At 74.1% G+C, this 56108-nt stretch carries 52 protein-coding genes and 2 tRNA genes (1 of these 54 running past the window's edge); 27 read left to right on the top strand and 27 right to left on the bottom strand.

What is annotated here, in order from left to right; genetic code table 11:
• From ACK8HX_RS06950 to ACK8HX_RS06935, 4 genes are all read right to left on the bottom strand, one after another.
• A protein-coding gene (locus tag ACK8HX_RS06950) for a methionine ABC transporter permease (protein WP_411939949.1) crosses the window boundary here: on the bottom strand, window positions 1-134 show its 5' end (the start). It extends 562 nt beyond the left edge of the window; 134 of the gene's 696 nt are visible here — the first part of the coding sequence; it begins with the start codon at window positions 132-134; its stop codon lies beyond the left edge, outside the window.
• Window positions 131-1126, bottom strand: a complete 996-nt coding sequence (locus ACK8HX_RS06945; protein ID WP_411939948.1) for a methionine ABC transporter ATP-binding protein — start codon at window positions 1124-1126, stop codon at window positions 131-133. The genes ACK8HX_RS06950 and ACK8HX_RS06945 overlap by 4 nt, the downstream gene beginning before the upstream one ends.
• Before the next feature lie 3 nt (window positions 1127-1129).
• Window positions 1130-2086 carry a MetQ/NlpA family ABC transporter substrate-binding protein gene (locus ACK8HX_RS06940; protein ID WP_411939947.1) on the bottom strand — a complete coding sequence of 319 codons (957 nt, stop codon included), beginning with the start codon at window positions 2084-2086 and terminating at the stop codon, window positions 1130-1132.
• Window positions 2087-2281: 195 nt separating this feature from the next.
• Window positions 2282-3364, bottom strand: coding sequence for an isopenicillin N synthase family dioxygenase (locus tag ACK8HX_RS06935; protein ID WP_411939946.1), 1083 nt, complete (start codon window positions 3362-3364; stop codon window positions 2282-2284).
• 462 nt (window positions 3365-3826) lie between these two features.
• Here ACK8HX_RS06935 and ACK8HX_RS06930 point away from each other — a divergent pair, with 462 nt between their 5' ends.
• The 4 genes from ACK8HX_RS06930 to ACK8HX_RS06915 all read left to right on the top strand — a co-directional run bounded on the left by ACK8HX_RS06930 (window position 3827) and on the right by ACK8HX_RS06915 (window position 7953).
• Window positions 3827-4498, top strand: a complete 672-nt coding sequence (locus ACK8HX_RS06930; RefSeq protein WP_411939945.1) for a peptidoglycan-binding protein — start codon at window positions 3827-3829, stop codon at window positions 4496-4498.
• A 55-nt stretch (window positions 4499-4553) separates the two neighbouring features.
• Entirely contained in the window at window positions 4554-6845 is a 2292-nt protein-coding gene (locus tag ACK8HX_RS06925; RefSeq protein ID WP_411939944.1) for a hypothetical protein, read from the top strand.
• A 123-nt stretch (window positions 6846-6968) separates the two neighbouring features.
• Window positions 6969-7655 carry a hypothetical protein gene (locus tag ACK8HX_RS06920; RefSeq protein WP_411939943.1) on the top strand — a complete coding sequence of 229 codons (687 nt, stop codon included), beginning with the start codon at window positions 6969-6971 and terminating at the stop codon, window positions 7653-7655.
• Between the two features lie 88 nt (window positions 7656-7743).
• Window positions 7744-7953 (top strand): heavy-metal-associated domain-containing protein, encoded by a 210-nt coding sequence (locus tag ACK8HX_RS06915; RefSeq protein ID WP_411939942.1) that lies wholly within the window; start codon window positions 7744-7746, stop codon window positions 7951-7953.
• Window positions 7954-7999: 46 nt separating this feature from the next.
• On the opposite strand, the gene ACK8HX_RS06910 is transcribed toward ACK8HX_RS06915, so the two are convergent.
• A complete protein-coding gene (locus ACK8HX_RS06910; protein WP_411939941.1) occupies window positions 8000-8266 on the bottom strand; it encodes a metal-sensitive transcriptional regulator in 267 nt (88 codons plus the stop codon).
• 198 nt (window positions 8267-8464) lie between these two features.
• Here ACK8HX_RS06910 and ACK8HX_RS06905 point away from each other — a divergent pair, with 198 nt between their 5' ends.
• From ACK8HX_RS06905 to ACK8HX_RS06890, 4 genes are all read left to right on the top strand, one after another.
• Entirely contained in the window at window positions 8465-9859 is a 1395-nt protein-coding gene (locus tag ACK8HX_RS06905; protein ID WP_411939940.1) for an MBL fold metallo-hydrolase, read from the top strand.
• A 42-nt stretch (window positions 9860-9901) separates the two neighbouring features.
• The gene (locus ACK8HX_RS06900; protein ID WP_411939939.1) at window positions 9902-10081 is read left to right on the top strand and encodes a hypothetical protein; all 180 of its coding nucleotides are present in this window, start codon (window positions 9902-9904) and stop codon (window positions 10079-10081) included.
• Window positions 10082-10097: 16 nt separating this feature from the next.
• Complete coding sequence (locus tag ACK8HX_RS06895; RefSeq protein ID WP_411939938.1) at window positions 10098-10898, top strand: sulfite exporter TauE/SafE family protein; 801 nt, start codon at window positions 10098-10100, stop codon at window positions 10896-10898.
• 202 nt (window positions 10899-11100) lie between these two features.
• Window positions 11101-12438 carry a phenylacetate--CoA ligase family protein gene (locus ACK8HX_RS06890; protein WP_411939937.1) on the top strand — a complete coding sequence of 446 codons (1338 nt, stop codon included), beginning with the start codon at window positions 11101-11103 and terminating at the stop codon, window positions 12436-12438.
• A 19-nt stretch (window positions 12439-12457) separates the two neighbouring features.
• Here the strand turns inward: ACK8HX_RS06890 and ACK8HX_RS06885 are convergent, their stop codons facing one another.
• Together ACK8HX_RS06885 and ACK8HX_RS06880 are read right to left on the bottom strand one after the other, a co-directional pair.
• Entirely contained in the window at window positions 12458-13948 is a 1491-nt protein-coding gene (locus ACK8HX_RS06885) for a multicopper oxidase family protein (protein WP_411939936.1), read from the bottom strand.
• 6 nt (window positions 13949-13954) lie between these two features.
• On the bottom strand, window positions 13955-14200 hold the full coding sequence (locus tag ACK8HX_RS06880; RefSeq protein WP_411939935.1) for an SHOCT domain-containing protein: 246 nt from the start codon (window positions 14198-14200) through the stop codon (window positions 13955-13957).
• Between the two features lie 242 nt (window positions 14201-14442).
• Here ACK8HX_RS06880 and ACK8HX_RS06875 point away from each other — a divergent pair, with 242 nt between their 5' ends.
• From ACK8HX_RS06875 to ACK8HX_RS06855, 5 genes are all read left to right on the top strand, one after another.
• Window positions 14443-15102 (top strand): winged helix-turn-helix domain-containing protein, encoded by a 660-nt coding sequence (locus tag ACK8HX_RS06875; RefSeq protein WP_411940334.1) that lies wholly within the window; start codon window positions 14443-14445, stop codon window positions 15100-15102.
• Window positions 15095-16246 (top strand): sensor histidine kinase, encoded by a 1152-nt coding sequence (locus ACK8HX_RS06870; RefSeq protein ID WP_411939934.1) that lies wholly within the window; start codon window positions 15095-15097, stop codon window positions 16244-16246. The genes ACK8HX_RS06875 and ACK8HX_RS06870 overlap by 8 nt, the downstream gene beginning before the upstream one ends.
• Before the next feature lie 123 nt (window positions 16247-16369).
• The gene (locus ACK8HX_RS06865; RefSeq protein WP_411939933.1) at window positions 16370-18919 is read left to right on the top strand and encodes a heavy metal translocating P-type ATPase; all 2550 of its coding nucleotides are present in this window, start codon (window positions 16370-16372) and stop codon (window positions 18917-18919) included.
• A gap of 63 nt (window positions 18920-18982) precedes the next feature.
• Window positions 18983-19570, top strand: a complete 588-nt coding sequence (locus tag ACK8HX_RS06860; protein ID WP_411939932.1) for a DUF305 domain-containing protein — start codon at window positions 18983-18985, stop codon at window positions 19568-19570.
• Window positions 19567-20463: a F510_1955 family glycosylhydrolase gene (locus ACK8HX_RS06855; protein ID WP_411939931.1), complete on the top strand. Its 897-nt coding sequence runs from the start codon at window positions 19567-19569 to the stop codon at window positions 20461-20463. The genes ACK8HX_RS06860 and ACK8HX_RS06855 overlap by 4 nt, the downstream gene beginning before the upstream one ends.
• Before the next feature lie 243 nt (window positions 20464-20706).
• Here ACK8HX_RS06855 and ACK8HX_RS06850 read toward each other — a convergent pair whose 3' ends face one another.
• Both ACK8HX_RS06850 and ACK8HX_RS06845 read right to left on the bottom strand, forming a co-directional pair.
• Window positions 20707-21114, bottom strand: coding sequence for a four-helix bundle copper-binding protein (locus ACK8HX_RS06850; RefSeq protein WP_411939930.1), 408 nt, complete (start codon window positions 21112-21114; stop codon window positions 20707-20709).
• Between the two features lie 70 nt (window positions 21115-21184).
• Entirely contained in the window at window positions 21185-21634 is a 450-nt protein-coding gene (locus ACK8HX_RS06845; protein WP_411939929.1) for a VOC family protein, read from the bottom strand.
• Between the two features lie 184 nt (window positions 21635-21818).
• Between ACK8HX_RS06845 and ACK8HX_RS06840 the strand changes: the two genes are divergently transcribed.
• The 6 genes from ACK8HX_RS06840 (at window position 21819) to ACK8HX_RS06815 (ending at window position 31449) form a co-directional block, all read left to right on the top strand.
• Complete coding sequence (locus ACK8HX_RS06840) at window positions 21819-22049, top strand: cation transporter (protein ID WP_411939928.1); 231 nt, start codon at window positions 21819-21821, stop codon at window positions 22047-22049.
• Between the two features lie 106 nt (window positions 22050-22155).
• Window positions 22156-23607 (top strand): MFS transporter, encoded by a 1452-nt coding sequence (locus ACK8HX_RS06835; RefSeq protein ID WP_411939927.1) that lies wholly within the window; start codon window positions 22156-22158, stop codon window positions 23605-23607.
• Between the two features lie 77 nt (window positions 23608-23684).
• Complete coding sequence (locus ACK8HX_RS06830) at window positions 23685-23891, top strand: heavy-metal-associated domain-containing protein (protein ID WP_411939926.1); 207 nt, start codon at window positions 23685-23687, stop codon at window positions 23889-23891.
• A 206-nt stretch (window positions 23892-24097) separates the two neighbouring features.
• Window positions 24098-27379 carry a heavy metal translocating P-type ATPase gene (locus ACK8HX_RS06825; protein ID WP_411939925.1) on the top strand — a complete coding sequence of 1094 codons (3282 nt, stop codon included), beginning with the start codon at window positions 24098-24100 and terminating at the stop codon, window positions 27377-27379.
• A 99-nt stretch (window positions 27380-27478) separates the two neighbouring features.
• On the top strand, window positions 27479-28156 hold the full coding sequence (locus tag ACK8HX_RS06820) for a DUF3159 domain-containing protein (RefSeq protein WP_411939924.1): 678 nt from the start codon (window positions 27479-27481) through the stop codon (window positions 28154-28156).
• Window positions 28157-28227: 71 nt separating this feature from the next.
• Entirely contained in the window at window positions 28228-31449 is a 3222-nt protein-coding gene (locus ACK8HX_RS06815; RefSeq protein WP_411939923.1) for an AfsR/SARP family transcriptional regulator, read from the top strand.
• 1 nt (window position 31450) lies between these two features.
• Here the strand turns inward: ACK8HX_RS06815 and ACK8HX_RS06810 are convergent, their stop codons facing one another.
• The 10 genes from ACK8HX_RS06810 to ACK8HX_RS06765 form a co-directional block, all read right to left on the bottom strand.
• The gene (locus ACK8HX_RS06810; protein ID WP_411939922.1) at window positions 31451-32761 is read right to left on the bottom strand and encodes an MFS transporter; all 1311 of its coding nucleotides are present in this window, start codon (window positions 32759-32761) and stop codon (window positions 31451-31453) included.
• A 180-nt stretch (window positions 32762-32941) separates the two neighbouring features.
• Complete coding sequence (locus ACK8HX_RS06805; protein ID WP_411939921.1) at window positions 32942-35173, bottom strand: MMPL family transporter; 2232 nt, start codon at window positions 35171-35173, stop codon at window positions 32942-32944.
• On the bottom strand, window positions 35170-35508 hold the full coding sequence (locus tag ACK8HX_RS06800) for a phosphatase RsbU N-terminal domain-containing protein (protein ID WP_411939920.1): 339 nt from the start codon (window positions 35506-35508) through the stop codon (window positions 35170-35172). The genes ACK8HX_RS06805 and ACK8HX_RS06800 overlap by 4 nt, the downstream gene beginning before the upstream one ends.
• The gene (locus ACK8HX_RS06795; RefSeq protein WP_411939919.1) at window positions 35505-35888 is read right to left on the bottom strand and encodes an STAS domain-containing protein; all 384 of its coding nucleotides are present in this window, start codon (window positions 35886-35888) and stop codon (window positions 35505-35507) included. Before ACK8HX_RS06795 ends, ACK8HX_RS06800 begins: the two co-directional genes overlap by 4 nt.
• Window positions 35885-36775, bottom strand: coding sequence for an STAS domain-containing protein (locus ACK8HX_RS06790; protein WP_411939918.1), 891 nt, complete (start codon window positions 36773-36775; stop codon window positions 35885-35887). Before ACK8HX_RS06790 ends, ACK8HX_RS06795 begins: the two co-directional genes overlap by 4 nt.
• Entirely contained in the window at window positions 36772-37860 is a 1089-nt protein-coding gene (locus ACK8HX_RS06785) for a sigma-70 family RNA polymerase sigma factor (RefSeq protein WP_411939917.1), read from the bottom strand. Before ACK8HX_RS06785 ends, ACK8HX_RS06790 begins: the two co-directional genes overlap by 4 nt.
• A 92-nt stretch (window positions 37861-37952) precedes the next feature.
• Window positions 37953-38117 (bottom strand): hypothetical protein, encoded by a 165-nt coding sequence (locus ACK8HX_RS06780; protein WP_411939916.1) that lies wholly within the window; start codon window positions 38115-38117, stop codon window positions 37953-37955.
• Between the two features lie 289 nt (window positions 38118-38406).
• A complete protein-coding gene (locus ACK8HX_RS06775; RefSeq protein ID WP_411939915.1) occupies window positions 38407-38940 on the bottom strand; it encodes an ABC transporter substrate-binding protein in 534 nt (177 codons plus the stop codon).
• A 233-nt stretch (window positions 38941-39173) separates the two neighbouring features.
• Complete coding sequence (locus ACK8HX_RS06770; RefSeq protein WP_411939914.1) at window positions 39174-40061, bottom strand: ADP-dependent NAD(P)H-hydrate dehydratase; 888 nt, start codon at window positions 40059-40061, stop codon at window positions 39174-39176.
• Complete coding sequence (locus ACK8HX_RS06765; RefSeq protein WP_411939913.1) at window positions 40054-40821, bottom strand: histidine phosphatase family protein; 768 nt, start codon at window positions 40819-40821, stop codon at window positions 40054-40056. Before ACK8HX_RS06765 ends, ACK8HX_RS06770 begins: the two co-directional genes overlap by 8 nt.
• A 180-nt stretch (window positions 40822-41001) precedes the next feature.
• Between ACK8HX_RS06765 and ACK8HX_RS06760 the strand changes: the two genes are divergently transcribed.
• A complete protein-coding gene (locus ACK8HX_RS06760) occupies window positions 41002-41787 on the top strand; it encodes a GAF and ANTAR domain-containing protein (RefSeq protein WP_411939912.1) in 786 nt (261 codons plus the stop codon).
• 385 nt (window positions 41788-42172) lie between these two features.
• Window positions 42173-43219 carry an ATP-binding protein gene (locus tag ACK8HX_RS06755; RefSeq protein WP_411939911.1) on the top strand — a complete coding sequence of 349 codons (1047 nt, stop codon included), beginning with the start codon at window positions 42173-42175 and terminating at the stop codon, window positions 43217-43219.
• A gap of 191 nt (window positions 43220-43410) precedes the next feature.
• Here ACK8HX_RS06755 and ACK8HX_RS06750 read toward each other — a convergent pair.
• Window positions 43411-43483, bottom strand: a tRNA-Arg gene (locus ACK8HX_RS06750).
• Between the two features lie 373 nt (window positions 43484-43856).
• Here ACK8HX_RS06750 and ACK8HX_RS06745 point away from each other — a divergent pair.
• Window positions 43857-45674: a phosphoenolpyruvate carboxykinase (GTP) gene (locus tag ACK8HX_RS06745; RefSeq protein WP_411939910.1), complete on the top strand. Its 1818-nt coding sequence runs from the start codon at window positions 43857-43859 to the stop codon at window positions 45672-45674.
• An 84-nt stretch (window positions 45675-45758) separates the two neighbouring features.
• On the opposite strand, the gene ACK8HX_RS06740 is transcribed toward ACK8HX_RS06745, so the two are convergent.
• Complete coding sequence (locus ACK8HX_RS06740) at window positions 45759-46598, bottom strand: methyltransferase domain-containing protein (protein ID WP_411939909.1); 840 nt, start codon at window positions 46596-46598, stop codon at window positions 45759-45761.
• A 61-nt stretch (window positions 46599-46659) separates the two neighbouring features.
• The gene (locus ACK8HX_RS06735) at window positions 46660-47079 is read right to left on the bottom strand and encodes a hypothetical protein (RefSeq protein ID WP_411939908.1); all 420 of its coding nucleotides are present in this window, start codon (window positions 47077-47079) and stop codon (window positions 46660-46662) included.
• A 165-nt stretch (window positions 47080-47244) separates the two neighbouring features.
• On the opposite strand from ACK8HX_RS06735, the gene ACK8HX_RS06730 reads away from it, so the two are divergent.
• On the top strand, window positions 47245-47985 hold the full coding sequence (locus ACK8HX_RS06730; protein WP_411939907.1) for a response regulator transcription factor: 741 nt from the start codon (window positions 47245-47247) through the stop codon (window positions 47983-47985).
• A gap of 24 nt (window positions 47986-48009) precedes the next feature.
• Window positions 48010-49479: a sensor histidine kinase gene (locus ACK8HX_RS06725; protein WP_411939906.1), complete on the top strand. Its 1470-nt coding sequence runs from the start codon at window positions 48010-48012 to the stop codon at window positions 49477-49479.
• An 84-nt stretch (window positions 49480-49563) separates the two neighbouring features.
• Here the strand turns inward: ACK8HX_RS06725 and ACK8HX_RS06720 are convergent, their stop codons facing one another.
• Window positions 49564-50106 (bottom strand): GNAT family N-acetyltransferase, encoded by a 543-nt coding sequence (locus ACK8HX_RS06720; protein ID WP_411939905.1) that lies wholly within the window; start codon window positions 50104-50106, stop codon window positions 49564-49566.
• Window positions 50107-50233: 127 nt separating this feature from the next.
• Between ACK8HX_RS06720 and ACK8HX_RS06715 the strand changes: the two genes are divergently transcribed.
• Both ACK8HX_RS06715 and ACK8HX_RS06710 read left to right on the top strand, forming a co-directional pair.
• Window positions 50234-52279 (top strand): glycosyltransferase family 39 protein, encoded by a 2046-nt coding sequence (locus ACK8HX_RS06715; RefSeq protein WP_411939904.1) that lies wholly within the window; start codon window positions 50234-50236, stop codon window positions 52277-52279.
• Window positions 52276-53547, top strand: a complete 1272-nt coding sequence (locus ACK8HX_RS06710) for a bifunctional glycosyltransferase family 2/GtrA family protein (protein WP_411939903.1) — start codon at window positions 52276-52278, stop codon at window positions 53545-53547. The genes ACK8HX_RS06715 and ACK8HX_RS06710 overlap by 4 nt, the downstream gene beginning before the upstream one ends.
• Here the strand turns inward: ACK8HX_RS06710 and ACK8HX_RS06705 are convergent.
• Complete coding sequence (locus ACK8HX_RS06705; protein WP_411939902.1) at window positions 53481-54008, bottom strand: hypothetical protein; 528 nt, start codon at window positions 54006-54008, stop codon at window positions 53481-53483. The two genes, ACK8HX_RS06710 and ACK8HX_RS06705, sit on opposite strands and share 67 nt — an antisense overlap.
• Entirely contained in the window at window positions 54005-54586 is a 582-nt protein-coding gene (locus tag ACK8HX_RS06700; protein ID WP_411939901.1) for a hypothetical protein, read from the bottom strand. The genes ACK8HX_RS06705 and ACK8HX_RS06700 overlap by 4 nt, the downstream gene beginning before the upstream one ends.
• Window positions 54587-54705: 119 nt before the next feature.
• On the opposite strand from ACK8HX_RS06700, the gene ACK8HX_RS06695 reads away from it, so the two are divergent.
• Window positions 54706-54795, top strand: a tRNA-Ser gene (locus ACK8HX_RS06695).
• A 123-nt stretch (window positions 54796-54918) separates the two neighbouring features.
• On the opposite strand, the gene ACK8HX_RS06690 is transcribed toward ACK8HX_RS06695, so the two are convergent.
• Together ACK8HX_RS06690 and ACK8HX_RS06685 are read right to left on the bottom strand one after the other, a co-directional pair.
• Window positions 54919-55665: an SDR family oxidoreductase gene (locus ACK8HX_RS06690; protein ID WP_411939900.1), complete on the bottom strand. Its 747-nt coding sequence runs from the start codon at window positions 55663-55665 to the stop codon at window positions 54919-54921.
• Window positions 55662-56108: carbohydrate ABC transporter permease (locus tag ACK8HX_RS06685; protein WP_411939899.1), on the bottom strand; the 447-nt coding region annotated here is incomplete at its 5' end. The genes ACK8HX_RS06690 and ACK8HX_RS06685, both read right to left, overlap by 4 nt.

Below are 56108 nucleotides of genomic sequence, written 5' to 3'. Positions count from 1 at the left end.
AGCCCGAGGGCGAAGGTGAGGACGGCGGCGATCGCGACCATGTAGACGGTCTCGCCGAGCGCCTGCCAGAGGATCGGCACGTACTCGGAGAACGACCCGTCGGCGGCGGACAGGGTGGGGGCCGAGGCGCTCACGCGAGCACCTCCGTCCGGACGCCCTGGTCCGACAGGTAGCGCACCACCGCGTCGGTGGCCGGCGTGCCCCGGTCGGGTCGCGGTTCGAGGGCGACCTGGAAGCGGCCGACGTCCTGGGCGGAGATGCGCTCGATGGACCCCGCACGGATCGTCACGTCGACGTCGAGGTCGCGAGCCAGGCGGGAGAGGGCGGCCGAGCCGTGCGCCACGTCGGCGACGGTGAGGAGCAGGTGCGTCTCGCCCTGCTCGACCGGGGCGCCGCGCAGCGGCAGCAGGAGGCGCCCGAGTGCCGAGCCGGTGTCGAGCGCGAGGTCGGTGAGCCGGCCGGACTCGACGATCTGCCCCTCGGCGAGCAGCGCCGCCGACCCGCAGGCCGACCGGACGACCTCCATGTCGTGCGTGATGAGGACGACGGTGACGCCGAACGCCTCGTTGACCTCGCGCAGCAGCCCGAGGATCTGCTGGGCCGTGCGCGTGTCGAGGGCCGAGGTCGCCTCGTCGCAGAGGAGGACGCGCGGCGACCCGGCGAGGGCCCGGGCGATGCCGACCCGCTGCTTCATCCCCCCGGACAGCCGCGAGGGGTGCTCGTCGGCGCGGTCGGCGAGGCCGACGATCTCGAGGATCTCGCGGGCCCGTGCCTCGCGCCGGCGACGGTCGATGCCACGCAGCTCGAGGGGGAACGCGACGTTCCCCAGCACGGTCCGCGACTCGAACAGGTGGAAGTGCTGGAAGATCATCCCGATCTTCTGCCGACGGCGGCGGAGCTCACCGGCGGGAAGGCCGGTGAGCTCCACCTCGTCGAGGAGGACCCGCCCCGACGTGGGCCGTTCGAGCAGGTTGAGGCAGCGGATCAGGGTGCTCTTGCCGGCGCCGGAGTGACCGACGATGCCGAACACCTCACCCTCGGGGATGTCGAGGGTGATCCCCTTGAGCGCCTCGACCCGTTCGGGTCCGTCGCCGAACGTCTTGACGAGATCCTCGGTGCGGAACATCGGTCAGTTGCCTCCGGCGACCGGGATGACCGAGCCCGGGTAGGTCCTGTCGATGAACGCGGCGACCTCGGGGCCCTCGAGGATCTGCGCGAGCGCGGTGACCCGAGGGTCGTCCTTCAGCGCGGTCGGGACCGTGAGGATGTTGGCGTACGGGTTGCCGGCCGCCTTCTCCAGCAGCAGCGCGTCCTCGGCAGGCTTCAGGCCCGCCTCGAGCGCGACGTTGCCGTTGACGAGGCCGAGGGCCGCGTCGGGGAGCGAGCGCGGGATCTGCGCCGGCTCGACCTGGCGGAACTCGAGGTTCCTCGGGTTCGACACGATGTCGGCCTCGGTGATCTTCAGCGCCGCGGCGGAGGTGTCGCCGAACTGGTACGGGAGGGTGATGAGGCCCGCCTCCTGGAGGAGGTAGAGGCCGCGGGCCACGTTGCTCACGTTGTTCGACAGGAGCACGAGGCCGCCGTCGGGGACCTGCGTGAGATCGGTGACCTTCTCGGAGTAGATGCCGTAGGGCTCGACGTGGACGGTCGCGCCGACCTCGAGGTCGGTGTAGCCCTTGTCGGCGCTGTCGGACTCGAGGTAGGGCACGTGCTGGAAGTAGCTGACGTCGGCGTCGCCGTTCTCGACGACGTCGTTGCCGTTGACGCCGTCGGTCTCCTCGATGACCTGCAGCTCGAACTCGCCCTCGGCGAGCTCGTCGTTGACGTACTTCAGGATCTCGGCGTGCGGTGTGACGGAGGCGAACACGCGCAGCGGGGCATCGGCGGCGCTGTACTTCGAGGGCTCGCCGGACGACCAGGGCCGCCAGACGAGGAGGGCGGCCGCGACGACGGCGATGACGGCCACGACGGCGATGACGACCTTCGTGCGGTTGCCGCGGCCCTCGGGCTCGAGCTCGGTGAGGGAGGCCCCGCCGCTCGGCGGGATCGTGGCGGTGGACCCGGGGTGGGTCTCGTTCTCGGACATGGGTTTCTCTCTCTGTGTGTGTGGGCCGTGCGGGCACGGCGGGGCGACCGGTGCGGTGACCGCGTCGGTGCGGGACGGAACGGGTGGTGGTGCGGGGGGTCGGTCAGGGACGCGCGGTGGGGCCCGGCGGCCGGGGTGGTGCCGGCGCCGGGGCGCACCGCCTCGGACATCGGCGCCCCCGGGCGGACACGGCGGTCACGCGGTGGGGTTCCACTGCGGGTCCTCGAGGAGGTCGGCGTGGTGGCGACGGGCCACCTCGGGGTGCGAACGGAGCCACCCGACGAGGGCCTTGCGGCCGTACTCGGCGTAGATGGGGTTCGCGGGGTCCTGCTCGACGCCGCGGGCCCGGGCCGCGAGCTCGGCGGGCAGGGCGATCGGCGGGACCGCCGCGGAGTAGCGCGGCGCGAGGAAGAAGGGCACCGAGTAGCGGTCGGCCCCGTCGCGGGGGGCGACGACGCGGTGGACGTTGGCCCGCAGGTAGCCGCCCGTCGCGACCTCGAGGGCCTCGCCGACGTTGACGACGAGGGTGCCCGGCACCGGCGTCGCCTCGATCCACCCGCCGTCGTCGGCGCGGACCTCCAGCCCCTGGTGCTCGTCCTGGAGGACGAGGGCGAGCCAGCCGTAGTCCTTGTGCGCCCCGACGCCCTGGCCCGCGTCGGCCGGTGCGAGACCGACGGGCGGTGCCGGGTAGCGGACGAGCTTGGTCGTCGTCACGGCCTCGTCGTCGAACCAGCGGTCGAACCAGCCCGCGTCGGCACCCAGCGCCTCGGCGAGGAGGGCCAGGACGGTCCGCGCGACCCGACCGGCCTCGGCCTGGTAGCGCAGCACGGCAGGACGCAGCTCGGGCACCCGCTCGGGCCACTGGTTCGGCCCGACGAGCCGGAGGTGGGGAGGGTCGTCGGGACCGAGGGCGATGGCGTCGCGTTCGTCGCCGATGTCGAGCTGCTCGCGCTCGTCGGGCTTCCCGAGGGTGTGCTCGGTCGCCAGGCTCGTGTAGCCGCGGAAGTGGGGTGAGCGCAGGTTCGAGATGCGGCGACGCTCGTCCTCGGGCAGGGCGAAGAAGGTGCGCGTGGCGGCGAGGAGGTCGGCCTCCACGGCGCGGGGGATGCCGTGGCCGGCGACGGAGAAGAAGCCGAGCTCGTGCGCGGCACCACGGAGCCGGTCGAGGGTGTCGGCGCGCTCGGCGGCGGAGCGGCCGGCGGCCTCGAGGTCGACGAGGGGGAGGGTGCGTGCGGCGACGGCCCGGGGTGGTCCGGGGCGTGAGGCGGTGGCGGTCACGAGGAGTCCTTGTCGGTCAGGGAGGCGCTGGGGGCCGGGAGGCCCGCTCGGGTCCGGCGACGGTGCCGGTCGGTGCCGCGGAGGCGGCCGGGGGCCGGACGCGCATCGGCGCCGGGCGGGTCCGGGGGCGAGCGCGAGAGAGCGCCACCCCGCCGGTGTCAGGACCGGCGACAGGACTCGGGACAGCAGGCGCGCATGAGGGTCCGGATGGCACGACGGCGACCGGATACCTCACCAGTGCTTTGGCTCTGCATAAGTGGAAGTTATATCACGGTGGCTGACGGGCGGCAGCCACGGCCATGAGCCGTGGGCCGCTGCGGGCCTGCCGGTCGCTGGCCCCCGAGATTGCCCCGTCACCAATCCGCAGGTCAGAGGCCTGGACCCCTACTGTGGGCTGCTCAGCCACACACTCTCGCGGGGGCCGACCGGCTGTTCGCGCCCGGAAGAACAGGAGCACCACCGATGGTCGACGACCCGACTCCGCTCACCGACGAGGAACTGGCCCTCGAGGGCGGCACCGCACTCCCCGACAAGGAGGTCATCAGCCTCCTCGACCTCAACGCCGACCTCGACCTCGGGCTCGACGCGGCCGCGCCGATCGACCTCGCAGTCGCGGCCAACGCGAACGTCGCGGCCCCCATCGACGCGGCCGTCGGCGCCAACGTCCTGTCCGTGGGGTCGCAGGCCCAGGCGATGGCCGACCAGGGCGTCATCATCGACCAGGGGATCACCGGGGAGGCCGTGGCCCACGGCCAGCAGGACAGCACGATCGACCAGGCCGGCGAGCCGACCACCGGGGGTACCGACACCGGGGGCACCGACACCGGGGGCACCGACACCGGGGGCACGCCCATCGAGCCCACCGACCCCAGCGACACCGGCTCGGTCCTCGACGGCGACCTCCTCGACGTCGACGTCGACCTGGCCGCCGACCTCGACCTGGCCGCGCCCGTCGCGGGTGCCGTCGCCGCGAACGCCAACGTCGCCGCACCCATCGACGCAGCCGTGGCGGCCAACGTCGCATCCGTCGACTCGGACGCGGTCGCGATCGCCCAGCAGGACGCGATCATCACCCAGGACATCGACGCCGACGCCAGCGCCACCACCGAGCAGACGTCCGACATCCAGCAGTGACCAGCCGGTGAAGGACCTCTCCGGGGCCGGTGGTGCCGTGGCGGGGGCGGGGGCCGTGGCCCCTGCCCCCGCCGGCACGCCCACGCCCCCCACGGGGGCCCCGGCGCGCGCCGACGGCCTCGTCCTCATCGGTGAGGTCCCCGGCTCGGGCTACCGCGAGCCGCCTTCGCTGGTGCGCCGCGCTGACGGCCAGACGATCCAGCTGACTCCGCTCCTCTACGCCGCCCTGGAGGCCGTCGACGGGCACCGCACGCCGGGCGCCGTGGCCGACGAGCTCACTCGTTCCACGGGGCGTGCGGTCAGCGCCGACAACGTCGAGACCCTCGTCGGGCGCCTGCGCGAGCTGGGCCTCCTGCGCCGGGCCGACGGCAGCGAGCCCGAGCTCAAGCGCTCGAACCCCCTTCTCGCACTGCGGATGCGCTACGTCGTCACCGACGAGGACGCCACCCGCCGGCTCACCACCCCGTTCGCGGTCCTCTTCGCGCCGGCCGTCGTCGTCCTCGTGACGCTGGCCTTCCTCGCCGTGTGTGCCTGGGTGCTCGTCGAGAAGGGGCTCGCCTCGGCCGCACACGACGCGTTCCACCAGCCCGCGCTGCTCCTCACGGTCTTCGCCGTGACCGTGCTCTCGGCGGGCTTCCACGAGTTCGGCCACGCGGCCGCCGCGCGGTACGGGGGTGCCCGGCCGGGGGCCATGGGCGCCGGCATCTACCTCGTGTGGCCCGCCTTCTACACCGACGTCACCGACAGCTACCGACTCGGCCGCGCCGGACGGGTCCGCACCGACCTCGGGGGCCTGTACTTCAACGCGATCGTCGCCCTGGTGATGTTCGGCGTCTGGTTCGGAACCGGCTGGGACGCCGTCCTCCTCGTCATCGCCACCCAGGTCCTCCAGATGGTGCGCCAGCTCGCTCCGCTCGTCCGCTTCGACGGCTACCACGTCCTCGCCGACCTCACCGGCGTCCCCGACCTCTACCACCGGATCGGACCGACCCTCGCCTCGTTGCTGCCGTGGCGCTGGGGCTCGCCCGAAGCGACGGTCCTCAAGCCGTGGGCGCGGGCCGTCGTGACGGTCTGGGTCCTCGTCGTCGTGCCCGTGCTCGTCGCGACCGTGCTGCTCATGGTCGTCTCGCTCCCCCGCGTGCTCGCCACGGCGGCCTCGGGCCTGTCCGAGCAGTGGGTCCTGCTCTCCGACCGGTTCGCCGAGGGCGACGTCCTCGGCACGTCGGCGCGCGTGCTCGGCGTCATCGCGATCGCCTTCCCGGTGTTGGCGACCCTGCTGCTCCTCGTCCGCGCGGTCCGTCAGGTGGCGACCCGCACGTGGCGGCGCACCGAGGGCCGGCCCGCCGGTCGGGCCCTCGCCGGCGTGCTCGCGGCAGCCCTGGTGGCAGGGCTCGCGTGGGCCTGGTGGCCGAACTCCGGCGCCTACCGGCCCATCGAGGCCTACGAGCGCGGCTCCCTCCGCGACGCCGTCCCCGCCCTGACCCGCGCGACCCCCGAGGGTCTCGTCGAAGGTCGGACGAGCCACGCGACCACCCTGTGGCCGGCCGAGGGCGAACTGCCCACCTCGGCCGAGCCGGCGCTGTCGGTCGTCCTCGTCCCCCAGGACGGAGGGACCGAGGGGGCCCTGCCCACGTGGGTCTTCCCGTTCGACCGGCCGCTGCCTCCGGAGGACGGCGACAACCAGGCCCTCGCCGTCAACACGACCGACGGGGGCACCCTCTACGACGTGGCCCTCGCCCTCGTCTGGGCCGAGGACGACACCGTCCTCAACACGAACGAGGCCTACGCCTTCGCCAGCTGCACCGGGTGCCAGACCGTGGCGGTGGCCTTCCAGGTCGTCCTCATCGTCGGATCGGCCGACGTCGTCGTCCCGCAGAACCTCTCGGCCGCGGTCAACTACGCCTGCATCGCGTGCGTGACCGTCGCCCTCGCGCAGCAGCTCGTCATCACCGTCCCCGGCGAGCTCGATGCCGCGGCACGCCAGCGCCTCGAGGCGTTGTGGGCCGAGATCGCGGCCTTCGGCGCCTCGATCGAGGGCCTCTCCCTGTCGGAGATCCGGGCTCGGCTCACGTCGTACGAGACCCTCATCCTCGAGGCCGTCGGCGTCAGCCCGGGGGCGCCGTCGACGCCGTCGCCCAGCCCGTCCCCGTCGGGCACGGCGCCCGCCGGGCCCGCGCCGACGAGCAGCGACGGCGAGGTGCCGACGCCCTCGACGTCGGCCGACCCGCCTGCACCGGAGCCGTCACCCTCCGCTCCTCCTGAGCCCGAGCCGTCGCCGGAACCCAGCGGGTCACCCTCGCCCGCACCCGAGCCGTCCGCAGTGCCGGAGCCGTCGACGTCACCGTGAGGCCGTGCGGCTCACGGCGAGCGACCCTTCCGCCGACGGTGAGGAGGCCGCGGGCCCGCTGACCGGCTCGCGACCCGCCCCGGCCTGCTGACGGGAGGAAGGTCGGGGAACTACCCTCGGCACATGATGGTGGCGCTCAGGGGGCGCCCACTCGTCGTCCGGGTGGGGATGATGCTCGCCGCCCTCGCCGCCCTCATCGCGGTCGCGGGGTGGCAGTGGTCTGCCGGCCGCACGGAGGCCCGCCTCAACGAGGACCTCTTCGTCGATTGCCTGAGCCGCGCGCAGACCCCCCGGGACGCCCGGCAGTGCACCGTCGAGTTCTACGACCGGCGCGACCAGCAGCTGGCGCAGGCCGACGAGGGGCAGCGGGTCGCCGCGGGCGTCCTCCTCGCCGAGGGCGTGACCCGGCCGGCTCCGACCGACCCGACGCGGCCCGACGTCCCGGTGCCGGCACCCACGGGTCCGACCGCGGCGGACACCTCGACGGACGACTCGTCGGGCACGGACCTCGGGTCGGCCCTTCCCGACCGCCCCGCTCCCCCGGGCAGCGCGGTCGGGGGCGAGGTCGTCACCGCCCAGGAGCCGTCGGCCCCCGAGCCGCCCCCCACAGAGCAGCCGGCCGCCGCACCCACGCAGCCCGAGCCGTCCGTGACGTCGCCGACGACGACGTGTGCCGCCGCCCAGGCCTCGACCACCGCGGCGCCGACGTCGTGCCCGGGGACCGGCGGCCAGGGCAGCCAGGGCGACCAGGCACTGGCACCTGCGACCGGACCGGGCAAGGCCCGGCCGGCCGCCACCGGCGGGCCCTGACCCTCACGCCGCACCTCCGGGTCCCCGTTCATACCCCACAGGGGTATGATGGACGACTCAGCCCACGAGCCACGACCCGGAGGTCCGCATGTCCGCCGTCACCACCACCTACGCCGTCACGGGGATGACGTGCGGCCACTGCGCAGCCTCGGTGAGCGAGGAGGTGGGCGCCCTCCCCGGCGTCACCGACGTGTCCGTCGACGTGCCCACCGGCGCCGTCACGGTGACGAGCGCCGAGGCGCTGGAGCTCGACGAGGTCCGGTCCGCGGTCGAGGAGGCCGGCTACCGGCTCGCCTGACGCGCGGTCCGCCAGAGGGCGAGGGCGAGGTCGACCGCCCGCGGCGTCAGGCCAGGGAGAGGAACAGCTTCTCGAGGGTCGCGGCGTCCTCGTCGGTCATCCCGTCCGGGGACGCGGCGCAGCCCCGCAGGCCGGAGGAGACGACGGCGAAGCCCGCACGGTCGAGGGCCTTCTTGGCGGCCACGAGCTGGTGCACGACCTCCCGGCAGTCGCGCCCCTCCTCGATGAGGCGGACGACCCCGCCGATCTGCCCCTGGGCGCGGCGGAGCCGGTTGACGACGGGCGCCATGTCGGTGGCGGCGAGGACGACCATGGGTCGGGTTCCCTTCGGACGGCGGTGCCGGGCGTGGTCAGGCGACGGTCACGCCCGTCGCGAGGTGGGTACGGCTCGATTTGACGGGGATACCCCCGGGTGTATTACGGTCACTGTATGCGATACCCCCCCGAGTATCAATCGCTGCCCGGCCCCGGCCCCGACGCCGACGAGGCAGTTCCGTCGAAGGGATCCCGCATGACGACCACGCACGCGCCGACCCCGACCGAGCCGGTCGTCATCGCCATCGACACACCGTCACTGGGCGACCGCTCCTACCTCGCCCACGACGGCACCGTCGCCCTCGTCGTCGACCCGCAGCGTGACATCGACCGCGTCCTCGCCCTCGCCGCGGAGCAGGGGGTTCGGATCACGCACGTCTTCGAGACCCACCTCCACAACGACTACGTGACGGGCGGCCTCGCCCTCGCGCGGAGCACGGGCGCCGCGTACCACGTCAACGCCGACGACGACGTCGCCTTCGAGCGCACCCCGGTCCGTGACGGTGACACCGTCGACGTCTCCCCGACCCTGGCGGTCCGGGCCATCGCGACGCCCGGCCACACGTTCACCCACCTCTCCTACGCCCTCGAGTCGGCGGCGGGCGTCGTCGCGGTCTTCACCGGCGGCGCCCTCCTGTACGGCACGACCGGGCGGCCCGACCTCCTCGGGCCCGACCACACGCACGACCTGGTCCACCACCAGTTCGACTCCGCCCACCGCCTCGCCGACGAGCTGCCCGACGTCGCGGAGGTGCTCCCCACCCACGGGTTCGGGTCGTTCTGCTCCCCGGGCTCGGCCGGCGGGGCCACGTCCTCGACCATCGGCGCGGAGCGGCGGGCCAACCCGGTGCTCACCCGGCCGGAGTCGGAGTGGGTCGAGCAGACCCTCGCCGACCTCGAGGCCTACCCCGCGTACTACGCGCACATGGCCCCCGCCAACGCCGCCGGCCCCGTCGCGGCCGACCTCTCCGCGCCGCGGCGGGCCGACCGCGACGCCATCGCCGCGAGCCTCGCCGCCGGTGAGTGGGTGGTCGACCTGCGCACGCGGACCGCCTTCGCCGCAGGGCACGTGACCGGCACCCTGAACATCGGCGTCGACGGACAGTTCGCGACCTACCTCGGCTGGCTCATCCCCTGGGGAACACCCCTCACCCTCCTCGGCGAGAGCCCCGCGCAGGTGGCCGAGGCCCAGCGCGAGCTCGTCCGCATCGGCATCGACCACCTCGAGGGCGCGGCCACCGGGTCGCCCGAGGAGTGGACCGAGGGACCGCTGGGCCGCCTCGAGCGCGCGGACTTCGCCGACCTCGCGCAGGTGCGCCACCACCGGCGGGTGGTCGTCCTCGACGTCCGGCGCGAGTCCGAGCACGAGGAGTCGCACATCGCCGGCGCCGTCAACATCCCCGTCCACGAGATCCTGGCCCGGCTCGACGAGGTCCCGGCCGGTGAGGTGTGGGTGCACTGCGCCAGCGGCTACCGCGCCTCCATCGCCGCCTCCGTCCTCGCTGCCCACGGCCACCACGTCGTCGCCGTCGACGACGACTTCACGGCCCGAGCCCGCCTCTCCGGCCTCCCCCTGACCTCAGCCGCCTGACGGCCGAGCCCACTCACCCACCACGACCGAGGAGGACCACCCATGTGCCGAGCTGCCACGTGCCGGCTCTGCGGCAAGACGACCTGGGCCGGCTGCGGCCAGCACGTCGACCAGGTCATGGCCGGCGTCGCCCGCGCCGACCGCTGCCCCGGCCACACCGATGCCGAGCGCGCCGCCGCCACCGGGCCGACGCTGCTGGGGCGACTCCTCGGCCGCGGCTGACCACCCGGTCCCCCTCGTGACCGTCCTCGCCGTCCCCGTCGCCCTCGTCGTCGGGCTCGTCATCGGTGCCCTCGGTGGCGGCGGGGCGATCCTCACGGTCCCGGCCCTGGTCCACCTCGTCGGACAGAGCCCCCACGAGGCCACGACGAGCGCCCTCGTCATCGTCGGCACCACCTCGCTCGTCGCCCTCGTCCCCCACGCCCGACGCGGGAACGTCCGCCTCGGCCAGGGCCTGACCTTCGGACTGGTCGGGACCGTGGGGTCGGTAGCGGGCTCGACGCTCGGAGCCCGGACGTCCGATGACGTCCTGCTCCTGCTCTTCGCGATCCTCATGCTCGTCGTCGCCGCCCTCATGGCCCGGCGGGCCCTGTCGCCGTCGTCGTCCGTGGACCCCGACGAGCCGGCCGAGCCGATGCTGACCCTGCGCCCCCTCACCTGCGCGTGCCCGCGCGTCGTCCGGGTCGTCGTCACCGCCACCGTCGTCGGGCTGCTCACCGGCCTCCTCGGCGTCGGTGGCGGGTTCGTCCTCGTCCCCGCCCTGGTCCTGGCCCTCTCCCTCCCCACCCCGGTCGCCGTCGGCACCTCGCTCCTCGTCATCGCGGTCAACTCCGCGACCGCGCTGACCGCGCGCGTCGCCACGTCGGCGCAGACCGTCGACTGGCCCCTCCTCGCAGCGTTCACCACGATCGCGGTCATCGGCAGCCTGGTCGGCGCCCGGCTGGCCGGCCGCCTGCCCGCCCGCGCCCAGACCTCGGCCTTCGCGGCCCTCCTCGTGCTCGTGGCGAGCTACACCGGGGCCACCGCCCTCCTCGCGTGAGCCGTCAGCGCACCGGTGTGCCCGCCGGGGCGTCCGTCCTCCGCCGGGATGGACAGGTGCACCGCTCGCCGTGACCGAACCCTCGGCGCATCGTCGTGGAACGCACGGCCCGCGGGGAGGACAGTGGACGACACCGGCCGAGCCGCGGGTCCGTCGCGGGAAGGTCGGTCTCGAGGAAGGCAACGCAGTGGGACCCGTCCTCATGGCCCGTGTCCTCCGCGCGAGGCGCGAGATCCAGCGGCGCGAGCCGTGGCCGCGCGAGCGTCTCGTCGCCCACCGGGAGCGGGCCCTGCGAGAGCTGCGGCAGTACGCCCTGCACCACTCGCCCTTCTACCGACGCTTCCACCGCGGGTTCGAGGACGCGCCCCTCGCCGAGCTGCCGGTGCTGTCCAAGGCCGTCCTCATGGAGCACTTCGACGAGGTGGTCACCGACCCCTCCCTCCACCTGCGCGACCTCCGGGCCTTCCTCCGCGGCATGGCCGGCGGCGAGCGCTACGAGGGCCGGTACTACGTCGCCGCGACCGCCGGGACCACCGGGCACCCCGGTCTGTTCGCCTGGTCGGCCTCGGAGTGGGCGGCCGTCCTCGCCTCCTACAGCCGCCCCTACGCCTGGGGCGGGGTGCGGCTACGGCTGACCCGCCGCACGCCGATGGCCGTCGTGAGCTCGACCACCCCGTGGCACCAGTCGGCCCTCGTCGGCGCGACCGTGGACAGCCGGTTCCTGCCCACCCTGCGGATCGACTCGGGCTCACCGCTGGACGAGGTCACCGCTCGCCTCGACTCCTTCCGGCCGGAGGTCCTCGTCGGGTACGCCTCCATGCTGCGGGTCCTCGCGGCCGAGCAGGAGGCCGGCCGTCTGCACATCACTCCGGCCGCCGTGTTCAGCGCCTCCGAGGTCCTCGGCGACGGAGGCAGGCGCGCCATCGAGACAGCCTGGGGCAGTGCGCCGTTCGACGTCTACGCCGCCACCGAGACCGCGGGCATCGGCGCGGAGTGCGAGGCACACCGCGGTCTGCACCTGTTCGAGGACCTGGTCGTCGTCGAGAACGTCGACGACCGGGACGAGCCGGTCGACCGCGGGAGCTACGGCCACAAGGTGCTGGTCAGCGTGCTGGGCTCCCGCACCCTCCCCCTCATCAGGTACGAGCTCACGGACAGCGTGCGCCTCACCGCCGACGACGCGCCCTGCCCGTGCGGACGCGCCTTCACGCGCATCGACGGGATCCAGGGGCGCGAGGAGGATGCGCTGCGGTTGCCGGCACCGGGCGGCGCCGAGGTCCTCGTGCAGCCGGCGGTCTTCCACGCGGTCATGGACACCGTGGACCTCACCGGCTGGCAGGTGGCCCAGGAGGACGACGGCCTCACGGTGCGCGTCACCGGGCTCGCCCCGGCCGAGGGGCCGGTGCTCGGCCGGGCACTCCGCGTCGCGCTGACGCGCGCCGGCGCCGCGGACCAGGAGGTCCGGGTGCACCGGGTGGAGCGGCTGGCGCGGACACCCCTCGGCAAGGTCCCGCTGATCCGGGCCGCACGACCGCGGTGATCCACCGCTGCGGCGGGGGTCAGGTGCGGTAGGAGAGCGTCGTCATCATCCCGCTCTCCGCGTGGTAGACGTTGTGGCAGTGGGCGGCCCACTGCCCGGGGTTGGTGGCGTCGAGCTCGACGTCGACGGCGTCCATCGGACGGACCACGACCGTGTCCTTGCGCGCACCACCGGTCGCGAGGGCGAAGGTGTGGCCGTGCACGTGGACCGGGTGGAACATCATCGAGGCGTTGCGCAGACGCAGCCGGACCCGTTCACCGGCGCGGACCGCCAGCGGCGCCGCGTCCTCGAAGGTGTCGCCGTTGATGGTCCAGCGGTAGGGCGCCATCGAGCCGGCGAGGACGAGGTCGTGGCTGCGGTCCACCGACCGCCGGGTGAGGCGGACGCCCTCGTCCGCGACGAGGTCCGTGCCGGACAGCAGGCGCCCGTCCAGCTCACCGGGCCGCAGCGACTCGGGTGGGACGCTGCCACCGCTCGTACGGACCAGGGACCTCGCCGACCCGGACTTGCCCTCGGCCACCGCGACGAACGGGAAGACGCCGTCGCCGAGCGTCACCGCGATGTCGTACCGCTCCCCCATCCCGACCAGCAGGGCGTCGGTGTCCTGCGGCCGGACGGCGAAGCCGTCGCTGTGGGTGACGGTGAGCGAGTGGCCGGCCAGCGCCACCCGGAACGCGGTGTCCGCACCGGCGTTGACCAGACGGATCCGCAGCCGCTGCCCGGGACGGGCGGTCAGGACGTCCGGTGCCGACGGCAGCCGGCCGTTGGCGAGGTAGTACGGGTAGTCGACGTCCCCGGCGCCCCCGAGCGTGGCGGTCATCATGCCCCCACCCATCCCCATCGAGCCGTGCCCCATGCCCGGGTGACCACGCTCGGCCGAGCCGGCCCGCAGGCCGTCGAGCACCCCGTCGGGGGTTCGGCCGGTCCCGTCGACCCAGTCGTCGAGGACGAGGACCCACTCCTCGTCGTACCCACCGGCCTCGGCCGGGTCCTCGACGACGAGTGCGCCGTACAGCCCCCGGTCCAGCTGGACGCCGGTGTGCGGGTGGTAGAAGTACGTGCCGGGGTCGGGGACGGTGAACTCGTGGAGGAACCGGGCTCCCCCCGCGATCGGGTCCTGCGTCATGCCGGGCACCCCGTCCATGTCGTTGCGCAGCGCGATCCCGTGCCAGTGGACGCTCGTCTCCACGGGGAGCGCGTTGTCGACGCGCACCCGCAGGAGGTCACCGGCGCGGGCCCGCAGCACCGGCCCGGGCAGCGTGTCGCCGTAGGCCCAGGTCTGCACCACGCGCCCCCCGAGGTCGAGCGTGGCCGGCCGGGCGGTGAGCGTCGCGGAGACGACCCGCTGCCCGGCACGGCGGCGCGCCGCCTCGGCGGTGCGCACGGCGCCCGAGGTGGCGCCCACCGGGCTCCCGGACACGCCGCAGCCGCTCACCCCGGCCAGGCCCAGCAGCCCGGCGGCCGAGCCGAGGAGGGCGGTCCGCCGGTCGACGAGGTGGCGCGCAGCCACGGCGGCTCAGCGCCTCGCGTGCAGCGCCGACTGACGGGCGCGGTACTCGTCGGCGTCGATCTCGCCGCGGGCGAACCGCTCGTCGAGGATCTGCTCCGCCCGGTGGCCGCGGCCGTCCGGGTCGTCGGGCCGGCCCGGGCGCGTCCCCCGGAACAGGGCGACGACACCGAAGACGACGAGGGCCCAGAAGCCGATCGTGGTCAGGGCCATGAGCAGCCATCCGCCCCAACCCATCCCGTTGCTCCACATCATCAGGATCACCTCTCTTGTGTCGGTGACCCCACGGTGGCCGTGGCGCCCGGTTGTTGGCCCCCGCGTTCGATGAAGGTTCGCTGAAGAAGGGCGCACTGCCACCGGGAGGGGGGTGCCGCGGGTCGGAGCGGTGTCACGATGGCGTCATGGAACGGGAGAGCCGGTCGGCCACGCGGGGGGCGCCCGACGGTGCGGGCGGCCATCGCGGTGTCCGGGCGCTCGTGGTCGAGGACGAGGAGCCGATGGCCGCCCTCATCGGCAGCTACCTCGAGCGGGAGGGGTACGAGGTCCGCCTGACCGGGGACGGCCTGACCGCCGTCGACCTCGCCCGAGAGGTGGACCCCGACGTGGTGGTCCTCGACGTCGGCCTGCCCGGGCTCGACGGGATCGAGGTGTGTCGCCGGCTGCGGACCTTCTCGGACGCCTACGTCGTCATGGTGACCGCCCGCAACGACGAGGTCGACACGCTGGTCGGTCTCGGCGTGGGCGCCGACGACTACCTCACCAAGCCCTTCAGCCCCCGCGAGCTGATGGCCCGGCTGCGCGCCATGCTGCGCCGGCCACGGCCGCTGGGGACACAGTCCGGCGAGCCGTCGGACACCCGCCGGTTCGGCCTCCTGCGGCTCAGTCCCGCCGCCCGCGAGGTCTGGCTCGGCGACGAGCCGATCCCGTTGACCCGCACCGAGTTCGACGTGCTGGAGGCGCTCGCACGACACCCGGAGCGGGTGTTCACCCGTCGTCAGCTCATCAACGCGGTGTGGGACGAGAACTGGGTGGGCGACGACCACCTCGTCGACGTCCACGTGGGGCACCTGCGGCGCAAGCTCGGCGACGACGCGCAGGAGCAGCGCTTCATCCGCACGGTGCGCGGCGTCGGGTACCGGATGGGCACCGGTGGGTGAGGTGTCCGGCACCGCGGCCCCGGCACGCTCGGCGCGCTCGGGAGTGGCGCCGCGGCTGCTCGCCGCCCAGACCCTCGTGCTCGTGGCGGGCGCGGCGACGACGTGGGTCGTCGCCTCGGTCGTCGCCCCGAGCATCTTCCACGACCACCTCCAGCAGGCGGGCGTCGAGCACACGGCGGCGGAGACCACCCACGTCGACGAGGCCTTCGCCGACTCGCTCATCATCGCGCTCGGTGTCGCGCTGTTCGCGGCCGTCCTCCTCGCGCTCGTCGTCACCTGGTGGTTCACCCGGCGCATCCAGCGCTCGACCGCCGCCGTCGTCGACGCCGCCAGCCGGATCACCGAGGGGCGCTACTCGACGAGGATCCTCAGCCCGGGACTGGGGTCGGAGTTCGACCACCTCACCGACACGATCAACGACCTGGCCGCCCGCCTCGAGGACGTCGAGACGACGAGGCGCCGCATCCTCACCGACCTCGCCCACGAGATGCGCACCCCGATCGCGACGATCGAGGCCCACCTCGAAGCCGTCGAGGACGGCGTGCGCGAGCTCGACGAGCCGACCCTGGCGGTCCTCCACGGTGGGACGCGGCGCCTCCAGCGGCTGGCCGACGACATCCGGTCGGTCTCGCGGGCGGAGGAGGCCCACCTCGACCTGCGTCCCGTCCCGGTGTCGCTCGACGACCTCCTCGCGGCGGCCGTCGCCGGAGCCGCCAGCGCCTATGCCGCCAAGGGGGTGCGCCTCACCGTGTCCACGACGCCGCGCCTCCCCCTCGTCACGGTCGACGCCCAGCGGATGGCGCAGGTGGTCGACAACCTGCTCGACAACGCCCTCAACCACACGCCGGAGGGCGGGCTCGTCGAGGTCAGCGCATCACGACCCGACCCGCGGTGGGTCGCGGTCGAGGTCCGTGACACCGGGGCCGGAATCGCCCCCGAGCACCTGCCGCACGTGTTCGAGCGCTTCTACCGGGCCGACCCCGCTCGCAGCCGCAGCCCCGGGGGCAGCGGGATCGGGCTCACCATCAGCCGCGCCCTGGTCGAGGCCCACGGCGGGGGCCTGTCCGCCCGCAGCGACGGCCCGGGCACCGGCGCCACCTTCACGATCCGCCTCCCCGTGGCCCCCGGCTCGCCGACGACCTGACCCGCGCCGGAAGGAGCCACCCGCCTTCATCGGATCTTCACGGTACCCACCGGGCCCCCGTCATGGCACCGCCCTACGGTGATACCACCCGGGGGTACCCGGGAGCCGCGAAGGGAGCCCGAGATGAACGGGTCGAGCATCGCCGTGGTCGCCGTCGCCGTCGCGCTGACCGCCCTGTCGGGCTGGTACTTCTTCGGGCCGAGGACGACGCGCCGGGCCACCGTCGAGGACGGGCTCCAGGTCGTCAGGGTCACCGTCCGCGGGGGGTACACCCCCGACGTCGTCCAGGTCGTCGCCGGCCTGCCGGTCCGCGTGCTCTTCGACCGCCAGGAGTCCGGTGACTGCTCCTCGCGGGTGGTCTTCCCCGACCTCGGCGTCAACCGGACCCTGCCCGCGTACGAGACGACGGCGGTCGACCTCCCGCCGGCAACCCCCGGCGAGCTCGCCTTCACGTGCGGGATGAACATGATCCGCGGACGGCTCCTCGTGGTCGCGGCCGGCGAGGCCGGCGGGCCCCAGCGGCTTCCCGCGGCGCCACCCGGCTCGGTGCGCACGACCACGAACGCCGCGGCCCTCCCCGACACCGAGGCCGGGGACCCCGAGGCCGCGGAGCGTGCGGCGGAGATCGCCGACCTCCGCCGCCGTGTCCTGGTGGGGGCCGCCCTGACCTCCCCCGTGGCCCTCGCCGTGATGCTCACCGAGCTCCTCGAGGTCTCCTGGGTGCCCGAGGCGCTCATGAACCGCTGGCTGCAGCTCGCCCTCGTCACCCCGGTGTTCCTCTACACCGGGTGGCCGATCCACCGGACGGGCTGGCTCGCGCTCTCGCACCGCACCGCCGACATGAACTCCCTCATCACCCTGGGAACCGTCGCCGCCTACGGCTACAGCCTCGTCGTCACCCTGGCCCCGGGGCTGCTGCCTCCCGACGTGCGCGAGGTCTACTACGAGGCGGTCGGCGTCATCCTCACCCTCATCCTCCTCGGACGCCTGCTCGAGACGAAGGCCAAGGCCGGCACGGGCGAGGCCATCCGGACCCTCATCGGCCTGCAGCCGCGCACTGCGCGGGTGGCCCGCGACGGGCAGGAGCTCGACGTCCCGGTCGCCGAGGTCGTCGTCGGCGACGTGGTCCTGGTCCGCCCGGGCGAGAAGCTCCCGGTCGACGGCGAGGTCGTCGAGGGCCGGTCCTCGGTCGACGAGTCGATGGTCACCGGTGAGCCGATCCCGGTCACCAGGTCCGCCGGTGACGCCGTCATCGGAGCCACGATCAACCGGACGGGGTCGTTCCGCTACGTGGCGACCCGCGTGGGCGCCGACACCGTGCTCGCCCAGATCATCGCGATGGTCCGGGCCGCCCAGGGATCGAAGGCGCCGATCCAGCGCCTCGTCGACGAGGTCTCGAGCTACTTCGTCCCGGCCGTCATCGGCGTCGCGATCTGGAGTGCGGTGGCGTGGACGCTCGTCGGGCCGCCGCCGGCAGTCGTCCTCGCGCTCGTCGCCGCGGTCTCGGTGCTCATCATCGCCTGCCCGTGCGCGCTGGGCCTGGCGACCCCGCTGTCGATCACGGTCGGCACCGGCAAGGGCGCGACCGCAGGCATCCTCATCCGCTCGGCCGAGGCGCTCGAGACGGCGCACCGCATCGACACCGTCGTGCTCGACAAGACCGGCACGATCACCAGGGGGGAGCCCGCGCTGACCGACGTGGTGCCCGCCGAGGGGTTCGCGGCCGACGAGGTGCTGGCCCTCGCCGCCGCCGTGGAGCGGCTGTCCGAGCACCCCCTGGCCGCCGCCATCGCGGCGGGCGCGCGCGAACGCTCCCTCGACGAGGGCGAGGTCCGGGACTTCGAGTCGGTCACGGGTCAGGGCGTCGTGGCTCTCGTCGAGGGCCGACGGGTCCTCGTCGGCAGCGAGCGCCTCCTCCACGGTGCCGGCGTCCCGACCGGGTCCCTCCTCGCCTCCGCGCAGGTGCTCGCGACGGACGGCCGGACCCCGATGCTCGTCGCCGTCGACGGCCGCCCGGCCGGGGTGGTCGCCGTCGCCGACACCCTCAAGGACGGCTCCGCCGCTGCCGTCGCCGCCCTGCGGCGGCGCGGGATCGACGTCGTGATGATGACCGGCGACAACCGCGCGACGGGACGGGCCATCGCGCGGCAGGTCGGCATCGACCGGGTCGTCGCGGAGGTGCTGCCCGAGCACAAGGCATCGGAGGTCGCTCGGCTCCAGGCGGAGGGACGGGTGGTGGCGATGGTCGGTGACGGCATCAACGACGCGCCCGCCCTGGCCCAGGCCGACATCGGCTGCGCCATCGGGACCGGCACCGACGTGGCCATCGAGTCCTCCGACATCACCCTCATCTCCGGGGCGCTCTCCGGGGTGGTGACGGCGATCGACCTGTCGCGGGCCACGATGCGCAACATCCGGCAGAACCTGGCCTTCGCGTTCGTCTACAACGGCCTCGGCATCCCGGTCGCCGCCGGGGCGCTCTACCCGCTGCTCGGGCTGCGGCTCAGCCCGGTCATCGCGGCGGCGGCCATGGCGCTGTCCTCCCTGTCCGTCGTCGCCAACGCCAACCGGCTGCGCCGCTTCCGCGTGGTCCCTCCAGGGGTGCCTCGACCCGGCATCTGGCAGAGCCCGATGCTCTCGGGCCGCCTTCATCGAACCTTCACACGACGTTGAGCGGCATGCCGGGGTGAGCCGGGCAAGGTGGTGGGTCCCCTGCTCCCGCCACCCGGAGGAACCATGCCGTCCCGCCCTGCCCGCACCATCGGTACCGCTCTCGCCGCGACCCTGGCCCTGGCCGCGCTGGCCGGGTGTGGCAGCACCCAGGACCACTCGTCGATGCCGGGCATGACGTCCTCCGCGTCATCGGCGCCGTCGTCGGCCGCCCAGGGCGACGTGATGTTCGCCCAGATGATGATCCCGCACCACGAGCAGGCCATCGAGATGGCCGACCTCGCGCTGCGCGAGGAGGCGCAGGCGTCCTCCGAGGTGAGGCGCCTCGCGATGCAGATCCGTCAGGCCCAGGACCCGGAGATCGCCACCATGCGGCGGTGGCTCACGTCGTGGGGCGCCCCGACCGGTGGCTCGATGGACCACTCGATGCCGGGCATGATGGGCACGGGCGACATGGACGAGCTAGAGGCCGCGACCGGTGAGGCGTTCGACCGGCAGTGGCTCACGATGATGGTCGCCCACCACGAGGGCGCCGTCACCATGGCCCGGGACGTGCTGTCCACGACCACGGACGCCGAGGTCCGGACGCTGGCGCAGGCCGTCATCGACGGGCAGCAGAAGGAGATCGCGACGATGAAGGACCTCCTGCGGTGAGGCGGACGCTCCCCACCGCCGGTGCCCTGAGCGCCGCCGTGCTCCTCGCCGCAGCGGGGTGTTCCGGCTCCCCGGAGGACGACGCCGTCGGGGCCGCGGCGCAGACCGCCCCGCCCGCGGAGGCCCGGACGGCGCTGCAGGTCCCGGTCTCGCTCGGCCACGTCCACGGCCTGGGCAAGGACCCGGGGTCAGGGAACCTGCTGCTCGCGACGCACACCGGCCTGCACCGCGCCAGCGGGGGCACCTTCACCCGCGTCGGGCCGGCCGTCGACCTCATGGGGTTCGCCGTGGTCGGCCCGGGCCACTACTACGCGTCGGGGCACCCGCAGCCGGGCGTCGACCTCCCCGAGCCCGTCGGGCTCATCGAGACCCGCGACGGCGGCGAGACCTGGACGGCGCTGTCCCGGGGAGGCGAGTCCGACTTCCACGCCCTCACCGCCGCCGGCGACGGCGCGGTGGGCTACGACGGCGCGCTGCGCCGGACGGACGACGCCCGGACGTGGAGCGAGGTCGGGACCCGCTTCGAGCCGCTGGCGCTCACCGGCGCGGCGGGTGACCCGCACGTGGTCGCCGGCACCGAGTCGTCGGTCATGGTCTCGGCGGACGCGGGCCGGACCTGGTCGGCCGTCCCGGGATCCCCGGCACCGGCGCTCGTCAGCCGGGCCGACAACGCGGTCATCGCCCTCACCGCCGACGGCGGCATCCACCTCGCCGACGCCACCGGGACGGCGTGGCGGACCGAGGACCTCGTGGCGCCGGGCGCCTCCGCCCTCGTGGCCAGCGGCAGCACCACCGAGCTCGAGATCATCGTCCTCGCGGAGGAGGGTCTCCTCGTGTCGCGAGCCGGCGCCCCGTTCGAGCCGTTGCGCGCGGGCGACCCGGTGGCCGACTGACGCGGTCCCCGGCCGCCCGGGCGTTCGGTCGGGCCGGACGCCGAGCGCTGCTGGGTGTGCCAGCCGCACTGCGTCAGGCCCTGGCGAAGCGCACCCGGTCGTGCGCCGCGGGTCGGCGCCCCGCGCGGGGCGGTGGGCGCGGCGCGCGGAGCAGCGTCGGACGGCTCGTGGTCGCTCACGGCCGCACTGTCGGGGACGACGGTCCCCCTGGTCCCGCATCTCGACAGGTGCGGGCGTGTCCGCTCAGCCGGCGGCGGCGAGCAGCGCGCGGCACGCGGCCTCGCATCGCCGGCACGCCTCGGCGCAGACGCGGCAGTGGTCGTGCATCGACGCGTGGCTCTCGCACTCCGCGCCGCACGTGGAGCACGCCTGCGCGCACGCCTCGAGGAGCGCACGCGTGACGTCGGCACCGGTCGCCGTCTGCCGCGACAGGACGGCGGCGGTGGCGGTGCAGATGTCGGCGCAGTCGAGATCGCTGCGGATGCAGCGGACCAGGTCGGCGACCATCTCCTCCGCCAGGCACGCGTCGGCGCAGGCCGTACACGCCTGGGCACACTCCAGGCACGCGCGGATGCAGTCGGCGAGCGTCGCCCGGTCGGCGGCGCCCGGACCCTGCGGGTGCGCCTCGAGCATGGTGTCGACGGTGTGCATGGCGGACTCCTTCGCCGAGGCGGCGGCCGACGGGGTCGTCGACACTCGGATGCCGTGGCTGCGGTGATCGCTACCCCGTCCGGGTGGAACCATGCAGGAAGCCGGCCGCGCCGAGCTCCTGGAACACCGTCAGCTGCAGCCCGGCGGGGCCTTCGGCCCTCGCGTTGAGCGAGTCCCACGGGGTCCTCGTCGGCGGGGCGATGACGCCGGCCCCGGCGGCAGCGAGCTCGGCGGTCACGGTGTCGGCGTCCTCGACCTCGAACGCGACCCGGAGGTGGGGGCTCACGGCCCGTCCGACCTCGACCCGGTCGATCATCGCGACCTGCTCGGGGTTGGAGATCTCGAGGGTGGCGCGGCCGACGTCGAGGATCGTGACCTTCTCGCCGGCGTCGCCGTGGACGACGAGCTCCTCGGGTGCGCCGAGGACGTCGCGGTAGAACCGCACCGCCTCGTCGTAGTCGGCCGCCTCCACGACGAGCCTCATCTGGAGGACCCGGCCGGGTGCTCGGGTTGTCGTCATCGGTCTCCACCTCTCAGGGACGTCTGTGGCCGCCAGCGTGGGCCGGGTCGCTGTCCGGTCCCTGTCCGCGCCCGGACGGGGGACGTGCGACCGGCGGCGCGCCGGCGCACCCTCCGGGGGACAGCGCCCGGACAGCGCCTCGTCGCACCGTGGAAGCACACCGAAGATCCGACCAGGAGGACAGATGCCTGAGCTGACCCTGCTCGTCGCGGGCATGGGCTGCCGCGGCTGCGTGCGCGACGTGACCGCGCGCCTCCGTGACGTCCCCGGCGTGGAGCGGGTCGTCGCCGACGCCGACCGCCACCTCGTGCGGCTGCACGGCTCGATGACCCTTTCCGACGTCCTCGACGTGCTGGCGCGCAGCGGCATCGACGCGCGCGTCGTCGGCGACGCGTCCGCCGACGTGAGCGCCTGACCGGCCGGACCAGGGCCGACAGAACCCGGACAGTGCCCGAACAGGCCGTCCGCGGACCGTGACGACAACCGGCCGACCCACGGCCATCGTCACGAAAGAGACCACCATGACCCCCACCCCATCCCCCGCGGGGAGCCCGAACAGCCGACGCTGGCTGGCCCTGGGGCTCATCGCCGCCGCGCAGTTCATGGTCATCATGGACACGTCGATCATCGGGGTCGCCCTGCCGGAGATGCAGGCCGACCTCGGCTTCACCCCCCAGGACCTCAGCTGGGTCTTCAACGCCTACGTCGTCGCCTTCGGCGGACTCCTCCTCCTCGGCGGCCGGCTCTCGGACCTCCTGGGGGCGCGACGGGTCTTCGGCGCCGGCTGGACGGTCCTCGCCGTGGGGTCGCTCGCGGCGGGCCTGGCCGACACCGTCACCGTCGAGCTCGTCGGGCGGGCCGTCCAGGGCGCCGGGGCGGCGCTCATCGCCCCGTCGGCGCTCACCCTCCTGTTCACGATCTTCGGCGGCTCGCCGAAGGAGCTGACCAAGGCCCTCGCGCTCTATGGCGCGGCGGCCCCGGCCGGCGGCACCGCCGGCGTCTTCCTCGGTGGCGTGCTCACCGAGTACGCGAGCTGGCCCTGGGTCTTCTTCGTCAACGTCCCCCTCGCCGTCGCGGTCATCGCGCTGACGCCGGGAGCGATGCCGAAGGGAGCCACCCGCCGCGGCTCGCTCGACCTCGTGGGAGCCGCCACCGTCACCGGTGGGCTGGCGTCGGTCGTGTTCGGCGTCGTGAGCGCGCCCGAGGCGGGCTGGACCTCGACCACGACGCTCGCCACGGGCCTCGGTGGCCTTGCCCTCCTCGCGCTGTTCGTGTGGCGCCAGGCCCGTGCGGCGCAGCCGCTCATGCGCCTGGGCATCTTCCGGACCCCGAACCTCGCCGCCGCCAACGCCGCCCAGTTCATGCTCGGTGCGGCGTGGATCCCGATGTTCTTCTTCGTGAACCTCTACCTCCAGCAGGTGCTCGGCCTGGGCGCGTTCGCGAGCGGTGCCGCCCTGCTGCCCCTGACGGTCACGATCATGGTCGGGATGATCGCGGTGGCGCCGCGTCTCATCGGTCGCTTCGGCCCGAAGGCGATGACGGTCGCCGGCCTCGCCACCCTCGGCGCCGGTCTCCTGTGGCTCGCGGCGATCCGCCCCGACGGCAGCTTCACCGTCGACGTCCTCCCGGCGTCGCTCGTCACCGCTGCCGGCATGGCCATGGCGTTCATCCCGTCGCTCGGCCTGGCCCTGTCGTCGGCGGCCCCCGAGGAGGGCGGCCTCGCCTCCGGCATCGTCAACACCAGCTACCAGGTCGGCTCCGCCCTCGGGCTGGCCGCCATGACCGTCGTGGCCGCCGCGTTCGGCGCCGGCCACCACGCCGACACCACCGCCCTGACGGACGGCTTCTCCGCCGGCCTCGTCGGTGCTGCCGCCATCGCCGTCGCGGGGGCCGCCCTGGCCGCCGCCTGGCTGCGCACCCCGCGTCCTGCGACGACCGTCGCGGACGAGCCGGCCCCGGCCACCGTCGGCTGACACCCACCCGACGTCACGACACCCGTCGTCGACCGCCGGCGACCGCCGGCACCCCCTCAAGGAAGGAAACCACCGCCATGAACAGCCAGACCTACACCGTCGTCGGCATGACCTGTGACCACTGCGTCCGCTCCGTCACCGAGGAGGTCGACGCCATCGAGGGCGTGACCGCCGTCGGCGTCGACCTCACCACCGGGGCACTCGTCGTCACCGCCGACCGCGTCGTCCCCACGGACAGCGTCCGTACCGCGGTCGAGGAGGCCGGCTACAGCCTGCGCTCCTGAGCACCCACCGTGCGCCCCACGGCGAGCCGAAGGGGCCCGGCCACCACCCTGCGACGGGTGGGTCCGGTTCGAAGGCCCACGTGGGGCGCACGGTCGCGTCCGTGACCGTCCGGCCCGGTCCGGCCCGGACACGGGGCGGACAGGGGCCGGACAGTGCCTGGCCCGACCGTGGTCCACGACCCGACCGAACCCATCGAGGAGCCGGCATGACCACCAGCACCACCACCACGACCATCGCCCCGAGCGACACCGAGTCGATCGCGGCCACCGAGACGTGCACCCTCCAGATCGGGGGCATGACCTGCGCGTCGTGCGTGCGGCGCATCGAGAAGGCCCTCAACAAGCTCGACGGCGTCTCCGACGCGCGGGTGAACCTCGCGACCGAGGTCGCCTCGGTGACCTTCACCCCGGCGCTCGTGGGCCTGGAGCAGCTGACCGAGGCGGTGACGAGGGCCGGGTACACCGCGACCCCGAAGCACGTCGGCGACACGACTGCGCCCGCCCCCGCACGCCCTGCCACCGACGGCGGACCCGAGGCCGACGACCGTGACCGTGAGCTGTCCCGGATGAAGGTGCGCTGGCAGGTCGCCCTCGCCACGGGCCTCGGCCTCATGGGCCTGATGTACGTCCCCCTCTACATCGACACCATGGACTGGCTGATGCCGGCGATCCTCGTCGTCGCGACCGTCGTCCAGTTCTGGGCCGGGCGGAGCATCTACGCCTCGGCGTGGGCCGCGACGAAGCACCACACGACGAACATGACGACGCTCGTCTCGCTGGGGACCGGTGTCGCGTGGGGGTACAGCACCTTCGTCACCCTGTGGCCCGGCCTCGCCGAGTCCTGGGGCCTCCCGCTGCACGTCTACTACGAGACCTCCCTCGTCATCATCGCGCTCGTCCTCGCCGGCAAGTGGATGGAGGGGCGGGCCAAGAAGCGCACCGCCGCCGCCGTCACCGCCCTCGTCGGCCTCGCACCACGCACCGCGCTGGTCCTGCGCGACGGCATCGAGACCGACATCCCCGTCGAGGACGTCGTCGTCGGCGACGTCGTCCGCATCCGACCCGGCGAGAAGATCCCGGTCGACGGCGTCGTCGAGAGCGGCACGACGACCGTGGACGAGAGCATGCTGACCGGCGAGAGCCTGCCCGTCGACAAGGCCCCGGGCGACGGCGTCATCGGCGCGACCATCAACACGACCGGCTCGGTGCTCGTCCGCACCACCGCCGTCGGCGACGACACCGCGCTGGCGCAGATCATCCGGCTCGTCGAGGACGCCCAGGGCTCCAAGGTGCCGATGCAGCGCCTGGCCGACCGGGTCTCCTCCGTCTTCGTGCCCCTCGTCATCCTCACGGCGTTCCTCACGGCGGCCGCCTGGGCCGTGTTCGGGCCGGGCACCGAGAACCTCACGATGGCGATCAGCACGACGATCGCCGTCCTCATCATCGCCTGCCCCTGCGCCCTCGGCCTCGCCACCCCGACCGCCGTCATGGTCGGCACGGGTCGCGCCGCAGAGCTGGGAATCCTCATCTCGAACGGCGAGGCCCTCGAGCAGGCCCGCCGCCTGACCGCCGTCGTCCTCGACAAGACCGGCACCATCACGCGGGGCCGACCGGCCCTCACCGCGGTCCACACCCTCGACGGGCACGACGAGCGCGAGGTGCTGGCGCTCGTGGCCGCCGCCGAGGCCGCGAGCGAGCACCCCGTGGCCCAGGCGATCGTCGCCCACGCCCGCGAACTCGGTCTCGAGCTGCCCCCGCTCGACGCGTTCGAGGCCGTCCCCGGCCACGGGCTCGACGCCGTCGTCTCCGGGCATCGGGTGCGCATCGGCAACCGGGCGCTCATGGAGCGTGACGGCATCGACGTCGGCGGCCTGGCCGCCGTCGCCGACGAGGCCGCCGGTCGCGGGGAGACCCCGATGTTCGTCGCCGTCGACGAGGACGCCACCGCCCTGGTGTCGGTTGCCGACACCGTCAAGCCCGAGTCGGCCGAGGCCATCGCCCAGCTGCACGCGCTGGGCCTGCAGGTGTGGATGATCACCGGCGACAACGCCGCGACCGCCCGCGCCGTCGCCGCCCGGGTCGGCATCGACCACGTCCTCGCCGAGGTGCTCCCCGCCGACAAGGCGGCCAAGGTCTCGGCCCTCCAGGCGCAGGGGCACGTCGTCGCCATGGCCGGCGACGGCATCAACGACGCCGCCGCGCTCGCCCAGGCCGACCTCGGCATCGCCATCGGGACCGGCGCCGACGTCGCGATCGCGGCCTCGGACGTCACCCTCGTCGGTGGCGACCTGCGCGGCATCGTCTCGGCGATCGCGCTCTCCCGGCGCACGGTGAGCACGATGAAGCAGGGGCTCGCCTGGGCCTTCGGCTACAACGTCCTCCTCATCCCCGTCGCCGCCGGCGCCCTGTACGCCTGGAACGGGCTGCTGCTCGACCCGGTCCTCGCCTCCGCGGCCATGGTCATGAGCTCGGTCAGCGTGCTGACGAACGCCCTGCGCCTGCGCCGGTTCCGCCGGCCCGCCTCGGTCGAGGAGATCCTCCACCCGCCGCTGCGCCAGGCCGTCGGCCAGTACGCCTACCTCGTCGGCATCGGCGTGGCCGCCCTCGGCATCGGCGCCGCGCTCACCGCCGTGAGCCGGATGGACTTCGCCGAGCGCGGCATGAACGGCACGCTCGCGTGGGTCCAGTCGGCCGGGATGCCGATGCGCCCCTCGATGAGCGTCATGATGACCGCGGAGGCGCCTCCGGTCGAGGCCGAGGAGGCCGGCGTCGAGGTCCGGCTCACCGTGCCCGACGGCATCCGCGCCGGCGTCCCGACCAGGGTCCTCGCCGCGGTGGTCCACGCGGACGGACGTCCCGTCGAGGACCTCACCCGCGGCCACGAGGCGTGGATGCACCTCATCGCCACGCGCAGCGACCTCGGCAGCTTCAGCCACGTCCACCCCGAGCCCACCGGCCGCCCGGGCGAGCTCGCGGTCGAGCTCACCTTCCCCACGCCCGGCGAGTACGTCGTCAACACCGAGGTCCGCCGTCGGGGCGAGATGACCGACGTCCACCAGCGCCAGGTCGTCAGCGTGGTGGGCGACACCCCGCCCGCCGCCCCGGTGGTGGCCGGCCCGCGCAGCGTCGTCGTCGACGGCGTCCGGGTCGAGCTCGTCGGCGACGCCGAGGTCGGCACCCCCAGCGACCTCCACCTCCGGTTCAGCGACGCCGCGAGCGGCACCCCGCTGGACGACCTCCAGCCGTTCCTCGCGGCCGCCGGTCACGTCGTCGTCATGCGCGAGGGTGCCTCGACCTTCGCCCACGAGCACGCCGAGGTGAGCGACGATCGCGGCCGCCCGGTGTTCGCCCTCCCCGGCCAGGCGTTCGGGCCCGAGCTCGGGCTGCACGCGGAGTTCCCGACCGCCGGCACCTACCGGCTGTGGGGCCAGTTCCGCACCGCCGACGACCGGGTGCTCACCGTGCCCTTCACCGTCGAGGCGCGCTGACCGCCGGTGCGGCCCGCGCAACCGCGGGCCGCACCGGCCGTCGCCGGCCCGGCCACCGTCCCCCCACCCACCCTCGCCCGTCCCCCAGGAGCACCCCCCGTGAGCACCGACACCGCCGCCGCCCTCCCCCTCCGACTCTCCGACACCCGGCTGGCCGCCCTCGTGGGCGGCTGGCGCGGCGCCCTCGACGGCGCCCTGCCCCCGATCGTCTTCGTGGCGACCAACGCCCTCGCCCGGACGACGCAGCCCGCGACCGTGGCCCTGCGATGGTCCGTCGTCGCGGCCGGCGCCGTGGGCCTCGCGCTCGTCCTCGTGCGCCTCGTCCGGAGGGAGACGCTCAAGCAGGCCCTCCGCGGCATCGTGGGGCTCGCGGTCGCCACCGCGTTCGCCTCGGCGTCCGGCGAGGCCCGGGACTTCTTCCGGCCCGGGATCTGGGTCGACGCGGCCTGGGCCGTGGCGTTCGCCGTGTCGGTCCTCACCGGTCGGCCCCTCGTCGGCGTCATCCACGCCTGGCTGTTCCGCACCGGCACGGCCTGGCGACGTGACCGCCGGCTCCGCCGGGCCTTCGCGGCCCTCACCTTCGGTTGGTCCGCGGTGTACGCCCTGCGGGCGGGCGTCGGGAGCCTGCTCTACGGTGCCGACGAGGCCGGGCTCCTCGCCCTCGCCAAGATCGCCCTGGGGTGGCCCCTCACGATCGTCGGCGTCATGGTCACGCTCGCCGTCCTGCGACGGACCGCAGCCGACGGACGCGAGCCGGCAGGGCAGGCACCCGCCTGACCCACCAGGACCATTGCCGGTCCGCTCGTGGCGAGGAAGCATGGCCCCCACGGCTCGAGAGCGGAGAGTGAGTGGACGACGTCCGGTTCCGGTTGCTGGGACCCACGGAGATCCTCGTCGACGGTCAGCCCGCCCGGCTGCCCGGCGGTGCGGAACGCGCCCTCCTCGTCCTGCTCCTGCTGTCACCGGGGCGCTCCGTCCCGGCGAGCACGCTGATCGACCGGCTGTGGTCGGAGACGTCGCTGCCGGTCGACCCCGTGAACGCCCTGCAGATCCGGGTGTCGAAGCTGCGCCGGGCGCTGACCGCGCACGGGGTCCCCCCGGTCACGCGCGACCACGCCGGGTACCGCCTCGACGTCGACGAACAGGCGATCGACGCCGCCCGCTTCGCGACCATGCTGCGTGGCGCACGCGACGCGGCGGCGGGTCCCCGCGACGACGCGGCCGAGGTCGGGCTCGCCGTCTACGACGAGGCACTGGCCCTCTGGGTCGGTGAGCCACTCGCCGACTTCCCCACCGAGGCGTGGGCGCGACAGGAGGCCTCGCGGCTCACCGGACTGCGTCTGGCCGCCCTCACCGAGCGGGCGCAGCTGGCCCTGGCGCTGGGACGGCACACGGAGGTCGCCACCGACCTCGAGCCGGTCGTGGCGGCCGACCCGACGCTCGAGGCCCTGGCGGGACAGCTGATGACGGCGCTGTACCGCGGTGGGCGGCAGGCCGAGGCCCTCGAGGTGTTCACCCGCACCCGCACCGTCCTCGACGACGAGCTCGGTCTGGAGCCCTCCGGGTCGCTGAGGGCGCTCCACGAGCAGGTCCTGCGCCAGGATGCGGCCCTGGCGGGGCCCACCGGCGGCTCCGCCCTCCTTCCCGGCGGCCTGCCGGGGCCGGCCCGCAGCCGCCTGACCGAGGTGCGGGACGCCCCGGGGTCGCTGCCCACGGTCGCGCGGCCCCTGCTCGGTCGTGACGAGCAGCTGGCCGAGCTCGAGGGACTGCTCACGAGCGAGCGGCTGGTGACCCTCGTCGGCCCGGGAGGCGCCGGCAAGACCTCGCTCGCCCTGGCCGGCGCCATCCGCGCGCGCGACGCGTTCCCGGACGGCGCCGTCGGCGTGCGGCTCGCTCCCGTCGCGGACGCCACCCACGTCCCCGCGACCGTCGCCGAGGCGCTCGGCGTCCCCCTCGACGGCGCCGCCGCCGAGCGTGACGTCCGCGTCCGCCTCGCGCGGTTCCTGGAGCACCGCCGGGTCCTCCTGCTCGTGGACAACTGCGAGCACCTCGTCGACGCGGTCGCCACGCTGGTCGACGAGCTGCTCGGGCGCTCGGAAGGGCTCACGGTGCTCGCGACCAGCCGTGAGGCGCTCGCGGTGCCCGACGAGCTCCAGCTGCTCGTCCACCCCCTCGCGGTACCCCCCGAGGGCACCCCCGCCGCCGACGTCCTGCGCTACCCGGCGGCGACCCTGTTCGCCGAGCGGGCCCGGATGCTGCGGCCCGGGATGGTCCTGCCCGAGGACGACCTCCGGGCCGTGGCCCGGATCGCCCGGGCCCTCGACGGGCTGCCGCTGGCCATCGAGCTGGCCGCTGCGCGCGTCTCGACCATGTCACCCGGTGAGATCGCCACGCGCCTGGGGCGTCGCTTCGAGCTGCTGACCGCCGGGGCGCGGACGGCCGAGTCGCGCCAGCAGACCCTGCGCGCCACCGTCGACTGGAGCTACGGGCTCCTCGACGAGACGCAGCGAACCGTCTTCGACCGCCTCTCGGTCTTCCGGGGCGGCTGGACCCTGCGGGCCGCGGAGGAGGTCCTCGATGACGACGACCTGTCCGCGGCGGCCGTCCTCGACACCATGGGCCGGCTCGTCGAGCGCTCGCTCCTCGTCGTCGAGCCCGGCGCCACCACCCGCTACCGGATGCTCGAGACCCTGCGGGAGTACGCGCGGGAACGGCTGGCTGCCGCGGGCCTCGAGGACCGCGTGGCTCGACGCCACGCCCAGCACTTCCTGCGCGTGACCCAGGAGGGCGACCACGGGCTGCGCGGGCACGGACAGCGCGACGCCCTCCGCATGCTGCGGGCCGAGCAGCCGAACATCAGGGCGGCGATGTCCTGGTGGGTCGACCACGACGAGGCCGACGCCGCGCTCTCGATGGCCGGGGCGCTCGGACTCTTCTGGCACCTGGGTCGCCACCTCGAGGGGCGCGAGACGCTCGACCGCGTGCTGCGCCTGGAGGGAGGAGGTGCCGAGGCCAGGGCCCGTGCGTTGCAGGCGGTCTCGCTCGTCGAGCGGCCCCGCGCCTGCCTCGTCCACCCCAGCCCCCGGTGCGCCGAGACGGCGGCCGAGAGCCTGCGGCTCTTCGACGAGGTCGGTGATGCGTCGCGAGCAGCGCTGTCGCGCGTGCTTCTTGCCGTGGAAGGCGTGACGGGGGCCGAACCCGAGCGCTCCCGGCGTCTCCTGGCCGAGGCCGAGGCGCGGTTCACGACCGACGACGACCCGTGGGGACGGGCCGTCATCGGCTTCGTGCGGATGGAGACCGCCCTCAAGGGCGGTGACGAGGAGACGGCCGTGGCCACGGGCACGACCACGGCGACCGCGTTCCGCCGCCTCGACGACCCGTGGGGGCTCTCGGCGATCCTGTACCACCTCGGCTGGGGCCTGCGTCAGTTCGGACGCTACGAGGACGGGGCCCGGGTCCTCCTCGAGGCGATCGACGTCGCCACCGGCGCGGGGATCTTCAACACCGTCCAGTGGGCGCTCGCCGACCTCGGCGTGGCCCGCCTCCACCTCGGTGACCGTGACGGCGCCCTCGACGCCTTCGCCCGGGCCGCGAAGGCCTCCGACGAGGTCGGCGACGGGGCGGGTGTCGTCCTCGCCGCGTACGGACGCGGTCTCCTGGCCTGGAGCGACGAGCGGTTCGACGAGGCTCGCCCCCTCTTCTCCGAGGCCGCGGAAGGCTTCGGCCGGCTCGGCACACCTGTTCCGCAGGGGCTCGCGGTGGTCGGCGTCGCCCGGTGCGACGAGGAGGACGGCGAGCTCGACCGAGCCGCCGACCGCCTCGAGGAGGCCCTCGTGACGGGGCGGTCGACCGGTGAGGGCGCCCTCGTCGCCGCCGCCCTCGAGGGGCTCGCCCGGGTGGCTGCCCGGCGGGACGACGCGACGGAGGCGCGGCGCCTCGCCGACGAGGCGTCCGTGATCCGGCTGACCGCGCGGCGGCCCGCGACGCCGGTCGAGCGGCGCGACCTCGCGGCGGTGCTCCCACCGGCGAGCGGGCCCACCGGCTCGGCGGACCCGCTCTCGGTCGGCTGACTCAGCACCCGCAGCCGGCGCCGGAGCAGGTCGTCGCCGCCGTGGGCAGCGGGTCGGCGCAGTCGGCCGGATCCACGCTGCGGCACAGGAACCAGGCGAAGGCCAGGGCCGCGCTCCCCGCCACCGCCACGGTGCCGGTGAGGGCCGGGCCGTAGCCCACCGCGGACTGGAGGAAGCCGACCCCGGCGTACCCGGCACCCCCGAGCCCCGCGGCGAGACCGAGCACCCGGCCGACGGCTCCCGCGGCCGAACCCTCGCCCGGGCGTCGGGCGTGGGAGACGAGCAGCGGGAGGGAGCCGGACAGGCCCGCGCCGGCCACCGCCATCGCGACGAAGGTGCCGGCCAGTGGGAGGAAGGGGACGGCGGCCGCGGCCACGGACCCGAGGGCCACGGCGACCATGAGCACGGCGCGCGCGCCGTGACGACGCGCCAGGACCGCGAGCGCCATCCCGCCCACGGCGCCGGAGGCGGAGTAGGCCGCGACGACCCACGGGACCGCCGGGTGCGAGCCTCCCAGCTGCGAGGCGACGAGCACGGCGGTGCTGGCGCCGACCGTGGTCCCGGCGAGCGCGACCATCGCGCCGGCGGCGACCGCGAGGCGGACCTGGCGCGTTCCCCGGGCGCGGACCTCGGAGCGGTGGGTCGCCGTGGACGTCGCCGGCCCGAACACCTGGGCCCGCACGGCCACGGTCAGCGCGACGAGGGTCGAGGCCACGGGGACGGCAGCGGCCCAGCCGAGGGCGTCGATCGACATGACGACACCGAACGGCACGAGCGCGGACCCGGCCGTCCCGACCGCCGAGAACGCTGCGAGGGGGAGCGACTCGCGGCCGGACCGCGCCGCCCGAGCCATGAGGGCACCCGCGGCGGGGTGGAACAGGGACGATCCCATGCCACCGACGAGCACGGCGAGGACCGCCTGCAGGACGCTGCCGGCGGCCGGGACCGCGCCGTACCCGACACCGGCCAGCACCGCCCCTGCGGCGGCGACGCGACGCTCTCCGTGGCGGTGCACCAGGCGCGCCGACAGCGGCTGCAGGAGGGAGGCGGCGGCGAGGGCCACGGCGACGACGAGCGAGAGGACCGACGGCGAGGCCCCGGTCCGCGAGGCGAGGAGCGGCTGGAGCGGGACGAGGAGGCTGGTGAGCCCGTCGAGGGCGAAGTGCATCAGGCCCAGCCCGGCCAGCGCAGCGGCCGTGGCCACCGCGGCCACCCGCTGGGCAGCGCGGCGCGAGAGCGCCGTCCGGGGCGCAGTCCCGGTGACGGGTGTCGCGATCGAGGTGTCGGTGACGAGGGTCGCTGTGGTGGACATCGGGTGCTCCTTCACGCCTGCCGGATCCGGCTGTGCCGTCCGGCGTCTTTCAGCCGTCCGGGACAGGGTGTGGGGCTGGGCTTGCGCCGTTCTGTCGCTCGGCTGTCCACCTGCCTCCGGGCGCACCCGGTGGCGTCGGGCCCGACCGGTGACGTGCCGGCCGTCCGTCACCTCCGCGGATCAGTCCGGGAGGGGCCTCCCCGTCGCCCGCGGAGGATCGGCAACCGGTTCACCCTGGCCGCCGCGGAGGCGCCGGGGCCATGCGCTGAACCGTCCGAGGAGGGTCAGGACCGCCGGGACGAGGACGGACCGCACGACGAGGGCGTCGAGCAGGACACCCAGCGCCATGACGAAGCCGAGCTCGTGGAACTGGCGAAGCGGGACGATCGCCAGCATCCCGAAGCTCGCGGCGAGGGTGATCCCGGCCGCGGTGATGGCCCCGGACGTCTCCGGGACGCGTTCGGCGATGGCCTGCCGCAGCGGGACGTGGTCGGCCCGGGTCCACACGTGACCGACCCCGTAGATGTTGTAGTCCGAGCCGAGCGAGAGGAGCAGGACCGACGCGGCGAACGGCACGTAGAACGCCACGTTCTCGTGGCCGAGGCGGTCCTGGAAGAGCAGCGTGAGGCAGCCGAGGGACGCCGCCAGGGCCAGCACGCTGCAGCCGAGGAGGAGGACGGGCGCGACCACGGCCCGCAGGAAGAGCATGAGCAGGAGGAGGTTGACGACGAGGACGGCGATGCCGATCCGTCGTAGGTCGGAGTCGGTGGCTGCCACGAGCTCCCTGGAGACGGCGGTGTCCCCCGCCAACCCGAACCGGGCCGCCTCGAGCCCCACGTCCTCCAGCATCGCGGGCAGCGCCGCCGACAGCCGGTCGAGGTCCTCGATGGCCCTCGCGCCGAGGGGGTCGTGCTCGAGGACGACGAGGACGCGGGCGGCGTTGCCGTCCTTGCTCACGAGCGCCCCGCGGACCGCCTCGTCGGGCAGCGCCCCCGGGCTGAGCACCCCCGCGACCCCGGGCTGGTCGTCGATGGCCTGCCCGAGCCGGGTGAGCCGCTCCGGGTCGCTCCCGATGCCGGGCCCCTGCAGGAGGAGCTCGGTCGGCGCGACGATGCCGGGAGCGAACCCCGAGGACGCCGCCGCGGCGGCCCGGGCGGGCGCACTGTCGGCGGGCAGGCCGGCGACGAAGGACACCCCGAGCTGGAGGCGGCCGGCCGACGCCCCGACGGCCGCCAGTCCCACGAGGACGGCCCCGCCCACGACCAGCGACACGAGACGCACGGTGAGGACCCGGGCCGCGCCGCGAGCGAGGAGGCGCCGGCGCTCGCGGTGCGTCCGGGTCGGCCAGAACAGCGACCGGCCGAGGATGGCCATGAGGGCGGGGAGCAGGGTGAGCGAGACGACCACCGACACGAGGACGGACAGGGCGAGCACCGGTCCGAAGGCCCGGAAGAAGCCGGCCTCGGCCACGAGCATCGCCGCACAGCCGGCCGCCACCGCGATCCCGGCGACGAGCACGATCCGACCGGTCTGCGCGGCCGACGCCTGGGCCGCGGCGCGGCGGTCGGTGCCGGCTTCGAGCCCGCTGCGCATGCTCGACAGGAAGAAGATCGCGTAGTCGGTGACGATGCCGAGGACGAGCGCCAGCACGAGGGGCTTCAGCTCCTCGGGCGCTCCCCCGGCGACGAGCCCCCCGACGTAGTTCGTGACCCGGACGGCGAGGAAGTACGACAGGGCAGCGGTGGCGAGCGCCACGAGGGGCGCGACGAGCGACCGGAACTTGAGGGCCACGATCCCGATGACCACCGCGAGCGTCGCACCCTCGAGCAGCAGCAGGTGGTCGTAGAGGATGGTCGACTGCGCGACCTGCCCGGGGACCGTCCCGGTGACCCCGACGAACGAGTCGTCGGGCTGCTGCACGTGGTTGCGCGCGAACTCCTCTGCGGCGGTGACCTCGTCGGCGAAGGTCGTGCCGGGTTCGGTGAAGACGTACGTGATGGCCGTCGTGCCCCGTTCGGACGAGGCGAAGACGTCCTCGACGTTGACGATCGGCACCACCGCCGCGATCGGTGCGACGTCGCGGACCTCATCCTTGGCCACGGCGGCGGCGCGTTCGACCAGTCGACGCTGCGCCTCGGGGGACAGGCCGTCCGGGTCGCGCTGGACGAGCATCGTCCGGGACAGGACCGGGAACCCGAAGGCCCGCGCCGACGCCGTCTCGGTGGCGATCGCCCGGCTGTTCGGCGGCGCGAACCCGCCGAGGTCGGCGTTGACGCTCGTCGCCGGGAGCCACAGGGCGGCGGCGCCCGCCCCCACGGCCCAGCCGACCACCACCAGCCAGCGCAGGCGCACGACGAGCCACGCGTAGGACCTGGAGACCCAGCCGGCCTCCGACCGGCGCCACGTCCTCATCGGCCTGCCTCCCGTGGGGGGACCGGGCCCACGGGACCGGCGACACCGTCGCCGGCCGACCCGACCGGGGGTCGCGTCATCTCGTAGCTGGCGAGGGTCTCCACGAGGAGCTCCGAGGCGGCCAGCGTCGTGTCCGACGTCCCGGCCAGGTCCGTCTCGGCCAGCTCGGCGACCACCCGGTGGTGGATGTGGACGAGGTCGATGACGCTGACGCCACCCGCGAGCGCCCTCCTCCCCAGGCCGTAGCCCTCGGCCAGCACCGTTTCGTCGCGCCTCGAGAGGTACCGGAGCAGGATCGTCCGGTAGTCACGCACGAGGTCCTCGAGCACCGTCACCGGGAGCCGCCGCCGCGCCGGGACGCCGCCAGGTGCACGAGGCCCTCCTCCAGGTCGAGCGCGGTGGCGACGTCGCCCGTGCTCATGCCGAGGCACACCATCGCGAACGCGACATCGGGCTGGATCCCGACGATGACGGTGTTCGCTCCGCGGAGGCGGGCCATCTCGGCGATGGTGCGCAGGGTCCGGGTGCCGAAGCTGTCGAGGACGTCGAGGGCGGCGACGTCGATGATGACGCCGCGTGCACGGTGCTCCCCGATCTGGCGGACGAGGTCGTCCTGGAACCGCACCATCTCCGTGTCGTCCAGCGCAGTGTGGATCGACGCCACCAGGGTGTCACCCTGGCGCAGGATGGAGACGAGAGCGGGTCCGTTGCTCACGAGAGGTCTGCCACCTCCGTCCGCGTGACGCGGTAGCCGAGGAGCCGCTCGGCCTCCTCGAGGCCGCCCTGCAGGTCGCCGATGGTGTTCATCTTGCTCAGGTCCACGCCGATGGTGACGAGGGTCTGGGCGATCTTCGGCGACAGGCCCGTGATGATGACGCTGGCGCCCATGAGGCGCGAGGCGTCGACGGTCTGCACGAGGTGGTTGGCGACCGTCTGGTCGACGTCGGGGGCGCCCGTGATGTCGATGACGACGACCTTGGCCCGGTGGGTGCGGATGCCGCCGAGCAGCTGCTCGGTCAGCTGGCGGGCCCGCTCGCTGTCGAGGATGCCGATGATCGGGAGGATGAGCAGTCGCTCGCGCACCGGGAGCACGGGGGTCGAGAGCTCGCGGATCGCGTCCTGCTGCTGGCGGATGACCCGTTCGCGCTCGTCGACGAAGCTGACCGCGACCGTGTTGGCGATGCGGTTCGCCGCGGGCTCGTACGCGTCCAGGATGCGGTTGAGCAGCGCGAAGTCGCGCTGGTACTTCTCGAACAGGGAGCGGGCCAGCACGTCGCGCAGCAGGAGGACGATGCCGACGACCTCGTGGGTCTCGACGCCGCGCGGGATGATCCGCTCCGAGAGGTCCCGGGCGTAGTGCTGTAGCGCCTCGACACTGCCGGTCTCGAGGACCTCGACGTAGTTGTCGTAGACGGAGGTCGTCTCGGCACCCATCTCCTGCGGCGTCATCGCCTGCAGCAGGTGGGCGTCGCGGATCCGCGAGACCCACTGGTCACGCAGGGTGCTGCGGTGCTCGCGGAGGTGGGCGACCAGCTCGGGGAGCAGCTGCTCCTCCAGCAGGGTGCCCCCCTCCGGGTGCCCCTGGGGTGTCCCGTCGGTCATGGTCGTGCCTTCCTGTCGGTCCACTTGGTCATGCTCACGGTGGTTCCGCGCCCGGGCTCGGAGACGATGTCGAACTCGTCCATGAGCCGCCGGGCGCCGGGCAGGCCCAGCCCGAGGCCGTGGTACGTGCTGTAGCCGTCGGTGAGGGCACGCGGGACGTCCTCGATGCCCGGGCCGGCGTCCCTCGCGACCACGCGGACCCCCGGTGCCGGCGCCGCCACGAGGGTGATGACGACCTCCCCGGACCCCGCGAACCGCACGATGTTGCGGGAGACCTCCGACACCGCGGTGGCGATGAGGGTCAGGTCCGTGCCCTCCAGCCCTGCACGGGAGGCCATCTCGCGCGCGGCCTTGCGCGCCGTCACGATGTCGGGATCGGCCTCGATCGGGATCGTCACCTCGTCGTCGCGCGTCGGTCCCCGGGCCGCCAGGGGTTCGGCGAGCGAGGCGCACACCTCGCACTCGAGGAGGTGCTGGGCGGCGTCGACCTCACGCTGTCGCCGGCGGTCGGCCGCGGACACCGCGAGGAGCACCGGGCTGCACCGGTCCGTGGGGAGCTCGACGTGGTTGAGCGCCAGGAGGTACTCGACGCGCAGCCTGGCTCGGGTGCGCTTGAGCCTGGCGGCCACGGCACCGGCCGTCGAGCCACTCGCCTCGGCCAGCGGCCCCGTGCCCTGCCCCTCCACGTCGTGGGCGAGGAGGAAGGCGCGGTCCTCGTCGTCGAGTCGCGCGACGGCCTGGGCCATCGCCACGCGCTCCTCGTCGACGACCACGGCCTGGTCGGCGCGCTCGGGCTCGGTCGGGTCGAGAGCGCGGTGCAGGTTGCGGTCGTCGCGGTCCTTGGACCGCCACATGGTCGCGACGAGGTTGCGGACCGTCGTGATGGCATAGGGCTCGAGCATTCCCGGCTCGATGCGGTCCCGGGCGTCCAGGACCCTGACCAGCGCCTCCTGGACGAGGTCCTCCGCCGAGGGGTGAGAACCCACCCGGGCCGCGACGATCCGCCGGAGCATCGGGAGCAGCGCGGCGACCTGCTCGCCATCGATGCCCGGTTCCCGCGGCTCCGCGGCGGCCTGTCCGCTCACAGTTCGCGACACTACGCGCCACGGGGGCCCGCAGGCCTCCAGCCTGCAGCGACGTTGTCGCGGAGGGCGGCCGGGCACGGGTCGCCGCCGGGCTACTGCTGGTCGGTGTCGCCCCCGAAGGCGGTCGAGGGATCCTCGAGGATCTCGGCACTCTCGATGGGGTCCTCCCACCCCGGAGGCGGCGGAGGGTCGTGCGGCAGCGGCTGCTCCTCCCCCGTCGATGCTTCCAACGGGGACAGGTCGTCCTGGCCACTCATGGGCGGCGCTCCTTCCGGCGGTGACGCGTGGGTGCTGGTCGAGGTGGCGGTCGTGGGGTCCCGGCGCGGGGTCCGCTCCGCGGCCCTCCGGGAGGCGTCGGCCGGGTGTCGGCAGCCCATGCCTCGATGCGTGAGAGCGCGAGGAGCACCCCGATCACGAGGGCGGGGGCGAGGAGGACGAGGTACCGCATGGGGCGGCCGCCGGGCGGGGAGCCCCGGCGGCCGGAGCCGCCGGGGCCGGGCGGGCGGGGGAGGTCCTGGCCACCCCGCCGGCCCGTGGCGCCGTGGCTCAGAGGCCGAGTCCGGTGAGGAGCCGGTTGAGCAACGCCACCACCCCGTTGAGGGCCCCGCCGGGCCCGTCGAGGAGACCGGCGACCGCGCAGAGGAGGTTGCCGAGCAGGTTGCCGGCTCCCGGGACGGCCGTGACGTCCAGGGAGATCGGGGAGAGGTCGACCACGAGGCCGAGCAGGTCGAGGTTCAGCGGCCCGAGGTCCAGGGTGAGGATGCGGCAGCCGTCGGTGGCGGCGAGGTCCTGGATCGGAGCGGTGAACGTGGTCCCACCGGCCGGCAGGCCGGTGCCGGTGATCGTGCCGGACAGGGTGAGGACCCCGTCGACGACCGATGTCGTGAGGTTGCTCAGCGCCCCGGTGAACTGCGTCCCGTCCGGGAGCGTCCCGGTCACGGGCAGCGTCGTCTGGGCGGGCTGGGCTGCCGCCAGCGCCTGCGGCGGTGCGGCGTTCGCCGAGATCACTCCGGGCCCCGCCCAGAGTGCGCCGGTGAGGGCCAGGGCGGTCCCCGCGCTGATCAGTCGTGCCTTCGTCATGAGAGCTCCTTCTTCGGACGGTGGTCCGGTCGTCGTTGCGTTCTCCCGACGGGTGGGGCGCGTGACCCTCTGGTGTCCCGTCACCCTTGACGACGCGCCCGTCCGCCCGTCGTGACGCGACCGGCCGCGACGCGCAGGTCGCAGCCGTGCGGGGCTCGCAGCTCGCCGGGAACGCAGGGGCCCTGGCGGCCGCGTCATGGACCGGGCACCAAGGCGTCCGCCATCCGGGGGGCTCAGGCACGGACCTCGGCCAGCACCCGCGGGACCAGCGGCGGCATCTCCCGTGCGAGGAACCCCACCTGTCCGACCGACGCCGTGAGCACCTCGGCGACCCGCGTGTGGAGGAAGGCGCCCCATGCGGCGGCCTGTGCGGGCGGCGCCCCGCGGGTGGCGAGGCCCGCGACGATGCCGGCCTTGACGTCGCCCGACCCGGCGACCGCCGCGCCGGGCGGGCTCGGCCGGCACCACCACGCCCGGCCCGACGCCTCGACGACGAAGGAGTCGTCCGAGCCGCCGAGGACCGTCACCCCGGTCATCCGGGCCGCCGTGCGGGTCGCGTGGAGGACGTCACGGCACACCCGGTCCTCGGGCAGCCCGGTCAGCTCGGCGAGCTCGGTGGCGTTCGGGGTGAGCAGGGCCCGTCGCGCGAGGTGCCTCAGGCCGCCGGGGTGTGCGCTGAGGAACGCGGTGCCGAGGGCGTCCACGACGAGGGCGGTGTCGAGGTGGGGGACGACGCCCTCGAGCAGCGCGCAGGCCGCCTCCGGGTCGGTGAGTCCCGGCCCGACGAGGACGGCGTCGACGTCGGCGGAGAGGTCCAGCAGGCGGGGAGCGGCGGACGCCGCGATGCCCCCGGTCACGGCGGGCAGCCCGACGACCAGGGCCTCCGGCAGCGCCACGCCGAGGTGTGTCGCCGTGGCCGCCGTCGTGGCGACCTGGACCTTGCCGGCGCCCGCACGCAGGGCCGACTCCGCCGCCAGGAGCACCGCCCCGGGCGTCGACTCGCTGCCCCCGATGACGAGGAGGCGCCCCTTCGCGTTCTTGTCGCCACCCGGGTCCGGCAGCGGCCAGCCCCGCATGAGGCCGGCGGTCAGGACATCCGCCCCGTCCGGACGGTCATCCACGGCCCTGCTCCTGTCCGGCCGGGTCGCTGGGGGCGAGCGGCTCCTCGTGGGTCGTCCGGGCGGCCGAGGACTCGACGTGGTCGACCTGCCCGTACGCGACGAGCTCGAGGTGGCCGTCCGCGCCGGGCCGGTAGGTCGTCAGGGAGCAGTTGGCGAGGGGGGTGTCGGCGTCGGCGGCGAGGAGCTCCTTCTCGGACAGCGACTCCAGGACGTAGCGGAAGGCCATGATGACCGCTTGGTGGCTGAAGACCCAGACCCGGGCGTCGGCGTGCTCCCGCCGGACGTCCCCCAGGAGGCTGCGGACCCTCAGCACCACGTCGGTCCAGCTCTCGCCGCCCGGGGGCCGGTAGTAGAACTTGCCCATCGCCGCCCGCCGCTCGGCCTCCTCGGGGTACTCCTCCGTGATGCCGCGACCGGTCATCCCGTCGAAGAGGCCGAGGTCGCGCTCGCGCAGCCGCTCGTCCGACAGCGTGCGGACCGTGCCCGCGAACGCCGCCAGGGCGTGCTCCACCGTGCTCGTCGCCCGCACGTACGGAGAGGACAGGACGACGTCCGGGCGCTCGCGCTCCGGCAGCCCCGACAGGTGACGGCCCAGCGCGGCCGCCTGCGACGCGCCGTTCTCCGACAGCGGGGTGTCGGGGTCGCGGTAGGACAGGTCGAGGCGAGCGAGCCCCTTCGCGCTCGCCGCCGAGGCCGCGAGGTTGCCCACGCTCTCGCCGTGCCGCACCAGGACCAGTTCAGTGAGCGTCGAGGCCGCCATGAGCACTCCCTACCCCGTCCGCGGCACCGCACGCCGGCGAGCCGGGCGCGAGCTCCTCTCGAGCCCACCGGTGCCCGTCGTGCCCGGACGGGCGGCCGCCAAGTGAGCGGCCGCCACGACCGACCTCGCCATGCGCTGCCTTCGCGGCCCGTCATCGTGGCTCCTTGCAACAATGGAGCGATGACCGAGCTGGTTCCTTCTCAGGGCGCGGCAGACGACGACGCCAGCCCGCTCGACACCTTGATGGGACTCGTGACCCACCTCGTCGGCGGCACCCGGCGTGACATCGCCGAGGGCCACGCGCTCGAGGTGCTCGAGACGCTCGTACGCCACGCCTCTGACGTGATCGAGGCTGCCGACATGGCGAGTGTCACCCTGGTTCGACGAGCGGGGCGCCCCCGCACCGTGGCGTCCTCGCACGCCGATGCCCTCGAGGCCGACCACCTCCAGTACCGCTTGGGCGAAGGCCCCTGCCTGGCGGCCGCGACCGACGACCACGTGTACGTGACCGGCGACGTCGCGGGGGACGCGCGGTGGACGGAGTACGGTCAGGAGGTCGAGGCCCGGTTGGGCATCAGCAGTGTCGCTGCCTACCAGCTCACGCTCCTCGGGGACGAGAACGCCGATGCCGCCCTGAACCTCTACTCTCGCAGCCCGCACGCCTTCGACGACGACGACGTCGCGCGCGGGCTCGTCTTGGCGACCCAGTGCTCTCTGCTCGTCTCGGCGCACCTGGCGAACGACCGCGCTGACAACCTTCTCATCGCCCTGGGGAGCAACCGCGACATCGGTGTGGCGATCGGGGTCATCATCAGCCGCCTACGCATCACACAGGAGGAGGCCTTCGCCTTGCTGCGCGTGGCCAGTCAGGACAGCAACCGCAAGCTCGTCGACATCGCTCGCTGGGTGGCTGACACCGGAGAGGTTCCCTCGCGGCGTCAGCGCAGAGGAGCCCCCACCATCTGAAACCCAGCGGCGCACGGTGTTTCGGCCCGTCCGTAGCGGGCACATGGGGGGCAGGGTGACCACTCCTACGCACCGCGAGACTTGAACAGCCAGGCCTCTGGAGGGGTGGTCACCCGCCGGCCGCCACGCTACAACGCTCGGCCTCGCGGTTCGGTCCTGACGGCGGCACCGTTCCAGACCTTCGACACAGCGATGGCCACCTCACGCACCTCCGTGAGGCCACGCCCACGGACTCACCCGCCCCGGCCCAGAAGCCCCGCGGCAACTGTCCGGCGGGAAATCCACGATCATCGAGCTCCCCAGCCTGTCGGCAGCGCATCCACCAAACGATGCCCGGGTGGTCGTGAGCCACCTGTTCGGCTCGCCAGGGCGCATAGTGAGCCGCATGGACTGGTACCTCGGCCGTGTCGACCACGTCGCCGACCTTCGCCACGAAGTCGTCGCCTACCTCAGCCGGCATGCGGCCGCGGGCAACGAGGAGGCGGTCTGGGACGCAGAGCTCGTGGTGGCTGAAGCCGTCGGCAACGCCATACGCCACACCGGCGGCCCGGTCTGGGTCTCGCTCCTGTGGAGCTCGAACCACCCCGTCCTCCAGGTGTTCGACCTCGGCGAAGGCTTCGACTCGGCACTGCTCGAGCCATCTCGGTCGTCCGGGGCCGTCCCCGACACGAGAGTCGAGCCGCTCGAGGGACACGCACCCGGGGAGCCGGACAGGCCGACTCCCGATGCGGAGCCGCTGGCCGAGTCCGGGCGCGGGCTCCTCATCATGGAGTCCCTCGCAGAGGAGGTCGTGGCCGCCAAGCGCGCCGCCGGGATGGTCGTCTCCGTCCGTCTTGCCGTGCCACGCCGCCCCACGACGCAGCTCGCCCCGCCACGACGGCATCACGAGGCTCTCCCGGCACTCGACGAGGCACAGGACCACGGTGGGTTCGGCAAGGAGTCCTTTCTCCGCGCGCTGGTCGTCCAGCTCGCGCAGGCCGTCGAGTACGACCACGGACCCGCTGCAGCCGAGGCAGCGGTGGCGCAGGTGGGGACCGACGTCGGCGGGCAGATGGAGCTCGAGTTCCGCCTCGCCGAGGAGGTGGTCGGCCGCCTCTCCCCCGAGGAGCTCGGTCGCTGTTTCGTAAGGCTGAAGCACGCGATTGACGGCGGGTTCAGCGTCCGTGAGGCCACACCGGACCGAATCGTCCTGGAGAACACCGCGTGCCCGTTCGGCGAGGTGGTCCTCAGAGCTCCAGCCCTGTGCAGGATGACGTCGAGTGTGTTCGGCGGAATCGCCGCCGCGAACCATCCTGACGGCGCCTCGGTCCTGCTCGAGGAGCGCATCGCCGTGGGCGACCCCGGTTGCCGCATCGTGGTGTACCTGGGGTCCCCACCGTCGGACGTCGAGGCCTTCGCGCACCACTATCCGCCGGCGCCGCCCGCCGCGTGAGGCTTCGCTCGGGCTCCGCGTCCCGACCTCGGACGGTTGCGGTCGTCCGAGCCCGCCCGGTCGACCGGGGCAGCCGTGGCCGCTCGACGCTGCGCCCGGTCCAGGGCAGCCGGTCGGCGACCTCGTCGAGAGAGCAAGGCCCCGGCAGCGTCTCCGCTGGCCGGGGCCTGTCCTACTGTCTCAACACAGTGCGCGCCCGAAGGGATTCGAACCCCTAACCTTCTGATCCGTAGTCAGATGCTCTATCCGTTGAGCTACGGGCGCCCGTCGCGCTCGGTGCAACGAGAGAGCAGACTACCGGAGCCCCCGACCGGTCGTGAAATCCGCCCCGACCGGCCCCGACGGCCCCGCCGTGAGCGCATCACCCCCGGCTCCCCCCGATGTCCCCTGCAAGGACCCACGATCCCGTGACCTGCCTTTTCAGGCCCGTTGCAAGAGTTTTCAGCACCCTCGCCAGTCTGTGAGGAGCCTCATAAGGTGCAAACGCTTCCACGGTGGCTACCCCCCGGTAGGCGGGCCTACCGTGATTTCAGGCTCCCAGCGGCGGGCGCCGAGCCACCGCTCACGAGGCGGGCCCGGGCGCCAGCGTCGAGGGTGGTGGCCGACCAGAAGAGCCGGACCGGCGGAAGGATCGACCATGACGACGCAGGCAGAGCGAACGACGGGAACGAGTCACGAGGGCCTGCAGGCCTGGGTCGACGAGATCGCCGCCCGCACCACCCCCGACCGCGTCGTGTGGTGCGACGGCTCGAGCGAGGAGTGGGACACCCTCACCGCCGAGCTCGTCCGCACCGGCACCTTCACCCGCCTCGACGACAGCAAGAAGCCCAACTCCTTCCACGCGGCGAGCGACCCCAGCGACGTCGCCCGGGTCGAGGACCAGACGTTCATCTGCTCGGTCGACGAGGCCGACTCGGGGGTCACGAACAACTGGATGGCCCCGGACGAGATGAAGGGGATCATGACCGGGCTCTACGAGGGCTCGATGGCCGGCCGCACCATGTACGTCATCCCGTTCGTCATGGGCCACCTCGACAGCGACGCCCCGATGTTCGGCGTCGAGGTCACCGACAGCGCCTACGTCGTCGTCTCGATGCACGTCATGGCCCGCGTCGGCACTGAGGTGCTGCGCGCCATCGAGGACCGCGACGCCGACTTCGTCAAGTGCCTCCACAGTGTCGGGATGCCGCTGGCCGACGGTGCCGAGGACGTCGCGTGGCCGTGCTCGCAGACCAAGTACATCTCGCACTTCCCGGAGACCCGTGAGATCTGGTCGTACGGCTCCGGCTACGGCGGCAACGCCCTCCTCGGCAAGAAGTGCTACGCGCTGCGCATCGCCTCGGCCATGGCGCACGAGCAGGGCTGGCTCGCCGAGCACATGCTCATCCTCAAGCTCACCTCGCCGCAGCAGCAGGTCCACTACATCGCCGCCGCCTTCCCCAGCGCCTGCGGCAAGACCAACCTCGCGATGCTCCAGCCCACCGTGCCGGGCTGGAAGGTCGAGACCCTCGGCGACGACATCGCCTGGATGCGGTTCGGCGAGGACGGCCGCCTCTACGCGGTCAACCCCGAGTTCGGCTTCTTCGGCGTCGCCCCCGGCACGAACGAGAAGACCAACCCCAACGCCATCCGCACCATCGAGCAGGGCAACTCCATCTTCACCAACGTGGCCCTCACCGAGGACGGCGACGTGTGGTGGGAGGGCCTGGAGAACGTTCCGGCACACGCGACCTCGTGGAAGGGCGAGCCCTGGACCCCCGACAGCGACGAGGTCTCCAGCCACCCGAACAGCCGCTACTGCACGCCGATCTCGCAGTGCCCGATCCTCGCCGACGAGTACGACGACCCCAACGGCGTGCCGATCTCGGCGATCTTCTTCGGAGGACGCCGCAAGACGACGATCCCCCTCGTCACGGAGTCGCGCGACTGGACGCACGGCACCTTCATGGGCGCCACGCTCTCCTCGGAGACCACCGCGGCGGCCACCGGTGCCGTCGGCGTCGTCCGTCGCGACCCGATGGCGATGCTCCCCTTCATCGGCTACAACGTTGCCGACTACTTCAACCACTGGATCGAGCTCGGCAAGGACGCCGACGCCGCCAAGCTGCCGAAGATCTTCTACGTCAACTGGTTCCGTCGCGACGAGGACGGTGGCTTCCTCTGGCCGGGCTTCGGCGAGAACAGCCGCGTCCTCAAGTGGGCCATCGAGCGCATCGAGGGCACGGCGGCCGCAGTCGAGACGCCGATCGGCCACGTGCCGACCCCGGAGTCGCTCGACACCGAGGGCCTCGACCTGACCCGTGAGGAGCTCGAGGCGGCCCTGGCCGTCGACGCCGACGAGTGGCGCGCCGAGCTCCCGCTCATCGAGGAGTGGTTCGCCAAGATCGGCGACAGGCTCCCGACCCCGCTCGCCGACGAGCTCGACACGCTCAGGGCGCGCCTCGAGAACGCCTGAGGCCGGCCCCTCGGCGCGGGAGCCCCGCGGAGCCTCGCGCTCCGCGGGGTTCCTCGCGTCCGGGGCCGGCTCGTGGTCGGGTGCTCAGGCCGGCTTGCGGCCCACGGCGGCGAACATCGTCACCGAGACGAACGCCTCGCCCGAGTCGACCGCGGCGGAGATGTCGGCGAGGAGCGTGTCGAGCTCGTCCCGGGTCACCGCCCCGGACGCCACGGCGCCGGGCCCACCGGCCCCGATCATCCCGCCGCGCAGCGCCTCGTCGGGGAGGACGAGGGCCGCTGACCCGATGTCGGGGTCGACGTCGAACCCGGCGGCGCGCAGCTGGCTGCGCAGCCGCCTGCCCGAGAACGGGTTGGCGAACCCGGCCCAGGTCGCGGCCTGGTAGCGCGCGACGACGTCCTGGTCGCCCGGGTGCATGACCGAGGTCGCCCAGTCCGAGTCGAGGAGGACGACCCGGCCGCCGGGTCGCAGGACGCGGGCCATCTCGCGGACGGCACCCTCGGGGTCGTCGAGGTGCTGCAGGACGCGCTCGCAGGTGACGGCGTCGACCGACCCGTCGTCGAACGGCAGGTCCCCCGCGACCCCGTCGACGAACGTGGCGGATGCCGCACCCTCGGCGGACGCCCGCTCATCGGCGATGGCGCGCAGCGCCGGGTTCGGCTCGACCCCGACCGCCCGACCAGTGGGGCCGACGGCACGCGCGAGCCGGACGACCACCTCACCGACGCCGGACCCGACGTCGACGACCGTCTCACCCGGCTCCGGGGCGAGGCGGGCCAGGGCCCACTCGCGCAGCCGCACGACGGCGGGCTGGCGGGCCTGGAGGTCGAGCATCCCGGCGAGCACCCGCGTCTGCTCCTCGCCGCCGACCCCGATCTCGGCATGCCGGAACCCGGCCGGGCGGCTCGCCGGGGTGTCGGTCATGCGGCCAGTGTGGCGGCCGGGCAGGGCCGATGGCGAGGGCCCGGGTCGGCGGGTGGCGAGGTCAGGTCGTCGTCGAGGTGCCGTCCGCGGGGTCCGTCGGGCCCGCGCCGGGAAGGCCCGGGTCCTGGTTCGTCGAGCCCTCGCCGTCGCGGTCGCCCCGACCGCCGGGTACCTGCCCGCCGCCCGGCGGCCGGCCGCCGGGGCCCCCCTGGAACCCCTGGCCGCCAGGACCGTCGGGCCCGAACCGGCTCGTGTCGCCGCGTCCTCCGTCCCCACCGCCGAGGGCGACGGCCGTCCCGGCACCCGCCGCCGCACCGACCCCGAGGCCGACGGCCAGGGCCGCCGCGACGGCGGTCTTCCGGCCCGACCAGCGCGGCGGCCTCACGGCGGGAGCCGTGCCGGGACCGGCCGTGGCGGGCTCGACGGGGTCGCCGGACTCCGGCGGCGGCGGGACGGGCTGGGTGGGGTGGTGCGGGCTCATGATGTCCTCCGGTCTCGTGGTGCGTCTCCCGAGACTCGGCTCGCGGCCTGTGCCCCTCCTGTGGCACCACCCTCAGCGCACTGGCACACTCGACTCACAGGACCCACAGGTTCGTCACAGGAAGCGCATGGCACGCCCCAAGGGGAGGGGCAGAGAGTGGACACCATGGCGACGACGACCACGCGACAGACGGCATCCGCGCTCAGGCGCCCCGACGGCAGTCCCGTGCGGGTCCTCGTCGTCGACGACGAGCCCAACCTCACCGAGCTGCTCTCGATGGCGCTGCGCTACGAGGGCTGGGAGGTCCGCAGCGCGGGCAGCGGTGTCGCGGCGGTCCGCGCGGCCAAGGAGTTCGGTCCCGACGCCGTCGTCCTCGACATGATGCTCCCCGACTTCGACGGGCTCGAGGTCATGCGGCGCATGCGCGGCGAGAACCCCCACGTGCCCGTCCTCTTCCTCACGGCCAAGGACGCCGTCGAGGACCGTGTCGCGGGCCTGACCGCCGGCGGCGACGACTACGTCACCAAGCCCTTCAGCCTCGAGGAGGTCGTGGCCCGCCTGCGCGCCCTCATGCGCCGCACCACCGTCGCGGCCGACGACGCCAACGCCCTCCTCGTGGTCGGCGACCTGACGATGGACGAGGACAGCCACGAGGTCACCCGCGGTGGCGCCGACATCCACCTCACGGCCACCGAGTTCGAGCTGTTGCGCTACCTCATGCGCAACCCGAAGCGCGTGCTGTCGAAGGCGCAGATCCTCGACCGGGTGTGGAACTACGACTTCGGCGGCCAGGCCAACGTCGTCGAGCTCTACATCTCCTACCTCCGCAAGAAGATCGACGCGGGCCGCACCCCGATGATCCACACGATGCGTGGCGTCGGGTACGTCCTCAAGCCCGCCGACTGAGCGGACCCGTCCCAGGACCGGCTCATGCCCCACCCCGTCTCCCGCTGGACCCTGCGGACGAAGCTCCTCGCGTCGGTGCTGTCGCTGCTGGCGCTGACCATGCTCGCCGTCGGCGCCCTGACCCTGGTCTTCACGCAGCAGTACCTCGAGCGCCAGCTCGCCGCCGACCTCCAGACGTCGCTGACCCGCGTCGACGACCGCCGCGGAGGCGACGCGCGCGTGCCGCCGGCCGGCTTCCCCGGCGCCCCGTTCCGCACGCCCGGGAGCGGCGACACGCTCGTCCTCGAGCTGACGTCGACCGGTGCGGTGGCGGTCGACGTCCTCGGCGTGGCGGTGAACTCTGTCGTCGACCAGCGGGGCCGGTACACCGTCCTCACCGACGCCCAGATCGCGACGCTCAGCCAGGTGGCGGTCGGCTCGGCCCCCGTTCGCATCGACCTCGGCGACGGCATCGGCACCTACCTCGTGACCTCGCGGGCGCTGTCCACCGGCGACCTGCTCGTCGTCGGGCTGTCCACGGCCCCGGTCGAGGAGCTCACCGAGCGGCTCGTCGCCGTCGTCGCCGGCGGGACCGCCGTCGGCCTGGCCCTGGTGGCGTTCGGCGGCACGATCGTCATCCGCCGCAGCCTCGCCCCGCTCGACCGCGTCGCGGCCACGGCCCGCGGCGTCTCCAGGCTCAAGCTCGACTCCGGAGACGTCGCCCTCGCCGTGCGCGTGCCCGAGGCCGACGCCGACGAGCGCACCGAGGTCGGGCAGGTCGCCCACGCCATCAACACGATGCTCGACAACGTCGAGTCGGCGCTCCAGGCCCGTCAGGAGAGCGAGACCCAGGTCCGCCAGTTCGTCGCCGACGCCTCGCACGAGCTGCGGACGCCGCTCGCCTCGATCCGGGGCTACGCCGAGCTGACCCGCCGCGAGCGGGAACCGGTGCCCGAGAACGTGACCCACGCGATCAGCCGGGTCGAGTCGGAGGCCCTGCGGATGCAGGAGCTCGTCGAGGACCTCCTCCTCCTCGCCCGCCTCGACGCGGGGCGCCCGCTCGAGCGAGAGCCGGTCGACCTGTCCCTCCTGGCCGTCAACGCCGTGAGCGACGCCCACGCCGCGTCGCCCGACCACGCCTGGGAGCTCGACCTCCCCGCGGAGCCCGTGGAGGTACCCGGCGACCGGGCCCGCCTCCACCAGCTGCTCGCCAACCTGCTCGCCAACGCCCGCACGCACACACCGCCCGGAACGAAGGTCGTCACCCGGGTGCGACCCGAGGGCGGGCACGTGCGCGTCTCGGTGTCCGATGACGGGCCGGGGGTGCCGGAACCGTTGCAGGCCAGCGTGTTCGAGCGCTTCACCCGCGGCGACGACGCCCGGACGCGCGCCGGGGGCTCGACCGGACTCGGGCTGAGCATCGTCGCGGCCGTCGGTCAGGCGCACGGTGGGCGGGTCGAGCTCGCGAGCCGCCCCGGCGACACCACGTTCTCGGTGCTCCTCCCCTCCGGCTGAGCGGCATCCGCGGGGGGCCTCCCTCGAACGCGGGTGAAGATCGTCGGCCGGCCGACGATCTTCACCCACGTTCGCGGTGAGAGCTCACTCGCGGAGGGGGAGGATGTAGGCGACGAGGTGGACGTCGGCGACCGGCGACCAGTCCCGCTCGGGGAGGCGCGCGAAGCCGAGACGGCCGTAGAGCCGGTGGGCGGCGTGCATCGTCGTCGACGAGCTGAGGACGAGCGCTCCGTACCCGCGCGAGCGCGCGAGCTCGATGACGTGGCGCGTCAACGCCTCTCCCACTCCGGCACCCGTCGCTGCGGGTGACACGGCGAGCGACCGCATCTCGGCCTCGTCCACGCGGGCGATCTCGACGAGTGCCGACCCCGGCTCGACGTAGGTGACCGTGCCGACCACGACACCGTCGACCTCGGCCACCCACAGCTCGGCCTCGCGGTCGCGGTGCGCGGCGTCGCGCAGGAAGGCGAGGTAGGGGGCGTCGGCCGGAATCACACCGGCGCCGACGTAGGCGTCGGCCGTCAGGTCGCCCGCCACGTCGAGGTCGTCGGGCCGCGCGCGCCGGATCTCGACCGACCCGTTCGCCGCGTCGGTGGAGGTCGGCTCCCGGGGCGGTGGCGCTGGCACGCCGCCATCCTCCCACCCACCGCCGGCGAGTGCAGACGTGGTGGTCGGCGCGACCAGTTGCGCACTCGCAGAGGGGAAACAGGGGCGCCACAGCCACGCCACAGCGCGGCGTCCGACCGTGGACGACATGGACACCGCGACCCTGCCCGCGCCCGACACCGCCCCCCGGACGACCCCTGCCGGCACGCATGCCGGCACGCATGCCGGCACGGCGCCGGCGCGGCCCGGCGAGGCGGAGCGGCCGCCCGGTGGGTCCGCGGCCGGCCGCGCACGCCGGCTCGTCCGCGGCCCCGAGGGCGACCCCCCGTGGGCGCGACCGGCACTCCTCGCGCTCCTCGCGGCGACGGCCGGCGCCTACCTGTGGAACCTGACCTCGAGCGGATGGGCCAACGCCTTCTACAGCGCCGCGGTGCAGGCGGGAGCCGACTCGTGGTCGGCGTTCCTCTGGGGCAGCTTCGACGCGGGCAACGCCATCACCGTCGACAAGCCCCCCGCCGCCTTGTGGGTCATGGCGCTCTCGGTGCGGCTGCTCGGGCTCAGCTCCTTCGCCATCCTCCTCCCCCAGGTCCTCATGGGCGTCGGCACCGTCGCGGTCGTGCACGCCACCGTGAAGCGCCGCTTCGGCGCCGGGGCCGGCCTCGTCGCCGGGGCAGCCCTGGCGCTCACGCCCGTCGCCGTCCTCATGTTCCGGTTCAACAACCCCGACGCGCTGCTGACCCTGCTCATGGCCCTGGCGGCCTGGGCGACCCTCCAAGCGGTCGACAGGGGCTCGATCCGATGGATGGCGCTGGCGGGCGTGTTCGTCGGCCTCGGCTTCCTCACCAAGAGCCTCCAGGTGCTGCTCGTCGTCCCGGCACTCGGCATCGCGTGGATGCTGCTCGCGGACACGACGGTCCGTCGCCGCCTCCTCGGGGCGCTCGCCGCGGTCGGGGCCACGGTGGCGTCGGCCGGCTGGTGGGTCGCCCTCGTCGAGCTCGTGCCCGCCTCGATGCGCCCCTACGTCGGAGGAAGCCAGGCCGACTCCTTCCTCGAGCTGACCTTCGGCTACAACGGCCTCGGCCGGCTCGACGGCACCGAGGTGGGCCGTGTCGGCGATGGCGGCGGAGGCGGCGGGTTCTCGGCGGGCGTCGGCCTGTTCCGCATGCTCGACTCGTCGGTGGGGGGCCAGGTCTCATGGCTGCTCCCCGCCGCGCTGTTCCTCCTCGTCGGCGGGATCGCGTTCCGCGGCAGGGCCGCCCGCACCGACTCGCGCCGCGCGGCGTACGTCGTCATGGGTGGGTGGATGCTCGTCACGACCCTGACGTTCTCCCTGATGCAAGGGATCTTCCACGAGTACTACACCGTCGCCCTGGCCCCGGCGATCGCCGCCGTCGTCGGGATGGGTGCCGCCGAGGCGTGGGCGCGCCGCGACCGGTTCACCGGATCGGTCGTGCTCGCAGTCGCCACCCTCCTCGGCGCCGGCTGGGGCTTCCTCCTCCTCTCGCGCACGACGGAGTACGGCAGCTGGCTGCGCCTCGTCGTCCTCGCGACCGGAGTTGCCTCGGCCCTCCTGCTGCTGCTCGCCGGGCGCCTCCACACGGCCGCCGTCCGGGCCGCGGCGGTGGCCGCCGTGGTCGCGGCCCTGGCCGGTCCCGCGGCGTACAGCGCCACGACCCTGGCCAGCGCGCACTCCGGCTCGATCGTGACGGCGGGACCCTCGACCGGAAGCGGGCCGTTCGGGGACGGGATGCGCGGTGGGTTCGGCGGTGGCATGCCACCCGGCGCGACGACGGCAACTCGACAAGGCGGGATGGGCGGCCTCCTGGACGCCACGACCCCCGACGCCGAGGTCGTCTCGGCCCTCACGGCCGATGCCGCCTCCTACCGCTGGGTTGCCGCCGCCGTCGGGTCGCAGAACGCGGCAGGGCTGCAGCTGGCCACGGAGGAGCCGGTGATGGCGATCGGCGGGTTCAACGGCTCCGACCCGGCCCCGACCCTCGCGCAGTTCCAGCAGTACGTGGCCGACGGTGACATCCACTGGTTCCTCGCGGGCGGAGGGTTCCGCGGCCAGAACGGTGGCTCGAGCGCCTCGAGCGAGATCGCGACCTGGGTGGCCGCGACCTTCACGGAGGTGACGATCGGCGGGCAGAGCTTCTACGACCTCACCCAGCCGCTCACCGGGAGCGCGTCGTGACGACGGTCCTCGACCTCGTGGTCCCGGTGCACGACGAGGAGGCCGTCCTCGCGGCCTCCGTGCACCGGCTCCACACCCACCTCGTCGAGACGTTCCCCTACCCCTTCAGGATCACCCTCGCCGACAACGCGAGCACCGACCTCACGTGGGACGTCGCGACGCACCTCGGCGCCACGCTCCCCGGCGTCCGGGCCGTGCGGATCGAGCAGAAGGGCCGGGGCCGCGCCCTCGCCCGGGTCTGGAGCGAGTCCGACGCCCTCGTCCTCGCCTACACGGACGTCGACCTGTCCACCGACCTCGACGCCCTGTGGCCGCTCGTCGCGCCGCTGCTGTCGGGCCACTCCGACCTCGCCATCGGCAGCCGGCTGCACCGTTCGTCGCGGGTCGTGCGCGGCGCGAAGCGCGAGGTCATCTCGCGCGGCTACAACCTGCTGCTCCGAGCCGCCTTGGGCGCCCGCTTCACCGACGCACAGTGCGGCTTCAAGGCGATCCGGGCCGACGTCGCCCGCGAGCTGCTCCCGCTCGTCGAGGACACGACGTGGTTCTTCGACACCGAGCTGCTCGTGCTCGCCGAACGCTGCGGCCTGCGCATCCACGAGGTCCCGGTCGACTGGTACGACGACCCCGACAGCCGGGTCGCCCTCGCCTCGACCGCCCTCGACGACCTGCGCGGGATGTGGCGGGTCGGCACCGCCCTGGCCCGCCACCGGCTGCCGGTCGACGAGATCGCCGAGCGGATCGGCCGTGGCCCGGCGGAGGTGCCCCGCTCGATGGGGGGCGAGCTGCTCGTCTTCGCCGTCATCGGCGTGCTGTCGACGGTGCTCCACCTCGGCGGCTTCGTTCTCCTCCGTCAGGGGATGGAGGCCGCGCCGGCCAACGCCGCCGCCCTCCTCGTCGCTGCCGTGGCCAACACCTGGGCCAACCGGCGCTGGACGTTCCGCGTCCGCGGACGGTCGGGGGCATGGAGGCAGCAGGTGCAGGGCCTGCTCGTCCTCGCCCTCACCCTCGCCATGACGACCGCCGGGCTCGACCTGCTGCACACGGCGAACCCCGAGGCGCCCACCTGGGTCGAGACGGGCGTCGTCGCGGTGACCACCGCGGTCGCGACGGCCGTGAAGTTCCTCGCGATGAAGCTGTGGGTGTTCGCCCCGACGTCGCTGCGGCTGTCGCCGTCACGAGGACGCGGCGCGCGCCGACGACGTCAGAGCTCGATGACGGCGAACGACCCCTCGTCGTCCTCGAACACGACGACGCCGGTCCAGTCGTAGTCGTCCACGGTCCCCCGGCAGACCACGACGGTCGACACGGTGACGGCGGCGGTGACGGGACACTCGATGTCGACCTGCGAGACGCCGGCGTCGCGCAGGAGGTCGTCGAGGGGCTTCTCGAGGCGGTCGCCGTCGAGCCGGGAGCCCGCCGGAAGGCCGACCACCTCGCCGCGGAGGGTCTCGTAGTAGTAGTCGTCCTCGAGGGCGCCGCCGGCCCCGGCGACCGCGGCGACGGCGGCGACGACGAGGGCGAGGCCGGCACCCACGGCCGCGCCGATGGACCAGCCGAGCGCGGTGCGGGCCGTCCGCACCGCCCGCGCCGACTCGGTCTCCGGGGCCGGCGCGCCCCAGCCCGGCGGCCCGTACGCCGGGTGGGCCGGCCACTGCGGCGGACCGGTCTGCCCCGGGTGCTGGGGCGGCATCGATGGGGGGACGAGGGGCTGCTCCGGTGGGGTGGTCACCAGTTCTCTCCCTGGAGGTCGTAGAGGGTGTAGGCGTCGAACGCGCCGCTCGTCGCGGTGAAGCGGACGACGGCGTACCACCGGTCCTGGCCGCCGGCGGTGCACAGCACCGACACGTCGGGGGTGACCCGGGCGACGTCCTCGCACTCGAGGCGGCGCACGTCGCCGGTCCACGGCACGTCGCGCGCCACGGCGTCCCCCACCCGGTCGGCGAGGTCGCGTCCTCGGACGGAGCCGTCGGAGGCGGGGTCGACGCGGCCGGTGACGCGCTCGGCGGACGGCGGGTACCCGAGCCCGTCCTCGACGAGGCCCTCGTCGAGACCGAAGAGCAGGCCCATGAAGACGAACGGCACGACGAGCATCGCGAGCTGGACCGACAGCGCCAGACCTCCCGCGACGATGCCGAGGATGCCGAGGGTCCGTGCGGTGCGGTCGCGCGCCTCCGGCGGGGGCCCGGGCCAGGCGAGGGCGCCCGGGGGCGGCCACGGACCGGGAGCCGCCGAGGCGTACCCGGGCTGGTGGGCAGCGGGGTGAGGCGGGTGGGGTGCCGGAGCCGGCGGACCCCCCGGGATGGTCATGGCGGGCAGTGTGGCAGCCCACCGGCGACTCCGTCCGCCGAACCGCCGGGCCGCGGACGGCCCGCGGGTCGGGCCGCTTTGCCCGGCGACGGTGGCGCCGGTTAACCTGTCCCTTCGTTGGAGGCGTCGCCTAGTCCGGTCTATGGCGCCGCACTGCTAATGCGGTTTGGGTCTCAAGCCCATCGAGGGTTCAAATCCCTCCGCCTCCGCGCAACGGAAACCCCGGGAGCTCGCTTCCGGGGTTTTCCGTTGCCGGAGCGGAGGGATGCCCGGCTCCCTCCGCCTCCGCGCCCCGGGACAAGATCGCCCTATTGGTCGATGTCGGCCCGGGGTCAGTGCTCCTCGGCGAGGCTCCACATCGTCCACAGCTCGGTCCGCATCCGGCGCGGCTGGCGCAGCGTGTGCACGACCGCGCCCGCGATGTCGGCGGGCTGCATGAACGGCCCGTCCGCCGGGTCGCCCTCACCGAAGCGCCCGTCGGCCGCGGCGAACGGGGTGTTGACCCCCGCGGGCGCGATGACGCTGGTCCGGATGCCCTCGCGGCGCAGCTCGCGGTCGAGCGCCGTGCCGAGGTTGATCTGGGCGCCCTTGGTCGCGGCGTACACGGCCTCCTTGCCGCCGCCGATCAGCAGCCCGGCGACCGACCCGATGATGACGAGGTCGCCGCCGCCGCCCTGGGCACGGAACTGGCGCACCGCCGCCCTCGCCACCCACACGGTGCCCTTGACGTTGACGTCGACCATGAGCTCGAGCTGCTCCGCCGGCACGTCGAGGATGCCGCCGTAGAACCCGACCGCGGCGTTCGCCACGACCGAGTCGACCCGCCCGAAGGCGGAGGCGCCGGCCGCGACCAGTGCGTCGCACGCCTCCGCCGACCGGACGTCCCCGATCCCCAGGGCGACCCGGTCCGGTCCGAACTCGTCGAGCAGCGGACGGACCGCGTCCTCCCGCAGGTCGCCGGCGACGACCCGCGCACCGTCCTCGAGGAGGAGGCGGGCCGTGGCGCCGCCGATGCCGCCACCGGCTCCGGTGACGACGACGACGGTGCCCGCGAGGTCGCGGGTCTCGGCTCCGGTCACTTGATGGCGCCCATCGACAGGCCACGGACGAGCTGCTTCTGCGCGACCCAGCCGGCGATGATGACCGGCAGGGCGGCGATGGTGGCCGCGGCGGAGAGCACCGCGAGGAACTGCCCGCGGCCGTCGACGAACGAGCCGAGGAACGGCGGGGTCGTGCGGGCGGCGGAGGAGGTGAGCAGCGTGGCGAGGAAGTACTCGTTCCAGGAGAAGATGAACGTGATGAGCGCCGCGGCGGCGACCCCGGGCAGGACCAGGGGCAGCACGACCCGCACGATCTCGCGGAACAGCCCGGCGCCGTCGACGCGGGCGGCCTCGATGATCTCGAAGGGCACCTCGAGCAGGAACGAGCGCATCATCCACACGGTCACCGGCAGGTTCACCGCGCCGTAGACGATGGCGAGCATGTAGATGTTGTCCAGCAGGTTCAAGGTCTTGAGGATCAT

This window comes from Oryzobacter faecalis (genome assembly GCF_046764005.1).
Taxonomy (GTDB): Bacteria; Actinomycetota; Actinomycetes; order Actinomycetales; family Dermatophilaceae; genus Oryzobacter; species Oryzobacter faecalis.
The sequence above is the reverse complement of the archived record's forward strand: the minus strand, read 5'-3'. Positions and strand labels throughout refer to the sequence as shown.

What these genes read in the sequence shown, in the direction of transcription:
- ACK8HX_RS06945 (WP_411939948.1), bottom strand. Translation starts at nt 1,126, where the DNA reads ATGTTCCGCACCGAGGATCTCGTCAAGACGTTCGGCGACGGACCCGAA.
- ACK8HX_RS06940 (WP_411939947.1), bottom strand. Translation starts at nt 2,086, where the DNA reads ATGTCCGAGAACGAGACCCACCCCGGGTCCACCGCCACGATCCCGCCG.
- ACK8HX_RS06930 (WP_411939945.1), top strand. Translation starts at nt 3,827, where the DNA reads ATGGTCGACGACCCGACTCCGCTCACCGACGAGGAACTGGCCCTCGAG.
- ACK8HX_RS06920 (WP_411939943.1), top strand. Translation starts at nt 6,969, where the DNA reads ATGATGGTGGCGCTCAGGGGGCGCCCACTCGTCGTCCGGGTGGGGATG.
- ACK8HX_RS06915 (WP_411939942.1), top strand. Translation starts at nt 7,744, where the DNA reads ATGTCCGCCGTCACCACCACCTACGCCGTCACGGGGATGACGTGCGGC.
- ACK8HX_RS06910 (WP_411939941.1), bottom strand. Translation starts at nt 8,266, where the DNA reads ATGGTCGTCCTCGCCGCCACCGACATGGCGCCCGTCGTCAACCGGCTC.
- ACK8HX_RS06905 (WP_411939940.1), top strand. Translation starts at nt 8,465, where the DNA reads ATGACGACCACGCACGCGCCGACCCCGACCGAGCCGGTCGTCATCGCC.
- ACK8HX_RS06900 (WP_411939939.1), top strand. Translation starts at nt 9,902, where the DNA reads ATGTGCCGAGCTGCCACGTGCCGGCTCTGCGGCAAGACGACCTGGGCC.
- ACK8HX_RS06890 (WP_411939937.1), top strand. Translation starts at nt 11,101, where the DNA reads ATGGCCCGTGTCCTCCGCGCGAGGCGCGAGATCCAGCGGCGCGAGCCG.
- ACK8HX_RS06880 (WP_411939935.1), bottom strand. Translation starts at nt 14,200, where the DNA reads ATGATGTGGAGCAACGGGATGGGTTGGGGCGGATGGCTGCTCATGGCC.
- ACK8HX_RS06875 (WP_411940334.1), top strand. Translation starts at nt 14,443, where the DNA reads ATGGCCGCCCTCATCGGCAGCTACCTCGAGCGGGAGGGGTACGAGGTC.
- ACK8HX_RS06865 (WP_411939933.1), top strand. Translation starts at nt 16,370, where the DNA reads ATGAACGGGTCGAGCATCGCCGTGGTCGCCGTCGCCGTCGCGCTGACC.
- ACK8HX_RS06860 (WP_411939932.1), top strand. Translation starts at nt 18,983, where the DNA reads ATGCCGTCCCGCCCTGCCCGCACCATCGGTACCGCTCTCGCCGCGACC.
- ACK8HX_RS06850 (WP_411939930.1), bottom strand. Translation starts at nt 21,114, where the DNA reads ATGCACACCGTCGACACCATGCTCGAGGCGCACCCGCAGGGTCCGGGC.
- ACK8HX_RS06845 (WP_411939929.1), bottom strand. Translation starts at nt 21,634, where the DNA reads ATGACGACAACCCGAGCACCCGGCCGGGTCCTCCAGATGAGGCTCGTC.
- ACK8HX_RS06840 (WP_411939928.1), top strand. Translation starts at nt 21,819, where the DNA reads ATGCCTGAGCTGACCCTGCTCGTCGCGGGCATGGGCTGCCGCGGCTGC.
- ACK8HX_RS06835 (WP_411939927.1), top strand. Translation starts at nt 22,156, where the DNA reads ATGACCCCCACCCCATCCCCCGCGGGGAGCCCGAACAGCCGACGCTGG.
- ACK8HX_RS06830 (WP_411939926.1), top strand. Translation starts at nt 23,685, where the DNA reads ATGAACAGCCAGACCTACACCGTCGTCGGCATGACCTGTGACCACTGC.
- ACK8HX_RS06825 (WP_411939925.1), top strand. Translation starts at nt 24,098, where the DNA reads ATGACCACCAGCACCACCACCACGACCATCGCCCCGAGCGACACCGAG.
- ACK8HX_RS06810 (WP_411939922.1), bottom strand. Translation starts at nt 32,761, where the DNA reads ATGTCCACCACAGCGACCCTCGTCACCGACACCTCGATCGCGACACCC.
- ACK8HX_RS06805 (WP_411939921.1), bottom strand. Translation starts at nt 35,173, where the DNA reads ATGAGGACGTGGCGCCGGTCGGAGGCCGGCTGGGTCTCCAGGTCCTAC.
- ACK8HX_RS06790 (WP_411939918.1), bottom strand. Translation starts at nt 36,775, where the DNA reads ATGACCGACGGGACACCCCAGGGGCACCCGGAGGGGGGCACCCTGCTG.
- ACK8HX_RS06780 (WP_411939916.1), bottom strand. Translation starts at nt 38,117, where the DNA reads ATGAGTGGCCAGGACGACCTGTCCCCGTTGGAAGCATCGACGGGGGAG.
- ACK8HX_RS06775 (WP_411939915.1), bottom strand. Translation starts at nt 38,940, where the DNA reads ATGACGAAGGCACGACTGATCAGCGCGGGGACCGCCCTGGCCCTCACC.
- ACK8HX_RS06765 (WP_411939913.1), bottom strand. Translation starts at nt 40,821, where the DNA reads ATGGCGGCCTCGACGCTCACTGAACTGGTCCTGGTGCGGCACGGCGAG.
- ACK8HX_RS06760 (WP_411939912.1), top strand. Translation starts at nt 41,002, where the DNA reads ATGACCGAGCTGGTTCCTTCTCAGGGCGCGGCAGACGACGACGCCAGC.
- ACK8HX_RS06755 (WP_411939911.1), top strand. Translation starts at nt 42,173, where the DNA reads ATGGACTGGTACCTCGGCCGTGTCGACCACGTCGCCGACCTTCGCCAC.
- ACK8HX_RS06745 (WP_411939910.1), top strand. Translation starts at nt 43,857, where the DNA reads ATGACGACGCAGGCAGAGCGAACGACGGGAACGAGTCACGAGGGCCTG.
- ACK8HX_RS06740 (WP_411939909.1), bottom strand. Translation starts at nt 46,598, where the DNA reads ATGACCGACACCCCGGCGAGCCGCCCGGCCGGGTTCCGGCATGCCGAG.
- ACK8HX_RS06735 (WP_411939908.1), bottom strand. Translation starts at nt 47,079, where the DNA reads ATGAGCCCGCACCACCCCACCCAGCCCGTCCCGCCGCCGCCGGAGTCC.
- ACK8HX_RS06730 (WP_411939907.1), top strand. Translation starts at nt 47,245, where the DNA reads ATGGCGACGACGACCACGCGACAGACGGCATCCGCGCTCAGGCGCCCC.
- ACK8HX_RS06725 (WP_411939906.1), top strand. Translation starts at nt 48,010, where the DNA reads ATGCCCCACCCCGTCTCCCGCTGGACCCTGCGGACGAAGCTCCTCGCG.
- ACK8HX_RS06715 (WP_411939904.1), top strand. Translation starts at nt 50,234, where the DNA reads ATGGACACCGCGACCCTGCCCGCGCCCGACACCGCCCCCCGGACGACC.
- ACK8HX_RS06700 (WP_411939901.1), bottom strand. Translation starts at nt 54,586, where the DNA reads ATGACCATCCCGGGGGGTCCGCCGGCTCCGGCACCCCACCCGCCTCAC.